Below are 57,671 nucleotides of genomic sequence, written 5' to 3' on the forward strand. Positions count from 1 at the left end.
CCACACCGACTGGCTCCAGCAGGAGCGCGAGCGCGGCCGGATCGGCCGGATCGGCCTGACCTACTGGCGCGACCACGCCTTCGGCGGCGGCACCGCGGCCGACCTGGAACAGGCCATGCGCACCGGCGTCTACGACACCGTCCAGATCCCGCTGAACCCGCGCGAACGCGCCGTCGAGCAACGCATCCTGCCGCTGGCCCGGGAACTGGGCATCGGCGTGCTGGTGATGCGCCCCTTCGCCGAGGGCGGCCTGCTGAACCGCACCCCCGACCCCCGCCGACTGGCGGCCGCCGCCGACTGCACCGACGCGTCCGAGGCCCTGCTCCGCTGGGGGCTGTCCGACGAGCGGGTGCACGTCACCCTGCCCGCCACCCTCGACCCCGCCCACCTGCTGGCCAACGTCGCGGCGGGCGCCGCGCCGCCCCTGACCGCCGATCAGCGCACCGCACTGGCCGAGCTGTTCGTCTGACCCTGCCCATCGCCGCCACTGACGGAAGGATCGACACCCATGAACAGTTCCACCGCAGCGCTCGCCTCCGCGGGCTTCCGGCTGCCCATCGTCCACGGGCCGTCCAACGGGGTCGGCAAGCTCGCCCCGCGGGAGGCCTTCCACGTCAGCCTGCTGGGGGCGCCCGCCATCCGGATCAACGGCGAGCCCGTCAACATCCGGGGCGACGCCACCAGACGAGTCCTGGTCCACCTGGTGCTCTCGTCCCCGCACGTGATCCCCAACCACCGGCTGATCGAGTCCACCTGGGGCGGCAACGAGCCCGACAGCGCGATCGACCAGATCCGCAAGATCATCTCCAAGCTGCGCCACGGCCTGCCCGACGGCAAGGACCTGATCCGCACCGAGCCCGGCGGCTACCGGATCCTGCTCAACGCCCAGCAGAGCGACGTCGTCCTGTGGCGGGACGCCGTCCGCCGGGCCCGCGTCCTGCTGCAGAACGGCGAGGAGCGGGTCGGCCTGGAGCAGTTCACCGACGCCCTGGACCTGTGGCGCGGGCCAGCCCTGGACGGCCTGGAGGGCCACCCCTTCGCCAACGAGGCGGTCTCCCTGCACGAGGAGCGCAACGCCGTGCTCGAGACCTGGTGCCAACTGGCCGTCAAGCAGCTCGGCGCGCCCGCGGTGGTCGCCCGGCTGCGCCGCGAGGTCACCCAGCGGCCGCTCCAGGAGCGGCTGTGGGAGCTCCTGATGACCACCCTCGCCACGTCCGGCCGGGTCCTGGAGGCCCTGGACGAGTACAACAACCTGCGCAAGATCCTCTCCAACCTGCTCGGGGTGCTGCCCTCCCCCCACCTGCAGGCGCTCTACCGCAGCCTGGGGACCAGCGCCCACGGCCTCGCCGCCGCCCCGGCGGCCCCGACCGTGCCCAAGCCGCGCACGGCCGACCGGACCCGCCCGCAGGTACCCGACTGGATCAAGGAACTGCTGCGCGGCCAGGAGCCCAACCCCGGCTACGTGATGGACTCGCGCTGGAACATCCTGCACGGCAACCACGCCATGAAGCGCTGGTTCCCCTCGCTGGCCGGCGACGACGCCAACCTCCTGCGCTGGGCCCTGGCCGACCCGATGGCGAGGGTCACCCTGCACGACTGGGACAGCCACGTCCTGGTCTACCTCGGCATGCTGAAGCTCGCTCTGTCCAAGCACCCCGGCGACCCGGTCCTGACCGGCATCCTGAACGCCTTCAAGGCCCGGGGCGAGCGCGCCTCCACCCTGATGCGGGACGCCATCGAGGTCGAGACCCGCGAGAACCACCAGTACACCGTCAGCGTCCCGCAGATCACGCCGGCACCGGTGCAGGTGGTCTCCCACCTGCTCACCCCGATCGGGAACCCCGACCTGCGCATCGTGATGCTCACTCCGCCCCAGGGGCGGCCCGTCGTCTGACTCCCCCGCGGGAGCCGCTGGAGGTTCGGACACAGGTCGGACAGCGCCGTCCACCTGTTCTCCGACACCCGCCGGGCGGCACCGGGCGGCCCTGCTCAGCACCGGGCGGCCCGCACATCGCGGCCGGGCCGCCATCAGCTTGCAGCCGCGAGCATCACCTGTCAATCCGGTGACTCGCAGGCGATAACTCCCCACCAACTCCATAGGGCAGAACCCTACCCTCGCTGCGTCACCGGCTTGACTGGTGACGGTCACATCGGGCAGTCTCATCACCTGTCAGGACGGTGACGGGGCCGACGAGATCGGCCCGTCCCGTCGTCGGGAGGTCCGAAAGGTGGGGTTCGACGTGGTGGACATCAGGGGTGGGCGCAGCCGGCTGGCAGCCGGAGCGGTCTCGGCACTCGCGGCGGGCCTGGCGCTCAGCGCGTTCGCCCTCACCGGGATCGCCGACGGCGCGACCACCGGCGCCGGGGCCGACGCCTTCGGCGGCCGCGCCAGGCCGACCATCGTGCTGGAACACGGCGCCTTCGCCGACGGCTCCAGCTGGAACGACGTCATCGCCGAACTGCGCGCCGACGGCTACCCCGTGGTCGCCGCCGCAGACCCGCTGCGCGGACCCGCCTCCGACGCCGCCGCGCTGCGCACCGTCCTGGACCACGTCAAGGGCGACAAGATCCTCGTCGGCCACTCCTACGGCGGCAACGTCATCAGCCAGGCCGCCACCGACGACCCGCTGGTCAAGGGCCTGGTCTACGTGGCCGCCTTCCTGCCGGCCCCCGGGGAGAGCGCCCTGGAGCTCACCGGCAAGTACCCGGGCTCCACCCTCCCGGACGCCCTCGACCCGGTCACCTACCGGCAGGCCGACGGCAGCACCGCCACCGACCTGTACATCCGGCAGGACAGGTTCCGCCAGCAGTTCGCCGCCGACGTGCCCGCCGACCGGGCCGCGCTGATGGCCGCCGCGCAACGCCCCGTCGCCCAGTCCGCACTGACCGAGAAGGCCACCTCCGCCGCCTGGGAGACCAAGCCGAGCTGGGCCGTCGTCACCACGCGCGACCTCAACATCCCGGTGGCCGTGCAGCGCTTCATGGCCGAGCGCGCGCACGCCCGCACCACCGAGGTCGCCGCGTCCCACTCCGTGGCCGTCTCGCACCCGCGCCTCGTCGCGGACGTCATCGAGCGGGCCGCCCGCGCCACCGCCCGCTGACCGGGACGCCGGCGAGGCACCGCGCGCCGGCGAAGGCAGTCGGATGACTCAGGGGTGACGGCCCAGCGGCCGCGCCCGTGAGCCGCACCGACCCGCAAGGAACCAGCCCCACCGCCGGGTGACGCCGGCCCGGAACGCCGACGTCACCGGCCAGAACAGTCACGCATTGTGAGGACACCCCATGGCAGTCGTACGGCTCTCCCTCGTCTCCACGCTCAGCACCGAGGACGTGCTGGCGGTGCTGACCGACTTCGGCCCCTCCCGCCCGGGGGCCTGGTCCACCATCGACGCCGACCACTTCGAGGTCCACGACCTCGGCGACACCTGGGCCGAGGTCACCGAGGGCACCGCCGCCGCCTGGGAACGCGCACGCTACGACTGGCAGCCGGGCGGCGACACCGTCACCGTCACCACCCTGGACTCCAAGCTGTTCGGCGCCGGTGGCGGCTGGGTCTTCCGGATGACCCCGGAGGGCGACGGCACCCGGGTCGACGTCGAGCTGACCAGGCGGCCCACCACCCTCAAAGGCAGGATGCTCGCGGCGCTGCTGCCCGTCGCCGCGCCGCCGGCCCTGCGCAAGTCCCTCGCGGGGCCGCTGCAGGCCGCCTGACCGGACCGGACACCCGCCCGATCGCCCGACCCGCCCGATCGCCCGACGGGGTACCGCACCGCATGACGAAGGGGCCGGCAGCACGCGCTGCCGGCCCCTTCGTCATGCGCGCCCGTCGCGCGTCCTGCGGCCCCGTCACGCGTCCCGCCGCCCGCCGCGGCCCGGCAGTCGACCGTCAACTGACCGATGCCCGCGGTCCGCCCCCGGCCGAGAGTGGAGCCACACACGACGCACCCCGGAGGGGAACCCCTGCCATGCACCGAGACCGATCACCGCTGCGAGCACCCGCGGCACCCGGGCAGCTGCCCGCGCTGCTCCTCGACCTCGACCAGCTGCTCGACGAGTTCACCCGCCACCCCGTGCGGGCGGAGTTCCGCTTCGACCCGGCACTGCCCGCGGTGATCACCGTCGAGTTCCTGGCGGAACGCGGCCCGGGCCTCGTCTGGCGGTTCGGCCGTGAGCTGCTGCACGGCGGACTGACCTCGATGAGCGGCTGCGGCGACGTCCGGATGTGGCCCGCCCAACCCGGCGAGCGGCCCTCGTCCTGGCTGCTCCTCGAATCGCGGGAGGTGGAGGCCCTGTTCGAGGTGCCGACGGCACCCCTCGCGGCCTGGCTCGACGCCACCTACCGGATCACCCCCGCCGAGGCGGAGCTGACCGGACTCGACTGGGACGGCTCCCTCCGCCGGCTGCTCGACGGACCGGGAGCGCCCACCGCGTGAGTGCCGCCGCCCGCCCGCCGGGTGCACCCGCCCCCGGGCCCACCGCCGGGCCCCGGCCTTCCGCACGGCCCGCCCCCACCCCGGCCCCCGACACAGGAGACACCCCGTGAGCCTGCCCGAACCGCGACCCGGCCAGGACGGCCGAGTCGTCATCGACGCCGCCTTCAAGGCGGACGCCCCCGCACGCTACGCCCGGCTCCGGGCGCTCGGCCCCGTCCACCCCGCCGAGTTCCAGACCGGACTGGAGGGCTGGGTGGTCGTCGGCTACGACCTGGCCCGGGAGGCCCTCACCCACCCCGCCCTGCTCAAGGACGCCACGCCCGCCGCCGAGGCCCTCGCCGCCGCCGGCTTCGTCCTCCACCAGCCCTCGGTCGGGCTCGGCGCGCAGATGCTGGAGGCCGACCCGCCCGAGCACACCCGGCTGCGCACCCTCGCCGCGGCCGCGTTCACCCCCCGCCGCACCGCCGAACTGGCGCCGCGCATCGAGCGGATCGCCCACGGGCTGATCGACGCGATGCCGCCGTCGGGCGTGCTCGACCTCGTCGAGGCCTTCAACGCCCCGCTGCCCGCCGTGGTGATCGCCGAACTCCTCGGCATCCCGCCGGAGCACCACCTGGACTTGCGCCACTGGGCGGGCGAGGCGCTCCAGGTCGACTCCCCCGGGCACCGCCCGGCGCTCGCCGCCCTGCACGCGCTGCTGGCCGGCCTGATCGCGGACAAGCGCCGCCACCCGCAGGACGACCTGCTCTCCGCCCTGGTGGCCGTGCGCGACCAGGAGGACGGCCGGCTCTCCGAGCAGGAACTGGTCGGCACCGCCATGATGCTGGTCGTCGCGGGCTACGAGAGCACCGTGAACCTGCTGGGCAACGCCGTGCTGGCGCTCCTGCGGCACCCGGACCAGCTGCGGCTGCTGCGCGAACGCCCCGATCTCCTCCCCGGCGCCGTCGAGGAGTTCCTGCGCCACGACACATCCGTCGAACGCTCGACGAACCGCTACGCCGCGACCGACCTCGAACTGGGCGGTGTGCGGATCCCCCGCGGCGGGATGCTCACCGTCGCCCTCGGCTCGGCCGGCCACGACGCCCCGCAGGCCGGCGGTGATCCCGCGGTCCTCGACGTGACCCGGCCGGCGGCCCGCCACCTGGCCTTCGGGCACGGCGTCCACCACTGCCTGGGCGCCCCGCTCGCCCGTCTGGAGACGGTCGTCGCGCTGCGCACCCTGCTGTCCCGCGTCCCGGAGCTGGAACCGGCCGCCCCGGTCGACTCGCTCGACTGGATCGGCTCCGGGATCATCCGGGGCGTGCGGTCGCTCCCGGTGCGCTACCGCGTCGGCTGACCGCACCGCACCGGCGCGGACAAGCCGTCCCGACGCGGACAAGCCGTCCCGACGCCGACGCCCCGTTCCGGCCCGCAGCACGGGGCGCGGGCCGGAACGGGGGCGGGGTGGGGCGGGGTGGGGCGGGGTGGACGGGCGGGGCGGGCCGACAGGGGGAAGAGTTCGGGGGCGGCCCCGGGGGTCAGTGCCGGGAGGGCAGGACGCAGCGGAAGCTCGTGGCGACGCCCGGGTCACCGTGGCCCGAGTAGCGGGAGACCGCGGGGTAGCGGCAGAGGTCACGGGCGACGCTCTGCCCGGTGGCGGTGACCAGGGTGGCCGGAAGCGTCGCGGGGGCCTCGCCCCGCTCGACCCAGGCGGTCAGCGCGGCGAGGTCGTCGACCGTTCCGGCGCCGCGGTTGAGGCCGCAGTGGACCGCCCCCGGCACGAGGAAGAGCCGGTAGAAGTCGTCGACCCGCCCGGCACCGCCCATCGTCCGCTCGACCTGCCGGCGGTAGTCGACGGTGCCCTGGGCGGGGACGTACTGGTCGGCCTGGCCGTGCCAGCTGAGCAGCTTGCCGCCGGACCTGTGGAAGGCCGACAGGTCCGGGTCGTCGCTGCCGATGATCCCGCCGTACTCGGCGCGGGACTGCTCGAACAGCCGGGTGAACTGGCCGTAGGTGATCGTCGAGACGTCGAACGACGGCTGCCTCTTCAGCCAGGTCGCGACCCAGTACTGCGGCACGGGGAACGGCGCGCCCTTGACCGCGCCGTCCGCGTCCGGCTCCGTCACCCCGGCCAGCGCCGACAGGTCCGCGCCGACCGGGACGCCGGACCACAGCCGGCGGCCCGACTCCGTGCGCGGGCCCTCCCAGATCCTGCGCACCACGTCCGCGACGGCCGCGGTGACGGTCAGCTCCCGGCCGTCGCACACCACCGTGGTGCCGATCAGCCGGCGCGGGTCGAAGTCGCACCGCGCGGCGTCGTTGACCAGGCCGTCCCGGATGCCGTCCAGCGGGTCGCAGGCCTTGACGGCAGCGTCGGTGAAGGCCTTGAACTCGCAGGCGGACGGGTAGGTCCGCTCGTTGTTCATCACCACCTGCGGCCAGAGGGTGGCCACCTCGAACGCGTCCCAGTGGACGGCGGGCGCGTTGGCGAGGATCCCGTCGAAGTCGTCCGGGTAGCGCTGGGCCTCCGTGTAGCCCTGCCGTCCCCCGGTGGAGCAGCCGTTGAAGTAGGAGTAGGAGGGACGAGCGCCGTAGACCCCGGCGACGACCTGCTTGCCGACGACCGAGGCCTCGTGCTGGGAGCGCGAGGCGAGGTTCTCCAGCAGCGCGGTGTTCACCCTCCCGGCGCCGTCCAGCCCCCAGCCGACGTCGACGGCGTCGCCGAGGCCGGCGTCGGTGGTGGTCGCCGCGTACCCGTTCTTGACCGCGGTGCCGAGTCCGACGCCGTTGTCCCCAGCCGCGTAGGCGCTGCCGCCGAGTGCCTGGAAGCGGCCGTTCCAGCCGTCCGCGGGCAGCCAGGTGCGCACCCGGGCGTGGTCGCCGTCACCGGGGTGGGTGAGGGTGACGGTCACCTCGCAGTAGGCGGGGACTCCGGTGACGGTGCCGCCCACGACCCCGGTGCCGTCGACGGTGCCGCCCTCCCGGCGCAGCGCGGTCACGGATTCCACCCTCGTCCCGGCGGGGGCGGTCACGGCGGGGGTCGAGCAGCGGGACGCCGCGGCGACGGAGCCGTCCGCGGACGCCGCGGACGCCGCCGGCAGGTTCACCGCCGCGACCAGCGGCACGCCGGCCGCGAGGACGGTCAGGAGTCGCTTCATGGGTTTCCCCTCCAGGGAAGTGCGTAGAGGTCCGCAGGTCTGCGGGTGCCCGCGGGCTCGGGGTGCGCGGGCTCGGGGTGCGCGGGTGACGGCCGGGCGTCGGAACGGCCAGCCTGACGTCACCTTTCCGAGCGGTGACTCTTCACCTCTTTCGAGGGCATTCCGGCCGGCCCCCGGCCCTTGACATGCCGATGAACGCTGGCGTACTACGGCACGGCGACCCGGCCCGGACTGCCGTTCGCCATCCGGTTTCGTCACCCTTTCAACTGGTGACGATGCTGGCATGGCGTCACCTGAGCTGTCAACGAGGCGGCCGGGAGCGCCCCTTGACCGCACGGTCGACCTCCGGAGGCCCGCCCGCCCGGAAAATGCCGAGCGGACCGGCGAGGGCGGCTGTTACGCTCGGATGGACACGAACCGTGTGATCGAGGAGTCGCAGACGTGGTGGGTGAAGACGACATCTCCGGGTGAGACCCGGTCCTGACGGCCGCCGTCCGGTGCAGCGAAGCACCGCCGAGGCGGTCCGTTTCGTCGTCCCCTCTTCCCCTCCCCCACGCCTGCCCAGGGCGGAAGGCCGCTTCCTGCCCTCCAGCACCCCCGAGGTCACCCCATGTCCGACGCCGCCGTCATCTGCTCCGACCTGTCGTTCGCCTGGCCCGACGACACCCCGGTCTTCCACGGCCTGTCCTTCACCGTCCCCGCCGGCCGCACCGGCCTGGTCGCCCCCAACGGCTCCGGCAAGAGCACGCTGCTCAAGCTGATCGCCGGTGAACTCCGGCCCACCGCAGGGTCGGTGACGGTCGGCGGGGTGCTGGGCCACCTCCGCCAGAGCCTCCCGCTGACCGGCGACCTCACGGTCGCCGAGGTGCTCGGCGTCGCCGACGTGATCCGCGCCCTGGACGCCGTCGAGTCCGGGGACGTGAGCGAGGAGCACTTCGCCACCATCGGCGACGACTGGGACGTCGAGGAGCGCACCCGCGCCCAGCTCGACCGCCTCGGCCTCGCCGACCTCACCCTCGACCGCACCCTGCACACGCTCAGCGGCGGCCAGATCGTCTCCCTCGGCCTCGCCGCCCAACTCCTCCGGCGCCCCGACGTGCTGCTGCTCGACGAGCCGACCAACAACCTCGACGCCGCGGCCCGGCACCGGCTCCACGACGCACTGGCCGACTACCCCGGCTGCCTGCTCGTGGTCAGCCACGACCGCGCGCTGCTCGACCGCATGGACGGCATCCTCGAACTCGACGGCGGGCGACTGCGCTTCTTCGGCGGCAGCTTCACCGCCTACGAGGAGGCCGTGCGGGCCGAGCAGGAGGTCGCCGAGAAGAACGTCCGCAACGCCGAACAGGAGCTGAAGCGCGAGAAGCGCGAGATGCAGCAGGCCCGCGAGCGCGCCGAGCGCCGCGCGGGCAACGCCGCCCGCAACCTCAAGAACGCCGGCCTGCCCCGGATCTTCGCCGGCACCATGAAGCGCGGCGCGCAGGAGTCCGCGGGCAAGGCCGGCCAGCTGCACGCGGCCCGGGTGGGCGAGGCCAGGGCCCGGCTCGACGAGGCCGGCCGCGCCCTGCGCGAGGAGCAGCACATCGCCCTGGAACTGCCCGACACCCGGGTGCCCGCCGGGCGCAACCTCTTCCTGGGCGCGGGGATGCAGGTCCACCACGCCGGCCGGGCCGTGTTCGCGGACGGCGGCGTCGACCTCGCCGTCCGCGGCCCCGAGCGCATCGCGCTGACCGGGCCCAACGGCGCGGGCAAGACCACCCTGCTGCGCCTGATCACCGGCGACCTCACCCCTGAGGGCGAGCGGGGCGACGGCGGGAAGGCCGGGGGCGGGCCGGGCAACGACGAACGGGGCGACGGCGGCCGGAGCGACGGCGAGCGGGTCGAGGGCGACATCAGGCGCGGCGACGGCCGGATCGCCCATCTCTCGCAGCGACTCGACCTGCTGGACCTCGACCGCACCGTGGCGGAGAACTTCGCCGCCTTCGCCCCCGAGCGGCCCGAGGCGGAGCGGATGAACCTGCTCGCCCGCTTCCTCTTCCGCGGCGCCCGGGCGCACCTGCCGGTCGGGGTGCTCTCCGGCGGCGAACGGCTGCGCGCCACCCTGGCCTGCGTCCTGTGCGCCGAGCCGGCCCCGCAGCTGCTGCTGCTCGACGAGCCGACCAACAACCTCGACCTGGTCAGCGTGGCCCAGCTGGAGAGCGCGCTCGACTCCTACCAGGGCGCCTTCGTGGTGATCAGCCACGACGAGCGCTTCCTCGCCGGGATCGGCGTGGACCGCTGGCTCCGGCTGGCCGACGGGGCACTGACGGAGACCGCCGCCCCCGGAAGGTGAGCCGACGGGGAGGCGGGGGCCGTCCCGCTCCCGCCTCCCCGTCCCGCCCTCGGATTCCCGGGCGGCGCCCGCCCGCGCCGCTCCGGCCGGCCGGTGACGCTCCTTGCGCCCGAAACCGTCACCTGCCAGCATGGTGATGTGAACCTCGACCATGTCTTCGTCTGCGGGCACCCCGCCCTCGACTTCGCGGCCACCCTCCGCGCACGCCGCTCGACCCGGTTCGAGATGTTCGTGACGCCGGAGCGGCTGAACGCCTGGTACGTCGAGAGCGGCCTGGTGGACAGCATCGCGCCCGGCTGCGAGCAGGACGTCCGAACCGCCACCACAGTGCGCGAGGCCGTCTACCGGCTCGTCACCAACCGCGTCCACGGCGAGGAGTTCGACCGCGAGGCGCTCGCCGTACTCAACGGCGCCGCCCGCAGGGAACCGGTGACACCCCAACTCACCCTCGCCGGGCGGCACAACGAGGGCACCCCGGACCAGGCGCTGGCGACCGTCGCCCGCCAGGCCGTCGAACTGCTCAGCGGCCCGGACGTCCCGCTGCTGAAGGAGTGTGGCAACCCGGAGTGCACCCGGATCTACGTCGACCGCTCACGGGGCACCCGGCGCCAGTGGTGCGGCATGGACTCCTGCGGGAACCGGATCAAGGCCGCCGCCTACCGCGCCCGGAAGAAGACCTCCCCCGCCCTCGGCGCGCACTGAACCACGGGCTGGCACGCCGGGACCACCGGTCGAGCCGGTGACGGCCGCCGCCGCAATCTCCCCCGCCCCCACTCCCCTGCCTTCACTGCGCCTTCCCTGCGCTTGACCTCAAGTCGACTTGAGGTCCTACGGTGATCGACGTCCCGGAAATCACCGCACGAGGGGGAACGTGGAGATGGCACCGAAGAAGACGGCACTGAAGGAGTACCCGCGCGAGGAACTGGCCGCCCAGCCGATCGGCGCGTGGACCGGCCAGGCGTACCGGCTGGTGACGGACGCCCTGCGCGCCCAACTGGCCCAGGAGGACCTCACCCAGCCGCACTGGTGGACGCTCAACCACGTCGCCGGCTCCCCCGGGCAGTGGACCAGGGCGGCACTGGTGGAACGGCTCGCCCGCTACGACGACCTCGGGACCGACTTCGACACGGTCTTCGACGACCTCGCCGGCCGGGGCTGGCTGCACGAGGAGGCGGGGGCGCTCACCCTGACCACGGCGGGCGAGGAGGGCCGGCTGCGGGCCCGCGACCGCAACCTCCGGGTCCACCGCCGCATGCACGAGGGCGTCGACGAGGCGGACTTCGTCACCACGATCGAGGTGCTGCGCCGAATGGTCGCCAATCTCGGCGGCGACGGCGACCTTCCCGGCTGACGGGGAGTCGACGGCGGGTGGGCGGGGCACGGGCCGGGCAGGCCGATGCGGTCCCGGTACGGCCGGGGAGCGGGCCAACCGTTACTGCTTGACAGGGCGCGTAATACTGTAACGCGCGTGCCCCGGGACGCGGCCGGCACACCTCGCGCCGCCCGCGCCCGCGGGCCCGGCCGCCGCCCCTCCCCCGCAGCTCGGAGCACCACATGCATCCCTTCCTCGACCACCGGGGGCCGCTCGCGTTCGCGCACCGGGGCGGCGACCTCGGCCACCCCGAGAACTCGCTCGCCGCCTTCGAGGCCGCCGTCGCCCTCGGGTACCGCTACCTCGAGACGGACGTGCACGCGACCGCCGACGGCGTGCTGGTCGCCTTCCACGACAGCCGGCTCGACCGGGTGACCGACCGGTCCGGCGCCGTCGCCGAGCTGCCCTGGAGCGAGGTCCGGCAGGCCCGGATCGGCGGCACCGAGCCCGTCCCGCTGCTGGAGGAGCTGCTGGACGCGTTCCCCGGGGCGCGGTTCAACATCGACGTCAAGGCCGCACCGGCCGTCCTCCCGCTGATCGAGGCGGTCCGCCGGACCGGCGCGTGGGACCGGGTCTGCGTCGGCGGGTTCTCCGACACCCGGCTCGCCGCCGTCCGCGCCGCCGCCGGCCCCCGGCTGGCCACCTCGCTCGGGCCGCGCGAGGTGGCCCGGCTGCGGCTGCGCTCGCTGGCCGGGCCGCTGCTGCCCGGGCGCGGGGCGCCGTGGGCCGGCGTGTGCGCCCAGGTCCCGGAGCGGCACCGGGGCGTCCGGGTCGTCGACCGGGCCTTCGTGCGCACCGCGCACCGCCTCGGCCTGCAGGTTCACGTCTGGACTGTGGACGACCCCACACGGATCAGGGCTCTACTCGACCTGGGTGTGGATGGCATCATGGCCGATCGCATCGACGTACTGCGGGACGTCCTCGGCGAGCGCGGCTGCTGGTCAGACGGCAGCAACGGCTCCAGCACGGTGATTGGAACCCCATGAGCACCGCGACCCACCTGCCCGACCACCCGGCGACCGCCACCGATCCCCGCGCCCTGCGCCGGATGCAGTTCAGTTGGTACGTCAACGACTGGGCCAACGCCGCCTTCTCGGCCACCGTCCTGACGGTGTTCCTCGGGCCCTACCTGACCTCCGTCGCCAAGAACGCCGCCGACGCGGCCGGCGACGTCCACCCGCTCGGCCTGTCGGTCCGCGCGGGCTCGTTCTTCCCGTACACGGTGTCCTTCTCGGTGCTGATCTCCGTCGGGGCGATGCTGCTGGCCGGCACCGTCGCGGACCGCACCGGGCGGCACAAGGAGCTGATGTGCGGCTTCGCCTACGTCGGCGCGGCCGCCACCATGGGCATGTTCTTCCTCGACGGCGACCGCTACCTGCTCGGCGGCGCACTGCTGGTGGTCGCCAACATCGCGTACGCGGCGTCGGTCGCGCTCTCCTACGCCTACCTCCCGAGCCTGGCCGGCCCCGACGAGCGCGACGCGGTGTCCTCCAAGGGCTGGGCGTACGGCTACGCGGGCGGCGGGCTGCTGCTGGTCGCCAACCTCGCCCTGTTCGAGGGCCACGACGCACTCGGCCTCTCCTCCGGCACGGCCGTGCGGATCTGCCTCGCCTCGGCCGGCCTGTGGTGGGCGCTGTTCACCGTCGTCCCGATGCTCCGGCTGCCCTCCCGCGCCGGCGCCGCCCCCGCACCGACCGCACCCGCCGGGGACCGCCCGGCCGCGGGCAGCCTGCGCGAACTCGCCCGCACCCTGCGCGGCATGCGCCGCTACCCGCTCACCCTGCTCTACCTGGGCGCCTTCCTCTGCTACAACGACGGCATCCAGACCGTCGTCTCGCAGGCCTCGCTGTACGGCAGCGAGGAGCTCGGCATGGACCAGACCTCGCTGGTCGTCGCCGTCCTGCTGGTCCAGATCGTGGCGATCGGCGGCGCGCTGCTCCTCGGCCGGATAGCCCACCGCTACGGCGCCAAACGGACCGTCCTCGGCTCGCTGGTCGGCTGGGTGGTCACCCTCGCGCTCGGCTACTTCATGCCCGCCCACCAGCCCGCCTGGTTCTACGCCCTGGCCTGCATGATCGGCCTGGTCCTCGGCGGCAGCCAGGCGCTCTCCCGCTCGCTGTTCTCGCACCTCATCCCGGCCGGCCGGGAGGCCGAGTACTTCAGCGTCTACAAGGTCAGCGACCGCGGCACCAGCTGGATGGGCCCGCTGGTCTTCGGCCTCGCCTACCAGATCACCGGCAGCTACCGCTCGGCGATCATCTCGCTGCTGGTCTTCTTCGTCATCGGCTTCGCCGTCCTGGCGAAAGTCCCCGTCCGCCGCGCCATCGAAGCCGTCGGCAACCCCGTCCCCGAACGCCTCTGACCCCACCGGCCCCGACGGCCCGGCCTCCGGCGACCCCGCCCGAGCCCGGGCCGTCCCCGTCCCCCCGCCTGGTGGAGCCCGCCCTCCGGCTCGCGCTCCCGGCCTCGGCCGACCACGTTCGCACGGGTGGACATATCGCCAACTCGTTTTGTTCGCATGACCATTCGACCGGCAAAGAGGAAACGGGAAACCCCGCCGATACCCGTTTGACCGGCCCGTTCGCATGCCAGGATTCCAGGCGGAAGCGGCGGGAGACCGCGTCCGGCCCACACCACGGCGGATGCCTGGGCCGGTGAATCCAGAACGGGGGTTGGCATGCACGCGCCTGAAACGCCGTCCGAGGAGTTCGGCCCGGAGCTCCGCAGACGGCGGATCGCCGCCGGACTCACCCTCACCCGGCTCGCCGAACTGCTCAGCTACAGCAAGGGCCACCTCAGCAAGATCGAGCGCGGCCACAAGGCCCCGCCGCCCGAGTTCGCCCGCCGCTGCGACGTCCAGCTCGCCGCCGCCGGCGAGCTGGAGCGGCTCCTGCCGACCGGCCGCCGGCGGACCCAGGCCGACCCGCACGCGCCCGCCGGCCCCCGCCAGGACCCACCGCTCCCCCACCAGCGCGGAGGAACCGGCGCCCCCGGAGGGCTCGGACGACGGCAACTGCTCGCCGCCGGAGCCACCTCCCTGCTCGGAGGCGGACTCGCCACCGCCCTGCCGGCCGCCGCCGCACCCGCCGGCGCAGCGGACCAGGAGTCCACCCCGGTCGAGGTCTTCCGGACCCACTTCGACCAGATCCGCAGGCTCGGCCAGAACAGCGACCCCGGCACGCTGCTCCCCCTGCTCACCGTCCAGACCCACACCCTGCGCGAACTCGCCGGCCAGGCCGACCCGGTCAACCGCGGACGGCTGCTCGTGCTCGCGGCCCGCTACGCCGAGTACGCCGGCTGGATGGCCCAGGAGGCCGGCGACGACCCCTCGGCGCTCCGGTGGACCGCCCAGGCCGTCGAACTCGCCGAGGGCGGCGGCGACCACGACCTGGCCTCGTACGCCCTGGTCCGGCGTGCCCTGATCACCTTCTACGCGGGCGACGCGGACCGGACCGTCCAGCTCGTCCGACCCGCGCAGGACGGCCGCCTGCCGCCCCGGATCCGCGGCCTCGCCGCCCAGCGCGAAGCCCAGGGGCACGCCCTCGCCGGCAACCGGGAGGCATGCCTGCGCAGCCTCGACCGCGCTCGCCGGCTCCTCGCGACCGCCGCCGACCAGGACGCCGGCGCCCCCGTCCTCGGCACCACCACCGTGGCCGACCCGGCCGCCGTGGTCACCGGGTGGTGCCTCCACGACCTCGGACACCCCCGCAGGGCGGCCGAGGTGTTCGACCAGGAGTACCCGCGGATCCCGGCCCACGCCGTCCGCAGCCGCGCCCGGTACGGACTCCGGCACGCCCTCGCCCACGCCGCCGACGGTGAACCGGAGCACGCCTGCGCACTCGCCGCGGACCTCCTACCCCTCGTCCCCGCCCTGCGCTCGGCCACCATCCGGGCCGGCGTCCGCCAGCTCGCCCGCGAACTCCAGCGGTTCCGCTCCAGCCGGTCCGTCCAGGACCTCCAGCCCGCGCTCGCCAGGGCTCTGCACCCGTAGGGCCCGGGGAGAGCTCCGGCGCGGCCTCCGGACCGCCACCCGCACGCCACCGCCGGACCGTCACCGGAACCGACCGTCACCAGAGAGGTGCTCCGCCATGCCCGACGTCTTCGTCAACTACCGCACCGACGACGAGGAGGCCACCGCCACCCTGATCGAGCGCGAGCTCTCCCGGCGCTTCGGCGACCGGCGCGTCTTCCGCGCCAGCAAGTCCATCGGGATCGGCCAGGCCTTCCCCCGGGAACTGCTGACCGCCGTCCGGCGCAGCAGCGTCCTCCTCGCCGTCATCGGCGCCCGCTGGGCCGACGCACGCAAGGCGGACGGGCGCCGCGCCCTCGACGACCCGACGGACTGGACCCGCCGCGAGATCGTCGAGGCCTTCGAGAGCGGCGCTCTGGTCGTCCCGGTGCTCGTCGGCCGCACCACCCGGCTGGACCGGCACGCCCTGCCGCCAGAGCTCGCCGAACTCGCCGACTGCCAGTACCTCCGCTTCGACACCCGGGACGCGGACTCCGGCCTGCGGCGCATCGGCGACGAACTGGCCAGGACGATCCCCCAGCTCGCCGAGGCCGAACAGCGGATCGACGGGGAGCCCGGCGCCGTCCAGACCCGCAACGAGGTCGGCCGCGTCGACGGAAGCGCCGTGCAGGCCCGCGACTACCGGCACGACCAGAGCGGGGGCATCGGCAACGTGGGCCGCGACGTGGGGACGTTCATCAACAACGCGAGCGGACCGGTCCACACCGGGAGCGGCGCACAGCACAACACCACCCGCCACGGCGGCGTCGAGATCCACGGGGACGGCGGCTCCTACGTCGAACGCGGCACCGTCAACAACGACTTCGGCGGCCGCCGCGACCGCGAGGGCCACCGGTGATCGAGGCTGGGGACACGACCTCGATCGGCAGCACGCAGGGACCGACTCACACGGGTAACGGCAGCCAGTACATCACCAACAACAACTACTTCGGTTCATCGGAGGCACCGGGTCGTGGCGGTGCCCCTCAGCTGGTGACGCTCGCGCAACGCGAATGGCTGCGTCAGCGTTTCGTCGGACCGCCCGGGTACGGGGCCGCGGCCGCGCGGCTGGAGACACCGGGCACGGTCGTCCTGCTCACCGGCGCTCCCGGAAGCGGGCGCCGTGCGGCGGCCATCGTGTTGCTGCACGGCGCCGGTGAGGGGGGTGACGCACTCCGGGAGGTCTCGCTCGACGACTGGCTGAAGCAGAACGAGTCGGCTGAGCCGGTCGGCGGGGAGCGCATCCTGTTCGACCTCTCGGCCGTCTCGGCACCGGAGTTCATCGATGCCCAGAGCCGCCTGGGTACGTCTTGGGAGAAGCTACGCCGTCTGGATGCGCGGATGGTCATGGTGATCCCCCGGGATCACGAACGCCACCTGCGACCGGACTTCCACCAGCTGTTGGTTCCGATCGGACGCCCCGACGAGGCGGGTGTCCTGGCCCGGCACCTGAGACCCGCGGGAATCGAGCTCTCCCGCACCGAACTGCGGCACTCGGTCTTCCGCCCGCTTCTCGGCCGTTCCCCCATGCGGGAGCTGCAGCAGCTCTCCGCACTGCTGGTCCAGGCCAGATCCGCGGGCGGCGACTTCGCCACATGGGCAGCCGAAGCGCTCGCAGCCGTCAAGGATCGGACCGTCGAGGTCGCCGAGCAGATCGCCGGTCTCGACGACGGCCGGCAGAAGGCTCTGCTGTTCACCTCCGCAATGCTTGACGAGGCTCCGGCGGATGCGGTGATCCGGCTGTCCGAACGGCTGCTGGCGAAGCTCGGCCACCCCGAGGACACACAGCCCCGCCTCGACCGTCCCGATCCGCTCCAACGCCTACAGGACGTAGGGGTCAAGGTCGAGGACGAGCGGGTCCGATTCGCCGCGCTGGCGTACGGAGCGGCGGTGCGGTCCCACTTCTGGCTCTACTACCCGGACCTTCGCCCGGCGTTCGGCGGCTGGGTCACGGACGCGGTCAGGGAGACCCCGTGGCTGGAGTCCGTCGACCGGCAGCGGCTCATCGGCCGGTACACCGAGCAGACCCTCCGCATCGGTGACGTCCGCACACTGACCGATCTGGTGGAGTCCTGGGCCCAGGACCCCCGGCTGCTCCCCGAGGCGATGCAGGTGCTGGGGCAGGGGCTGCTCAGCGAGGCCTGGGGCACGGAGTTCCGACGGAGGATCTACGACTGGTCGACGACTCCCCGGCTGCCCGGCAACCTCGCCCGGGTCCTGGCGCGGACGTGCGTCGAGGTCCTGGCGCCGCGCTTCCCCGACCAGGCGCTGGTGCGGCTGCACCAGCTGGCTCGCAGGGAGCTCGGCGCCGATCCGCCCGAGGTCCTGGACCTCCTGCTCGGGCTGGTCCGCCGGGACAGGCGGCTCTACCTCCGCCTCCTCGACCGGCTCTGCACCGGCCTGGAGAAACCGGCGCCGGAGCGGTCGGACGCCGGGATCTTCCTGGCCCTGGTGGAGTGCCTGCCCACCTGGGTGCCGCAGCGGGACGTCGCCCGCGGCTGGCGGGGAGTGCTGACCGTGGCACGGGAATCCCGGACCTGGGAGCCCGCCGTGCGGGCCTGGCTCTCGGCGGCCCGGCGGGAGCGGGACGGGGGTGCGCGGCTGATGGGGATCCTCGTCGAGGCCGCCTGCGGCCGGGTCGACGTGCTCAGCCGCTTCTACCTGCTGGCACACGGCTGGGCCGCCGGCCCGGACGACGAGCCGGCTCCGCTGACCCGTAGCGAGGTGGCGGCCCGCTTCTGCCGGGCGATCGACCGCGCACAGGGGATCGAACCGCTGGACCCGGCCGCGGCCGGGCCGGCCGAGGGGAGCACTGCGTGAAGGGCAGCGGAAAGGCGCCGCTCGTCGGTCTGGCCGTCGGGGCCGGTCTGGTGACGGTGGTTCTCGGGGTGTCGGCCAGGTGGCCGGTGTGGCTGTGGGGCGTGCCGGCGGCGGTGGCGCTGGTGCTGGCCGTCCTGTTGGCCTCGGCGAGGTCACCGGTGCCCGAGCCGGATCCGGAACCCGGCCCCGAACCGGAGCCCTGGCCCGAGTTCGAAACCGTCACCGCCCCGGCGGAGCCGCCCTGGGAGGAGACCCGGGTGGACGGCGTGGCGCTGCCGAGCCGGGTGCCCGACTACGACTTCCACTTCTCGGCCACGGTGTGGTGGCGCCCGATCCCGAACACGACCGGGCTGGTGCACGCCGACCCGGCCGGTCTGGCGATCGAGACGGTGCTGGCCCGCGCCCGCCAGGTGACCGAACTCGAGGTGCCCGAGCGGCTGGACCTGGTGCGGCACCGCTTGAACGGTGTGCTCGGCACCCAGCGGCCGGACGCGTCGGCGCTCGTGGAGGCCATGGGCGGACGGGTCGACCTGAGGCTGTCGGAGGACGACCGGACCAGGCTCGGAAAGCTCTCCGAGGTGCGCAAGTCCGAGGAGGTCTGGGAGCACGAGCGCCGCCAGGAGCAGAGCAGGCGTGCCTATCTGGGTGACGACGTCCTGAAGTCGCCCGGTAGCGCGGTGGTGTGGTGGTTGGCCCGGCACGACGACAAGGTTCGGGAGGCCGTCGACATGATCGGTCCGCTCGCCCAGCTGTCGGCGGCGGCCAACGACGAGGACGTGGACGGCCTGTACGAGCACCTGGTGCCGTACCCCGCGCCGAGGCCGGTCCCGTTCCTGGACGCGGTGGCACCCACCCCGGGGCACCGGGAGGACGACGGGGACGACGGGGACGAGGGCGGGCCGCCCGACCGGCCCGGGCCGACGGAGCCGACCGGGCCGACGCGGGGGCCGGCCGTGGTCGGTCCGCTGACCGAGCTGCTGGACGACGTCGATCTGGTGACGGACTCCCCCGAACGGACGGTCTACCTGCACCGGGTCGCTCAGGCCACCGATGCCGCCGGCCGCTCCGAGCAGGCCAGGCTGATCCGGGAGAGCCTGCTCGGAGACGGCTCCGGGCTCCCCGCGGCCGCGCCCGACCCGAGCCGGACCGCGGGCGGTACCGGCGACGGCCCCGGCGTTCCCTGGGCGAAGGTCGGCGGAGCGGTGAACGGTTCCGCCGTGAACGGTTCCTCGCCCGGCCAAGTGCCCGGTCCCGGGGCCCCGTGACGGCGGCTCGGCCGGATGCGCCGCCACCCCCGGCCGGGGCGGTGGGGCGCCGGGCCGGGGGTGGGTGAGTGGGTGGGGTGGGGGTCGCTGCGGGCGGGGGTTACTGCGGGGTGACGTAGGCGCCGGAGATGCCGCCGTCGACGAGGAAGGTGTTGGCGGTCATGAAGGAGGAGTCGTCGGAGGCGAGGAAGGCGACCGCGGCGGCGATCTCCTCGGGCTCGGCGAAGCGGCCGAGGGGGATGTGGACGAGGCGGCGGGCGGCGCGCTCCGGGTCCTTGGCGAAGAGCTCCTGGAGCAGCGGCGTGTTGACCGGCCCCGGGCAGAGGGCGTTGACGCGGATGCCCTCGCGGGCGAACTGCACGCCGAGCTCCCGCGACATCGCGAGGACGCCGCCCTTGGAGGCGCTGTAGGAGATCTGCGAGGTGGCCGCGCCCATGACGGCGACGAAGGAGGCGGTGTTGATGATCGAGCCCTTGCCCTGCCGCTGCATGTGCGGGATCGCGTACTTGCAGCAGAGGTAGACGCTGGTCAGGTTGACCTCCTGGACGCGCTTCCAGGCGTCCAGGCCGGTGGTGAGGATGGAGTCGTCGTCGGGCGGGGAGATGCCCGCGTTGTTGAAGGCGATGTCGACCCGGCCGAACGCGTCGGCGACGCGCTGGAAGAGCGCGCTGACGGCCTGCTCGTCGGTGACGTCGGCCTGGATGAACAGGCCGTCGACCTCGTTGGCGGCCTTGGCGCCGGTCTCCGCGTCGAGGTCGACGCAGACCACCTTGGCGCCCTCCTGGGCGAACCTGCGCGCGGTGGCCAGGCCGATGCCGCTGCCCGCGCCGGTGATGACGGCCACCCGGCCGTCGAGTCGCTTGGTCATGCTGCTCACTCCTCCGTGGAGATGAAGACGTTCTTGGTCTGGGTGAAGGCGTCCAGGGCGTCCGGGCCGAGCTCGCGCCCGAGGCCGGACTGCTTGAAGCCGCCGAAGGGCGTGGTGTACCGCACCGAGGAGTGCGAGTTGACGGAGAGGTTGCCGGCCTCGACGCCGCGGGCGACCCGCAGGGCGCGGCCGACGTCCCTGGTCCAGATGGAGCCGGACAGGCCGTACTCGGTGGCGTTGGCGATCCGCAGCGCGTCCTCCTCGTCGCGGAACGGGACGACGGCGACGACCGGGCCGAAGATCTCCTCGGTGAAGGCGCGGTCGTCGTGCCGCACCGGTGCGAGCACCGTCGGCGGGAACCAGAAGCCGGGCCCGTCGGGGGCGGTGCCGCGGAAGGCGACGGGCGCGTCGTCCGGGACGTAGGAGGCGACCCGGCTGCGGTGGGCGGCGGAGATCAGCGGGCCCATCTCGGTCTGCTCGTCGCCCGGGGCGCCCACCTTGACGCCCTTGACGGCGGGCTCCAGCAGTGCCATGAAGTCGTCGAGGACGGACTCCTGGACGAGGATGCGGGAGCGGGCGCAGCAGTCCTGGCCGGCGTTGTCGAAGACCGCGTACGGGGCGGTGGCGGCGGCGCGGGCGAGGTCGGCGTCGGCGAACACGATGTTGGCGCTCTTGCCGCCGAGTTCGAGGGTGACCGGTTTCACCTGCTCGGCGCAGCCGGCCATGATCTCCTTGCCGACCCGGGTGGAGCCGGTGAACACGACCTTGCGCACGTCGGGGTGGGTGACGAAGCGCCGGCCGACCACCGGGCCGCGGCCGGGCAGGATCTGCAGGACGCCCTCCGGGATGCCCGCCAGGAGGGCGAGCTCGCCGAGCCGCAGGGCGGTCAGCGGGGTGAGCTCGGCCGGTTTGACGATGACGGTGTTGCCGGCGGCGAGGGCCGGGGCGAGCGCCCAGGCGGCGATCGGCATCGGGAAGTTCCAGGGAACGATGACGCCGACGACGCCGAGCGGCTCCTGGAAGGTGACGTCGAGCCCGCCCGCGACCGGGATCTGCCGGCCGAACAGCCGCTCGGGCGCGGCGGCGTAGTACTCGATGACGTCCCGCGCGTTGCCGGCCTCCCAGCGGGCGTTGCCGATGGTGTGGCCGGCGTTGGCGACCTCCAGGGCTGCGAGGTGCTCGCGGTCGGCGTCGACGGCGGCGGCGAACGCGCGCAGCAGTCGGGCCCGGTCGGCGGGGGCGACCCGGCGCCAGCCGTCGAAGGCCGCGCGGGCGCGGGCGACGGCGGCGTCGGTCTCGGCGAGGCCGGCCAGCTCGACGGTGGTGATCACCTCCTCGGTGGCGGGGTTGACGACCTCGTGGAGGTCCGGTTCGGTCATCGGGCGCTCTCCCTGTGGTTCGCGGACGGGCTGCCGGGGTGGCTGCCGGGGTCGGTGCTGGACGGGGTGCCGGGCCGGGTGCCGGTCCCGGCGCCGGGCTGGAGCTCGGACGGGGTGCCGGACGGGGTGCCGGACGGGCCCGCGACCGGGCCGGCGGACCGGCAGGCGGCGACCAGCGCCTGGAAGATCCGCTGGTCGTACGAGTCGGTCTCGGGGTGCCACTGGACGCCCAGCGCGAAGTGCCGGTCCGGCAGTTCGAGCGCCTCGACCGTCCCGTCGGTGCTCCGCCCGGTCACCCTCAGCCCGGCGCCGATCCGGTCGACGGCCTGGTGGTGGTAGCACGAGACCTCGGTGACCGGCCCGAGGACGGCGGCGAGCCGGCTGCCCTCGGTGAGGTCGACGCGGTGCCGGACGAAGGCGGCGGGGACGGTCTGGTGGCTGCCGTCGGGCAGGTGCTGGAGCAGGGTTCCGCCGAGTTCCACGTTGAGCAGCTGCATCCCGCGGCAGACGCCCAGCAGCGGCAGGTCGCGGCTGAGGGCGGCGTGCAGCAGGGTGCTCTCCCAGTCGTCGCGGGCGTGGTGGGGCGGGCCGGTGCGCGGGTCGGCGTCCGCCGCGTACCTGGCCGGGTCGATGTCGGGCCCCCCGGCGAGGAGCAGCCCGTCCAGGGCGTCGAGCAGGTGCTCGACGCCGCCGGGCTGGGGCGGCAGCAGCACCGGGGTGCCGCCCGCCCGGGCGACGGAGTCGACGTAGGTCTGCGGCACGAGCGAGGCGCGCTGGCGCCAGACGGACCAGGCGGCCTCGTCCTGGTAGCTGGTGATGCCGATCAGGGGCCGTCGGCGGTCGTCACGGGTCATGGTGGTTCTCCTGTGCCGTGGTTCAGAGTCGTTCGAAGCCGCGGCGGCGTTCCCAGTCGGTGACGGCCCGTTGGTGGGCGGCGAGTTCGGTGCGTCCGGCGTGGGTGTAGTGGTCGACGACGTCCTTGCCGAAGGCTTCGGTGGCGGCGGGGCTGTGGGCGAAGGCGTCGACGGCGTCGCGCAGGGTGGCGGGGACGCGGGGGGCGTCGGAGGTGTAGGCGTTGCCGGTGAACTCGGGTTCGAGTTCGAGGCGGTGTTCGATGCCGTGGAGTCCGGCGGCGATGAGGGCGGCGACGGCGAGGTAGGGGTTGACGTCGCCGCCGGGGACGCGGTTCTCGAAGCGCAGGGAGGGGCCGTGGCCGATGACGCGCAGGGCGCAGGTGCGGTTGTCGCGGCCCCAGGCGATGGCGGTGGGGGCGAAGCTGCCGGGGACGTAGCGCTTGTAGGAGTTGACGGTGGGGGCGAGGAGGAGGGCGAAGTCGGCGAGGCAGGCGAGTTGGCCGGCGAGGAAGTGTTCCATGGTGGGGGAGAAGCCGTGGGCGCCCTGGCCGGGGAAGGCGGGGGTGCCGTGTTCGTCGCGCAGGCTGAGGTGGATGTGGCAGGAGTTGCCTTCGCGTTCGTCGTACTTGGCCATGAAGGTGAGGCTGCAGCCTTCCTGGGCGGCGATCTCCTTGGCGCCGGTCTTGTAGACGGTGTGGTCGTCGCAGGTGGTGAGGGCGTCGGCGTACTTGAAGGCGATCTCGTGCTGGCCGGGGTTGCATTCGCCCTTGGCGGACTCGACGGTCAGGCCGGCGCCGGCCATGCCGTTGCGCAGGCGGCGCAGGAGGGGTTCGATGCGGCCGGTGCCGAGGATGGAGTAGTCGACGTTGTACTGGTTGGCGGGGGTGAGGTGGGTGTAGTCCTTGGTCCAGGCCTGTTCGTAGGTGTCGCGGAAGACGATGAACTCGAGTTCGGTGGCGGCGTGGGCGGTGAGGCCGTGGGCGGCGAGGCGTTCGAGTTGGCGCTGGAGGATCTGGCGGGGGGAGACGGTGACGGGCTTGCCGTCGTGGTGGGTGACGTCGCACTGGACCATCGCGGTGGCGGGGTGCCAGGGGACGGCGCGCAGGGTGGTGAGGTCGGGGCGCAGGACGAGGTCGCCGTAGCCGTTGTCCCAGGAGGAGATGCGGTAGCCGTCGACGGTGTTCATGTCGACGTCGACGGCCAGCAGGTAGCCGCAGCCCTCGGCCGAACCGGGGACGACGTCGTTCAGGAAGTACTCGGCGGCCACCCGCTTGCCCTGCAGCCGGCCCTGCATGTCCGTCATGGCCAGCACGACGGTGTCGATCTCCCCCGCCGCGACCATGGCACGCAGCTCGTCGAGGGTGAGCCGGGGACGGCTGCTCATCGGGTCTCCAGTTTGGCGGGGTCGGAGGGGGGAACGGGGCGGGTGCCCACGACGGGGTCGAGCGCGTCGGCGGGACCGACGGCAGCGGTGGAGGTCGCGGAAGCGGCGGAGGTGTCGTGGACGACCGGCCCGGTGAACCAGTTCCGGGCGGAGGCCAGCCACCACACACCGGCGAAGCCGACCACCACGGCCACCGCCACCGGGGTGTAGTTGAAGCTCTCGGCGGTGATCGGACTGGCCGTCGGGAGCATGAACAGCACGGTGATCACCGCCGTCCAGACCACCGCGACGATCCCGATCGGCCGGCTCCAGCGGCCCAGGTGCCAGGGGCCGCGCGGGAAGTCCTCGCCCTGGCGCAGCCGCAGGTACACCGGCAGCACGTAGGAGATGTAGAGGCCGATGACGGAGATCGAGGTGACGGCGGTGTAGGCGGTGGTGTTCCACAGCGCGGGCAGGCCGAGCAGCAGGGCGCCGCCGGTGGCCAGCCAGACCGCGTTGGTCGGCGTCTGGGTGCGCGGGTCGATGCGGTGCCAGAGGGCGGAGCCCGGCAGGGCGCCGTCACGCGAGAAGGCGTAGATCATGCGGGAGTTGGCGGTGACCGAGGCCATCCCGCAGAAGAACTGGGCGCCGATGACGATCAGCAGCAGGACCTTGGCGCCGTCGGCGCCGATGGCGTCGATGAAGATCTGCGCGGGCGGGACGCCGGTGTCGCTGGCGAGCGCGCCGTCGTAGTCCCGGATCGCGAAGGTGATGCCGAGCAGCAGGACCCAGCCGGCCACCAGGGAGACGGTGATGGCGTTCACGATGCCGCGCGGTCCGGAGCGGGCGGCGTCGTGGGTCTCCTCGGTCATGTGCGCGGAGGCGTCGTACCCGGTGAGGGTGTACTGGGCCATCAGCAGGCCGATCATCGCCACGTAGAACTGGTTGTGGAAGCCGGTGTTGTCGACGAACTGGGTGAACACGAAGGAGGCGGAGGCGTGCTGGTCCGGCAGCAGGACGAGCGCGCCGACGATGGCGGCCACGCCGACCAGGTGCCACCAGACGGAGACGTTGTTGAGGACGGCGACCAGGCGCACGCCGCGGGTGTTGAGCAGGCCGTGGATCACCAGGATGACGGCGAAGATCTCCATGGTGTGCGCGGGGCTGGCCTCGACGCCGAACTGGAGGGTCAGGAACGCGTTGGTGAAGAAGGCCGCGCCGTAGTCGACGCCGGCGGTCACCGCGACCTGGCCGAGGAAGTTGAACCAGCCGGTGAACCAGCTCCAGGCCGGGCCGCCGCTGCGGGCCAGCTTGGCGGACCAGTAGTAGAGTCCGCCCGCCGTGGGGTAGCTGGAGCAGATCTCGGCCATCGCCAGCCCGACGCAGAGCGTCAGCAGGCCCACCACCGGCCAGGCCCAGATGATCATGGCGGGGCCGCCGGTGTTCATCCCCGTGCCGTACAGGGTCAGGCAGCCGGAGAGGATCGAGACGATGGAGAAGGAGACGGCGAAGTTGGAGAAGCCCGTCATCGAGCGGGCCAACTCCTGGGTGTAGCCCAGTTCGCGCAGCCGCTGCTCGTCGGCGGAGAGGGTGCCGGCGGCGGGAGCGGCGGTGGCGGTGGCGGAATCGGCGCCGGAAGCGGTGGGGGAATCGGCGCCGGAAGCGGCGGGGGACGTTGCGGCGCCGGCGTCGGTGCCGGTAACACTTCCGGTGTTCGACGGAAACCCGAGCGGGGCAGGGTGGTCGGGTGAGCGTGCGTCGGTCATGGGCACCCCTGGGGGTTGAGGGTGTGCCGGCGGGCGCGGCCACGGCGTCGTGGCGCGACTCCCCCGGCGGGTTAGACGGTCGGACGGCTCTTCCAATGGTCCGGAACCAGACCATTGGGGTGGGTGATCAGCATCGTTCCGGCTCGGCCCGGGCCGCGTCAAGAGCGGAAAGGGGATGAGTCCCGGAACCCGACCGTAGGTACGATTCCGGCGTGGACGTCGACGAGGCACGCGAGCGGGCCCGCCAGGACTGGCAGGCCGGGGCGATCTTCCGCCCGGTGCGGACCGGCAACGCCTTCGAGGAGACCGTCGAACGGCTGCTGCAGGCCATCAAGCTGGGCGTCTTCGGCCACGGCGACCGGCTCCCCGCCGAACGGGACCTCGCCGCCCGGCTCGGCGTCAGCCGCGAGACCCTGCGCGAGGCGCTCCGCACCCTGCAGCTCGCGGGCTGCACCGAGTCCCGCCGCGGCCGCTACGGCGGCACCTTCGTCACCTACCGGATGCCCGAGCCGGACGTCGCCGAGCTGCGCCGCGCCGTCCGCGACCTCGGCGACGACCTGGAGGACGCGCTCACCTACCGCCTGGTGCTGGAGAGCGGCGCCGCCGAGGCCGCCGCCCGCCGCACCCTCACCCCGGAGCAGCGCGCCGACCTGGAGAGCCGGCTCGCCGACCTGGAGGGCGCCCCCGCCGAGCGGTACCGCCAGCTCGACTCGCGCTTCCACCTCGCCGTCGGCGAGCTCACCGGCTCCCCCACCCTGGCCGCGGGCATCGCGCAGGCCCGGATGCGCCTCAACGACCTGCTGAACGCCATCCCGGTGCTGGAGCGCAACATCGAGCACGCCGCCGAGCAGCACCGGGCGATGGTCCGGGCGATCCTCGACGGCGACGGCGAAGCGGCCCGGCGCGCCACCGAGGAACACCTCGCCGCCACGGCCGCCCTGCTCCGGGGCTTCCTGGGCTAGATCACGCCACGTGGAGCACTGTCGGGCCCGCGACGGGCGGCTTCGGCGGTTCGGGCTTCGGCGGGGCCGGGCTTCGTGGTGCCAGGCTGCCCGACTTCGCGGGGCCGGGCTTCAGCAGGTCGGCGCCGCGGGCCCGGCCAGGGGTTCGTCCCCGGCGGCGGGCCGCAGGCCGCGCAGCAGGTGGGTGAGGAGGTCGTCGAAGACCTGGTCGAGGGCCGGCCCGGAGAGCTGTCCGGAGGCCGCCTGGGCGGCGACGCCGTGCACCGCTGTGTAGAGCACGTTAAAGATCCGGTCGGCACTGCCCGCCCTCAGCTCGCCCTCGCGCTGCCCCTGGGCGATGACCGCGTGGATGTCCTCCTCCAACGGCCCCCAGGCGAGCCGGAGTTCGTCCGCGACGGCGACGTCGTGCTTGCGCGCGAAGGTGAGTTCCAGGAGGGCGGGGTGCGCGGCGGCGAAGTCGACGTACGACCGGGCGAAGGCGAACATCCGGTCCCGGAAACCCTCGCCGCTCCCGGCCAGGCGGCTGCGACCGGCGGCGGTCATCCGCTGGATGCCGGTGAGCGCGAGGGCGTCGAGGAGGGCGCGCTTGTCCTTGAAGTGGCGGCTGGGCGCGGCGTGGCTGACGTCGAGGGCGCGGGCGAGCTCGCGCAGTGAGAGCGCGTCGACGCCCTGCTCGCGCAGCGTCTGCTCGGCGCGCTCCAGCAGTGCGGCGCGGAGGTCTCCGTGGTGGTAGCGGCCCGTTCGCATGGGCATCAGCATACGGGAATGTAGTCGTTGACTACTTTGTTGGCACTGACTACATTGAGCTGCGGCGCCGACCGGGGCACCCGACCCCGCGCCTGCCGAGACGAGGAGCGTCATGGACTTCGCCCGCAAGACCACCCTGATCACCGGAGCGTCCACCGGTATCGGGGCCGCGTTCGCCCGCGAACTGGCCGCCCGTGGCTCCGACCTCGTCGTGGTCGCCCGCAGCGAGGACAAGCTGCGCGGCCTGCAGCAGGAGCTGACCGCGGCGCACGGCACCACCGTGCACGTCGTCCCGCTCGACCTCGCCCGGCCCGGCGCCGCCGCCGAACTCCAGCAGCGGGTCGAGGCACTCGGCGCGACCGTCGACATCCTCGTCAACAACGCCGGCTTCGCCACCTTCGGCGCCGTCGCCGAGACCGACCCGTCCCGGATGGCCGAGCAGGTCCAGCTCAACTGCCTCACGCTCACCGACCTGACCGCCCGGCTGCTGCCCGGCATGGTCGACCGCGGACACGGCGCCGTCGTCAACATCGCCAGCACGGCCGCCTTCCAGCCGATCCCCCGGATGGCCGTCTACGGCGCCACCAAGGCGTACGTGCTCTCCTTCACCGAGGCACTGGCGAACGAACTGCGCGGCAGCGGTGTGCGGGCGCTCGCCGTCTGCCCGGGAGCCACCGACACGCCGTTCTTCGACGTGGCGGGCGAGGAGGCCGCGGTCGGCGTCCGCCGTCGGCCCGAGCAGGTCGTCACGACCACCCTGGCCGCGCTGCGCAGGGGCCGGCCCACGGTCGTCGACGGGCTGGTCAACCGGCTCGGCACGCTGGCGCCGCGCCTGCTGCCGCGCCGCGCCACCGTCGCCGTCGCAGAACGCGTCACCCGGCCGAGCGCTGCGGCCTGAGCGGCCGGGGCTGCCTGAGCAGCCGGGGCTGCCGAGAACTGCCGGGAGCAGCCCGAGCGGGCGGGGGCGCGGCCCCGCCGACCCGGGTGGCCGCGTCGGGCGGACGGGCGCGCCACCCGGGCGGCCGCGTCAGGCCGAGCCGTAGTAGGCGGCGATCGGGGCGCGGGCCTCGTCGAACAGCGCCGGGCCGTCCTGCGGGACGGTCGGCCAGGCGCCCGACCCCGGGTTGAGGTCGACGAGCTGGTCGGTGGAGAGGGCGAAGACCACCCGGCCGAGGCCGGAGCGGACGATGGCGCCGGCGCACATGGAGCAGGGTTGGCAGCTGGTGTACATGGTGGTGCGGGCGGCCTCGTCGGGGGCGAGCTCACGGGCCGCCCAGCGGGCCAGCTTCAGCTCGGGGTGGGCCGTGATGTCGTCGTCGCGGCGGACGGTGTTGTGCGCCTCGACGAGGACCGTGCCGTCCGGACCGGCCAGCAGGGAACCGTAGGGGGCGTCGCCCAGGGTCACGGCCTCGGCCGCGATCGCGACGGCGCGGCGCAGCAGGGGTTCGTCGGCGGGGGTGATCACGGTGTCCTCCAGTGGGTGGCCACGGCGGCGAGGTCCCGCCAGGCGGTCTGCGGGCTGCGGGTCTCCTCCGGATCGCCGTGGTACGGGTCGAGCACCACGGTGCCCGCGCCGAGGCTGCGGAGCCCGTCGAGGTCCTCCAGGACCTGGTCGAGTGTGCCGACGCCGGCCGGGCGGTCGGGGTCGCCCACCGGCGCGGCGGTCAGCCGCAGCGCGATCCGGGGCGCGAAGCCAGGCAGCTCGTGCTGCGCCAGGACCTCCCGCATCCGGGCCATCGGGAGGCGCAGCGGGTGCCAGGCGTCGCCGAACCGGGCGGCGCGCCGGAGCGCCGCCGCACTGTGGCCGCCCACCCAGACGGGCACCGCGGATCCGGTCGGCCGGCCGTCCGTGGGCCGGTCGTCGGTGGGCGGGTCGTCGGTCGGCCGGCCGTCCGCGGGCTGGCCGTCGGTGGGCGGGCCGTCCGCGCCCGGGAGTGCCGGGGCACCGGCCGCCGGGGCCGGGTGCCAGGCCTCCCGCAGGACGCCCAGGTACTCGTCGGTCAGCCTGCCGCGCTCGGTGAACGGGACGCCCAGCGCCTCGAACTCCTGGCGCGCCCAGCCGACGCCCACCCCGAGGACGAAGCGACCGCCGCTCAGCCGGTCGAGGCCGGCGGCCATCCGGGCCACCAGCAGCGGGTGCCGGTAGGGCAGCACCAGCACCGTCGTGCCCAGCCGCAGCCGGGTGGTGAGGCCGGCCAGCCAGGACAGCGTGGTGAACGGCTCGTAGAACGGCTCCGGGTAGCGCGCGGCGACGTCCCCGGTGACGGCCACGTGGTCCGACACCATGAGCAGGTCGAGGCCCAGCCCCTCCGCCGTCCGCGCCCACTCCCGCAGCACGCCCGGATCCGTCCCGGGCCCGAAGTTCGGTACGTTGACGCCAAGTTGCATGCCCCGAGGCTATCCCGGCGATCATGGGGCAGGGAACGGAGACTTCCCGGTTGTGGCGGCCCGCTGCCGTGGATCTCCCGGTAGGGTGGCCGGATGGCCGTGAATCTTGACGACGTCGACTGGGCGATCATCGAGCAGCTGCAGCAGGAGGCCAGGATCTCCCTGAGCGAGCTGGGGCGGCGGGTGAGGCTCAGCCCCTCCGCCACCACGGAACGGGTGCGCACCCTGGAGTCGCTGGGCGTCATCAGCGGCTACCGAGCCGTGGTGGACCTGGCCAAGGTCGGCTACCCCGTGCTCGCCGTCGTCCGGCTGAAGTACCCGGGCAACCGCCACCAGCCGCTGCGCCGGCTGCTCGCCGAGCGGCGGGAGATCCTGGAGTGCCTGCGCACCACCGGGGACGACTGCTACACGCTGAAGGTGGCCGCGACCTCCATGGAGCACCTCGAGGTGCTCGTGGACGAGCTGGCCGGCTTCGGCAGCACGACCACCAGCGTCGTGTACAGCCAGACGCTGCCCGGCCGCGGCCCCGGCCGGCCGTGACGGCCCACCGGCGCTCCTGTCCGGCCCGGCCCGACGGAGCGGCCGGGCACCCCGACCCGCCGGCGGGCCCACCCGTCCCGGCACTCGCCCGGGTCAGCGCCGGCCGGTGCCGCGGGCCGGCGGGGATATCCGGACGCGCTGCGTCACGGGCGCGCTCTCGAGGTCGTCGAGCTGGGCGAGGACGGTGGCCCGCAGGTCGTCGTAGTCCTCGAAGCGGTGGTCGTTGAACAGGGTGTAGCCCGTCCACATCAGGTTGGCGCACACCCGGGCCGGCACCCGGCCCGTCCGCGCGCCCATGCCGACCAGGGCCACGGACCGGATGCTGCCCGGCGCCGCCGCGTTCTGCCGGTGGACGGCCTGGAAGGCGGCGGCGCAGGCGAGGGCCACGTTCAGCGTCTCGCTCACGTTCTGCGAGGACCCGGCCATCGTCGGCGCCGAGATCAGGAAGCGCGGGTTGGTCGCGCCGGAGGGGACGCAGACCGCACTGCCCACCGGGAGCGCCCCCGCGGCCTCGTCCCGGATCGCCCGCTGCACGCGCAACTGGATGCCGGCGCCGAGGTGACGCCTGATCACCGCGTCGACCCCGCCGTCCATCCGGCCGCGCGCATTGGTGGGGCTGACCCAGGCGTCGACGTGCTCGTCGAGGATCGAACCCACCCGGACCTCGACCCCGGGGACGTCGCCGAACGCCGCCCTCCAGGCCTCCACCACCGACGCGTTGACGTCGGCCAGCACCACCCTCAGCGGGGACCGCGTGTCGTCCATGCTCATGCTCCACTCCCATCGGCGTACGGCCTCGACTGACCACGACGCTAGCGCCCACCTCTGACAATCCGCGGACCACGGGCTGTCACACCCCGCAGGTAGGAATGGGGGTGTCCGCCAGGGGCCCGCCCGGTGCCTGACGGGCCATCACGAACGAGCCGACGTCCCGGAGTGCCGCCCCATGAGCGAAGCCAACGCCACCACCCCGTCCGACCCGACCGACCCGCTGGCCCTCGCCGAACTCTTCGCGGGCGGCGGCGAGCCCTGGCTGCCGCTGCTGAAGCCGGTCATCGAGGCCCGGCCCGACGCCGCCGCGTTCATCGGCCCGGGGCGCGGCCCGGACGTCGTGCCCGTCCGCGAGCTGACCTTCCAGGCGCTGAAGCCCCACGCGCCGCACAAGTGGAAGGTCGTCGTCTTCGGGCAGAACCCCTACCCGCGGCCGGAGAGCGCCACCGGCATCGCCATGTTCGACAACACCTTCCACGACTGGAAGGACAGCCAGTTCGGCCGGGTCGTCAGCATCCGCTGCATCATCAAGGCGGCGGCGATGTGGAAGTACGGCATACCCAAGAAGACACCGATCGCCGACGTCCGGGCGCTGCTGAAGGAGAAGGAGACGGTCCAGCCGCCGGAGTGGTTCCAGGCGATGCTCACCCAGGGCGTGCTGCTGCTGAACGCCGCCCTGACCGCCAGCAGCGACGGCGCCCTGGGGCCGGAGCGGCACACCGCGTTCTGGCGGCCCGTCGCCGAACGGATCGTCGAGGAGATCCTGCGCGCCAAGCAGGACGCCGACGAGGAGGACCGCGGCGTCGTCTTCGCGTGGTGGGGGGCGCACGCCCGCAGCCTGAAGAACGTGGTGCTCCGGCTCCAGAAGAAGTACCCGGGCGTCGAGGTCCGGCACATCGACCACCCCAACCCCGCGGCGCAGGGCGACGTCTTCTGCGACGGCGCGCACTTCGCGACGGTCAACGAGGCCCTCGCCTCGCTGGGCGCCGAGGAGGTCGACTGGCTCCCGAGCACCGGGTGGAACCGGCACGCCGACGGGCAGGGCCCGGCCGACGGCGACGTCGCCGAGCGGATGGGCGCGTTCATCGCCTCCACCATGGAGCTGCACCAGCTGTACCTGGAGCGGCTCGCGAGCGTCAAGGACGAGGGCCTCGTCCTGCCCGCGATCACCGGCGTGTTCGACACCCCGCTGATGGACTTCCGGGAGGCCGTCGAGCCGGTCGCCCGGTTGCTGCGCGGGCTGGACCGGCACGTCACGCTCTCGCACGAGTTCGGCAAGCGCCGGGCCGACGGCGCACCGGCCGCCGCCGGCGGGCTGTCCGCCGACGCGATCGCCGCGCTCTACCTCTACACCTGCGAGTCGGCGTTCTACCGGGAGATCAACGCCGTCCTGCGCTCCCCCGACCGCTCCCGCCTGGTGCCCTACCTGCCGTACCTGCGGCTGCTGTTCGCGGCGGTGTCCCAGCTGCCCGTCCGCACCGAGCCGCTCTGGCGCGGCGTCCCGCTGGACCTCCGGGCGCAGTACCCGCTGGGGCGGACGGTGACGTGGTGGGGCGTCTCCTCCTGCACCTCCAAGCTGGGCGTGGCGCAGGCCTTCCTCGGCAGCCGCGGCAAGCGGACGCTGTTCGAGGTGCGCCCCGCCCGGGCCACCGGCATCCAGGACTTCTCCGCCTTCACCGGCGAGGAGGAGTTCATCCTGCTCCCGGGCACCCAGTTGGAGGTGACGGACGTCCGGACGGAGCGCGGCGGTCTGTGCACCGTCACGCTCACCGAGCTGGCGGAGCAGACCCTGGTGTCCTGACCGACGGACCCGGGGCGGTCGGGCGGGGCGGCGGGGCGGCGCGCGTCCGGGGCGGCGGGGCGCCGACGGGTACGCTTCCCCCCGGACCGCGAACCGCGACTCCCGACCCGCGGACCCCGGCCCGCACCCCTGCCGCGCACGAGCCGCCCCGGGCGGCGGACCGCCCTCCCGGAGGCGCCCCGTGAGCACCTTCCACCTCGGACTGGACGCGGGCGGCAGCAGGACCGGCGCCGTCCTCCTCGACGCCGACGGCGCCCTGCGGGGGCGCGGCGAGGGCCCCGGCGCGAACCCGGCCGGGCAGCGCCCGGGCGACGTGCTCGCCCACCTCGGCGCGGCCGCCGCCGGCGCCCTGGACGGGCGGGATCCCCGGCTGGTCGGCTCCTGCCTGGTCGGGCTCGCCGGGTACCGGGCCCTGCCGGATCCCGAGCGGTTCGCGGAGCGCTGCCGGGCCGCCCTGCGCCTCGGCTGCCCGGTGCGACTCGTCCCGGACACCGTGCCGGCCCTCGCCTGCGGCGGCGTCACCGACGGGCACGGCACCGTGCTGATCGCCGGCACCGGCACGGTCTGCGCCCGGCTGGCGGGCACCCGCACGATCGCCCGCGCCGGCGGGCTGGGCTGGCTGCTCGGCGACGAGGGCGGCGGCTTCTGGCTCGGCCGCGAGGCGCTCCGGCACGCCCACGCGGACCCGGCCGGCCCGCTGGGTGCCGCCGTGCGCGCCCACTGCGCCGCCGACTCCCCCGACGACCTGCTGCGCTGGGCCTACCAGGGCCCGCCCCGGCGCCTCGCCGCCCTCGCCCCGCTGGTCTCCCGGCTGGCGGAAGAGGGCGACGGACCCGCCCTCGCGATCGCGCACACCGCCGCCGGCCACCTGGCCGCCCTGGCCCGTGTCACCGCCGTGCCGGAGGAGCCCCTGGTCCTCGCCGGCGCGGTCGCCACCTCCGCCGGCCCGGTCCGTGAGCGGCTCCTCGTCCTGCTCGCCGACCTGCACCCCCGGCTCCCCCGCACCGACCCGGCCACCGCCGCCGCCCGACTGTCCGCCCGCCACGCCGCCCACCGCCCGGCCGCGCACGACCCGCTCGACGACGACCCGCTCAGCCGCGACGCGGCGCCCGACGGCCCCTCGCCCGACAGCCGCTCGCCCGGCGACCCCTCGCCCGGCGACCGCTGACAGCGCCTCATCCGCCCCCAGGCCATCACCCCCGAGCCGTCAACTCCACGGCGCCCCAGCGGAAATGGCATGCACGCCACTAGCCAACCGGTCAGTAGCACCCCTACCGTCGACTCCCCGTGACTTCGACGGAGGAGCACGCCTTGCGCCCACGCCCCCACCCCCTCCGGTTCCCGGCCGCCGCCCTCGCGTCGGCCCTTCTCGTCACCGCCGCCCTGACCACCACCCCCACCGCGGCCGCCCCTGCCCCCGCGCCGGCCGCAGCGGCCGACTACTGCGGCGGCCGCTGCACCGACATCCTGCCGCCCGGCGAGAACGGCAACGCCACCCTCGCCGAGATCCTGCTCAACCGGGTGTTCGGCAGCCGCCCCGCCCACACCGACGACCAGCTCGGCCCGTACGCGGGCCTCGCCGCCGGCTACCCCGGGCTCACCGACGCCAAGCTGCGCGACTTCTTCAACGACGCCTCCTTCGGCGTCCCCGCCGACCAGGTGGCGAGCACCGCCAGCCCCCGCGGCGACGTCACCATCGTGCGCGACAAGGCGACCGGCGTCCCGCACATCAGCGGCACCACCCGCTACGGCACCGAGTTCGGGGCCGGCTACGCGGCGGCCCAGGACCGGCTCTGGGTGATGGACCTGTTCCGGCACGTCGGCCGCGGCCAGCTGTCCGGCTTCGCGGGCGGCGCCGCCGCCAACCGCCAGCTGGAGCAGAGCTTCTGGCAGGCCGCCCCGTACACCGAGGCCGAGCTCCAGCAGCAGATCGACGCGCTCGCGTCCCGCGGCGGCCGGGCCGCCCAGGCCCTCGCCGACGCCACCGCCTACCTCGACGGGATCAACCAGTACGTCCGGGAGGCCTACAACGGCCGCATCTTCCCCGGCGAGTACGACCTGACCGGGCACATCGACCCGATCACCAACGCCGGGTCCATCGAACCGTTCAAGCTGACCGACCTGGTGGCCCTCGCCTCCGTGGTGGGCGCGCTGTTCGGCTCCGGCGGCGGCGGCGAACTCGCCTCCGCGCAGGTCAAGTCGGCCGCCGAGGCCCGTTACGGCAAGGACGCCGGGGACGCCGTCTGGAAGTCGCTGCGCGAGGCCGACGACCCCGAGGCCGTCGAGACCCTGCACGACGGCCAGCGCTTCCCCTACGCCACGGTGCCCGACAGCCCGCAGGGCGAGGCGCCGCCCGACCCGGGCTCGGTGGTGCCCGAGCGGATGGTCTACGACGCCACCGGCTCGGCCGGCACCGCCGCCACCGCGGCACCGGGCCTGCTGCCCGGCAACCTGCTCAGCGCCCGGCACGGCATGTCCAACGCCCTGCTGGTCTCCGGCGCCCACACCGACGACGGCCACCCCGTCGCCGTGTTCGGACCGCAGACCGGCTACTTCGCCCCGCAGCTGCTCATGCTGGAGGAGATCCAGGGCCCCGGCATCAGCGCGCGCGGCGCCGCCTTCGCCGGCCTGAGCTTCTACGTCCAGCTCGGCCGCGGCCAGGACTACGCCTGGAGCGCCACCTCCGCCGGGCAGGACATCACCGACACCTACGCCGTGCCGCTCTGCACCACCGACGGCTCGCCCGTCACCACCGCCGCCGAGTCCTACCTCTGGCACGGCCAGTGCGTGCCCCTCGACCGGCTGGAACGCAAGAACGCCTGGAGCCCGACCACCGCGGACTCCACCGCGGCCGGCTCGTACACCCTGGTGATGTACCGCTCCAGGTACGGCCTGGTCACCGCCCGCGGCACGGTCGGCGGCGCGCCCGTCGCCTTCACCTCGCTGCGCTCCACCTACCGGCACGAGGCCGACTCGATCATCGGCTTCCAGGAGCTCAACGACCCCGGCGCCGTGCACGACGCGGCGGGCTTCCAGCGGGCCGCGCAGGACATCAACTACACCTTCAACTGGTTCTACGCCGACTCCCGCGACATCGCCTACTACAACTCCGGAACCAACCCCGTCCGCGCCCCCGGCGTCGACCCGGGCCTGCCGCTGCGCGCCGAACCGGCCTACGAGTGGACCGACTTCGACCCCGTCACCAACACCGCGCGGTACACCCCGCCCGCCGAGCACCCACAGTCCGTCGACCAGGACTACTACATCTCCTGGAACAACAAGCAGGCCGACGGCTTCACCACGGCCGGCTTCGGCAACGGCTCGGTGCACCGCGGCAACCTGCTCGACGACCGGGTCAGGGCGCTGCTGCAGGGCGGCGGCAAGGCGAGCAGGGTCTCCCTCACCCAGGCCATGGAGGGCGCCGCCCTGACCGACCTGCGTGCCGAGGACGTGCTGCCCGACCTGATCCGGGTGCTGCGCAGCGCCCCGGTCACCGACCAGACGGCCGCCACCGCGCTGCAGCAGCTGGAGACGTGGCTGGCCGACGGCGGCCGGCGCAAGGAGACCTCGGCCGGCAGCCACAGCTACGCCGACGCCACCGCGATCCGCGTCATGGACGCCTGGTGGCCGCTGCTCGCCGAGGGGACGATGCGCCCCGGCCTCGGCGACCAGCTGTTCACCGCGCTGACCGGCGCCCTGCAGATCAACGAGTCGCCCTCCGGCGGGCAGAGCGGCCCCGGCGGCGGCTCGACGAGCGCCAACGAGTCGATCCCGCACAAGGGTTCGGCCTTCCAGTACGGCTGGTGGAGCTACCTGGACAAGGACCTGCGGTCCGTCCTCGGCGACCGGGTGGCCGGCCCGCTGGCGCGCCCGTACTGCGGCGGGGGCGACCTCGCGGCCTGTCGGGGCGTCCTGCTCGACACCCTGAAGCGGGCCGCCGCCCAGACCCCGGCCCAGGTCTACCCGGGCGACGCCGACTGCTCGGCCGGTGACCAGTGGTGCGCCGACACCGTCATCCAGCGTCCGCTGGGCGGGGTGACGGACGTCAGGACGACCTGGCAGAACCGGCCGACCTACCAGCAGGTGGTGCAGTTCACCGCCCACCGCTGAGCCACCACACCGCCGAGCCGCCGAGCCCGGACGTCGCCGGTGCCCCGCCCGACCCGGGTGGGGCACCGGCGGCGGCCGTCAGGACGGCTTCGACGCCTCCGCGGCCCCGGATCCCGACCCCGATCCCGACCCCGACTCGGAACCCGCCCCGGACCCCGCCTGCGCGGTCAACCGCCGCCGGTGGCCGTGCAGGTGCTCCAGCGGGTCCCGGAGCCGCCGGCCGGCCTGCAGGTACGCCGTACGGCCGTCGGGAGTGGTCATCCGCATGTGGACGGCGTCGGCCAGCTCCGCCGCCGTGTCCACCAGGTCGATCAGCTCGGCCAGCAGCGCGGCCTGGTCGGCGGGCACGACGGCCTCGCGGCGTGCCCGGGCCCGGGGCAGGGCGTCCTCACGGATCTTCGCCCGGGCCTCCCGAACGGTGGTGCTCATCGCCTCGATGTCGCCGTCCACGCCGGCCCCCTGTCCGTGCTGCGCCTGCCGATTCGCGGTGATCCTTCCCCGGGCGGGGCGGCGGCACTCCCCCGGTCCGGGCGGGCGGCCGGGGTCCGCGCACCGGCCGGGGCCGGGAATCCGGCGGACCCGGCCCGGAGGGAGGACATAGGCTCCTGACATGGCGACAGACGGATCACTCGCAACCGGTCAGCGTTCCCTCGGCGACCCTTCCCTCGACTACCCCCTGTGGCCCCCACTCACCGCCGGCTGTCCGGGCACCGGCACCGCGGACGTCGCCTACCCGGTCGAGGTCGACTACGCGTACGGGAAGGCGGACCCGGCGGCGCTGTTCGCGCCGTCGGAGGTCGCCGGCCTGGAGCGGTGGGCCCCGCTGCTGCCGCCGCTGCTCGCGCCGGGCCTGGGCGAGGGCGGCACGCCGCTGGTCGAGCTCGAACCGGGGGTGTACGTCAAGGACGAGTCCCGCAACCCGACCTGGAGCCACAAGGACCGGCTGAACCGCTGCACCACCAGCGCCGCCGTCGGTGTCGGCGCGGCCGGGATCGCGGTGGCCTCCTCGGGCAACCACGGCGCCTCCGCCGCCGCCTACGCGGCCCGGGCCGGGCTGCGCTGCGTGGTCCTCACCGGCCCGGACCTGCCGCCGAACGTCGACGCGTTCCTGAACGCCTACGGCGCAGTCGTGCTGCCGGTGCCCTGGGAGGCGCGCTGGCCGCTGCTGCGCCAGGTGGTCGACCGCCTCGGTCTGCACCCGGTCAGCAACCTCACCACCACGCACACCGGGCACGCGTACGGCCCCGAGGGCTACAAGACCGTCGCCTACGAGATCTTCCGGGACCTCGGGGTGCCGGGCGCGGTCTTCGTGCCCACCGGCTACGGCGAGCTGCTGTTCGGGGTCTGGAAGGGGTTCGCCGAACTGCACCGGCTCGGGCTGGCCGAGCGGGTGCCCAGGATCTACTCCTGCGAGTCGGCCTCGGGGGCGCCGCTGGCGAGCGCCCTCCGACAGGGCCTGCCGGCCGCGCGCACGGCCGTGGCGCCGGGCCGGGCGTACTCGATCGCCGCGCCGGTCGGCGGCTACCGGGGCGTGCTCGCGGTGCGCGGGAGCGGCGGCCGCGCGCTGGTGCTGGACGACGCCCAGCTGACGGCCGCCCAGGGCGAGCTGGCCCGGGCCGGGCTCTGGACGGAGCTGTCCGCGGCGGCCGGGCTCGCCGGGCTGCGCAGCCTGGGCGGGGCGGCGGGCGGCTCCCGGGGAATCGAGGGAGCCGAGGGAGCCGAGGGCATCGAGGGACCGGTGGTCTGCGTGTCGACGTCCAGCGGCTTCAAGGACCTCGGGGTCGGCTCCCGGAGGACCGAGCCGGTCGCCCCCGAGTGGGAGGCCGTCCACCGCCGGCTGCAGGCCGCCGGGATCCGCGGCTGACGGCCGCCCCCGCACGGGCGGCGGACATCCGGCCCAGGACCAGGACCAGGCGTCCGGCACCGGGACCAGGCACCCGGCACCCGGCACCCGGCACCCGGCACCGCGGAAACCCCTTGGTCCCCGGTGCCGGGTGCCGGTACGGTCGCTGTGTGGCCGTCGTAGCGAACTCTCGCCGATTTACCGGCCCCCCGGCCCCCGTTGGGCGCCGCAGGGGTCGGACGTCGCCACGCCTCCAGGGCTGAGCCGCCGGCCCGGGGCGGCGGTCGTGCCCAGGGGCCGGGGGGTGTGCCGTCACCCCGTCACCGCTCCCGGCCAGGAGGCCGCCATGTCCGTACCCGGCACCGCCGTTCCCGCCCGTCTCTCCCCCGAGCAGCTCGCCCGCGACCTCGCCGTCCGGGACCTCACCGACCCCGCCGCCGGTCCGCACGCCGTGCAGCTCGTCCTCGCCCGTGCCGTCGAGGCGCTGGCCGCGCGCTGGGGCTGCGAGGTCCGCTGGTGGCGCGGTGAGCGCGTCGTCACGGTCGAGGACAACTACGACCACCTCGGCTACCGCGCCGACGACATCACCCGCGACACCCGGTACACCCGCTACGTCGACGACCGGCGGATGCTCCGCAGCCACTCCAGCGCCCTGGTGCCGGCGGCGCTGCGGGCCCTGGCCGCGGATCCGGCCGAGGACGTCCTGCTGGTCTGCCCCGGCCTGGTCTACCGCCGCGACAGCATCGACCGGCTGCACACCGGCACCCCGCACCAGCTGGACCTGTGGCGGCTCACCCGCCGCCCGGCCCGGCTGACCACCGCCGACCTGGACGGGATGGTCACCGCCCTGGTCGGCGGTCTGCTCCCGGGCGCCGAGCACCGCCACGAGGAGCGCGTCCACCCGTACACGCTGGCCGGCCGCCAGGTGGACGTGGCCCGCGGCGCGGAGTGGATCGAGGTCGCGGAGTGCGGCCTGGCCCACCCCGGCGTGCTGGCCCGGGCCGGGCTCGGCGCCGAGTGGAGCGGTCTGGCCCTCGGCATGGGGCTGGACCGGATGCTGATGCTGCTCAAGGGCGTGGACGACATCCGGGTGCTGCGTTCGACCGAGCCGTCGGTGGCCGCCCAGCTGACCGACCTCGCGCCCTACCGGCCGGTGTCCGCGATGCCCGCCGTCCGCCGGGACCTCTCGGTGGCGGTGGACCGCGACGACCTGGCGGAGGACCTCGGGGACCGGGTCCGCGACGCGCTCGGCCCGGACGCGGACTGCGTGGAGACCGTCGAGATCCTCGCCGAGACGCCGTGCTCGCAACTGCCGCCACGGGCCCTGGAGCGGCTCGGCGCGCGCCCCGGGCAGAAGAACGTCCTGCTCAAGCTGGTCCTGCGGCACCTGGACCGGACGCTCACCGACCGTCAGGCCAACCTGCTGCGGGACCGCGTCTACGCCGCCGTCCACCAGGGCACCGCCCACCAGTGGGCGGCCACCGGCTGACGGCCGCCGGTGGGGGCGTGGCGGCGGCCACCACCACGCCCCCGCCACGCCCCGGCCGCGACCCCGCGACGACCCGGCCTCAGAGCCGGACGAGCACCTTGCCGCGGCTGGCGGCCCGGTCCTGGTAGAGGCTGCGGTAGGCGGCGGGGATGGTGTCGAAGCCGCGGTGGACGGTCTGGTGGTACTGCAGGTCGCCGCTGCGGACGAGGCCGCCGAGGTCCCGCCGCAGGGCCGTCCAGTTCTCCTCGGTGAACCACTCCAGCGAGAAGATGCCGCGGACGGTGGTGCGCGGGAACATGATCATCGGCAGCAGCCGGGGGCCCGTCCAGCGGCCGCCGACCTGGCTCGCCCACTGCCAGCAGACCGCGACCCGGCTGTCGACGTTGAGCATGGTGAAGACGACGTCGGTCAGCGTGCCGCCGAGGCTGTCGAAGTAGCGGTCGACGCCGTCCGGGGCCGCCTTGGCGAGCCGCTCGGCGAGCCGCTCGGGGTCGTCGCCGTCGCGGTAGTGCAGGACGGCGTCGAAGCCCAGGTCCCTCAGCCGGTCGGCCTTCTCCGCCGTCGCCGTGGTGCCGACGACCCGGGCGCCGCGGTGCCGCGCGAGCTGGCCGACCAGGGAGCCGACGGCCCCGGAGGCGCCGCTGACCAGCACGGTGTCGCCGGGGCGCACGGCCAGGAACTTCTCCACGGTGCCCCAGGCGGTCATCCCGGGCCCGCCGAGGACGCCCAGGGCGGTGGAGATCGGCAGGGCGTCGTCGTAGTGGTCGGGGTCGAGGCGGCGGTAGGCGGGGAAGACCATCGGGAAGGTACCGGTCTGCCAAGGGGTCGGGGCGCCGTTGCCGATCACGTGGCTGCGCCAGCCGCCGAAGCCCTGGACGAGGTCGCCGACGGCGAAGCGGGCGCGGGGGCCGGCCTCCAGCACCTCCATGATCGAGTCGGCGCCCATGTGGTCCCCGACCGGGGTGTCGAGGGCGATCCCCTGGAGGTACGGGTCGACGGAGACGTACCGGGTGCGCAGCAGCATCTCGTCCTCGGCGAGCCGGACGTCGACCTCCTCGACCACCTTCCGGTACATCCGCTCGACGTCCGGCACGCCGTCGGCGTGCTCGTGGACGACCCACTTCTCGATCCTCACGAGGTGACTCCAAACTGGCGGTCCGCGGGGCCGACCGGCTCGACCAGCAGGGTGGGCGGCGGGGCGGTGTCGTCGACGGCGGCGGTGAACGGCTTGCGGTCGTCGCGGCAGATGAACTGCACGACGTGGCGCCCGGCGGCGGCGGCCCGGATGAGGCCGCCGGTGGTCGCCCAGACGCCGGAGAGGTAGAAGTCGCGCAGGCCCGGCAGCCCGGGGCCGTTGCGCTTGATCTCCTCCTCCAGGGTCTCGCCGCTCTCCACGAAGGGCTGCCAGCCGAGCACGGTGCCGTCGTAGTTGGCGGTGTAGCGGACCTGGGTGAGGGGGGTGGAGACGTCCTTGACCGCGACGGCCTCCTTCAGCCCCGGGTGGTGGCCGTCGAGGAAGTCGACGAGGGCGTCGCGCACCCGGCGCTTCTCCCGCTGGTACTCGCGTCCGCGGCCGACCGGCAGGGTGTGCAGCTCCTCGCCGCGCCGCAGCCGGGGCGCCTGTTCGGGGCCGGTGCTCAGCGCCCGCCAGGGGGCGATGTCGCAGAAGTAGCTGACGTAGACGACGGTCGTCCCGGCGGGGGACAGTTCGGGGTAGTGGCGGCTGCGGAACTGGACGTTGATGCTGGGGTGCCGGATGCCGGTGAGCCGGGCCGCGAACTCCTCCTCCAGCAGGTGGGTGGTGCACGGGTCCCCGGCCGGGAAGGGCCGGCGCAGGCCCAGGAAGACGGTGAGGTAGCCGGGGAAGACCATGCCGGGTTCGGTGATGGTCCGGGTGTACAGCCGGCGGTAGGTGTCGTTCAGGTAGCGGCCCTTGAGCAGGTCGAGCATGGTGGTGCGGCCGTCGCAGGCCGCGACGACGATGTCGGCGCGGACCTCCCGGCCGTCGCTGAGCCGCACCCCGACGGCCCGGTCGCGCTCGACCAGGATCTCGGTCGCCCTGGCGTTGTAGGTGATCTCCCCGCCGAGCCGCCGGTAGCGCTCCTCGACGGAGCGGGCCAGGCCCAGCGAGCCGCCCTCCGGCACCCCGGCCGACTGCCCGGCGTGCGCGGCGAGCTGGAAGTAGGTGGGCAGCACGGGGAAGTTGGGGTGCTTCTCGTAGAGCACGAAGTTGAAGGCCTCGCGCAGCAGCGGGCTGCGGAAGCGGGCCGAGTAGTCGCTCATCAGCTCGGTGATCGAGCGCCGGATCACGTTGAGGTGGGGCAGGAAGGAGGCGAGCATCCGCCAGCGTTCCCGGCGCCCCATGAGCCCGACCGGCTTGAGGAAGGGGTAGTGGACCAGCGCGCGGCGGAAGGACCGCAGTCCGGCGCAGAACCGCCGGATCTGCCGGGCGTCCTCCGGCGCGAGGTCGAGCAGGTGGGCTTCGAGGCGGTCGGGGTCGGAGTAGAAGCGGACGGCGCCGCCGTCGCGGGTGCGCACCACGTTGAAGACGTCGAAGTTGCGCATCACCTTGCCCTGGAGGGCGCCGAGTTCGAGCCAGATCTGGTGCATCTCGTTGCCGGGGCCGCTGCCGAGCAGCCAGCTGACGCAGCAGTCGAAGGTGAACTCCCCGCGGTCCCAGGCGGTGCAGCAGCCGCCGGGCAGTTCGTGCATCTCCAGGATGCGGCTGCGGTAGCCGTTCATCTGGGCGTAGCAGCCGGTGGACAGGCCGCCCAGGCCGCCGCCGACGATCACCATGGTCCGCCTGCCCGTGCTCATTCCGGTACTCCCGTGGTGACCCGGTCGAGTTGTGGCAGCCGGCCCAGCTTTCCGGCGTGCCAGGGTTCCTGGTTGTCGCTGGGCCAGGCCCGGAAGGGCCGGCCGAGTTCGCGGCAGAGGTACTGGGCGGCGTACCGGCCGCTGGTCGCGGCGCGGATCAGGCCGCCGAGGCCCGCCCACTGCCCGGCCATGGAGAAGCCGCGCAGTCCGGGCAGCCGCATGCGGTCCCGGTTGACCAGCCGGTTGGCGGCGTCCTCGGCCTCGGAGAAGGCCTGCCAGGCGAGGATGCTGCCGCGGGTGTTTCCGGTGAAGCGTTCGGTGGTGACGGGCGAGGCGACGTCGACGAGTTCGATCCGGCGGCCCAGCCCGGGGTACGTCCGGTCGAGGAACTCCCGGACGAAGGAGGCGACTTCCTGCTTACGGGCCCGGTAGGCGCGGCGGTCGCGGACACGCAGCTCCTTCCAGCTGCGGTGGTCGCTGAAGTAGGTGCAGTGCAGCACGGACCGGCCGGCGGGCGCGAAGCCCTCCGCGTAGGCGGAGCGCAGCTGGACGACCAGGCTGTGCTGGAGCGAGCCGGGCAGCCGGGCGCCCTGCTCGGGGCCCAGCAGGTAGGTGGTGCTGTGCGGTTCGCCCTCCGGCAGCCCGCCGCGGACGCCGACGAAGGCGGAGACCACCGCCGGGTAGAGGTTGCCGGGCCGGTCGATCAGTTCGCCGTACAGCCGGTCGGTGGTGGGGCTGGACCAGCGGCCGTCCAGCAACCGGTCGAGGACGGTCGGGCCGTCGCAGGCGGCGACGACGTGGTCGGCGTAGTGCTCGGTGCCGTCCCGGAGCCGGACGCCGACGGCTCGGCCGCCCTCGACGAGGATCCGGTCGACCCGGCAGCGGTAGCCGATCACCCCGCCGAGCGAGGTGTAGCGCTCCTCGACGGAGCGGGCCAGGCCGAGCGAACCGCCCTGCGGGAAGCCGGCGTTGCCGTTGTGCGCGGCGGCCAGGGTGTACAGGTATGGCAGCAGCGGGAAGCCGGCCGGTTCCTGGAGGAACACGTTGGGCAGGGCCCGGCGCAGCAGTGGGTCCTGGAAGCGGTCGGCGAAGCCGCGCATCGGGGTGGTGGCGGTGCGCCAGAACAGCCGGAAGGCCGGCAGCACGGCGCGCAGGGTCCGCAGCCGTTCGGCCGGCCCGCGCAGCGGCGACGGGGTGAGCTCCCAGGGCAGGTCGAGCGCGGCGAAACGGCGCAGGTCCCGGCAGAAGGAGCGGATCGGCCGGGCATCGCCGGGGGCGAGGGCCAGCAGGTGGTGTTCGAGCCGGTCGGGGTCGGCGAAGAAGGTGACGGCCCGGCCGTGTTCGTCGACGACGCGGTTGAAGACGTCGAAGCGGGTGACGGTCTTGCCGTCGAGGGCTCCGAGTTCCCGCCAGACCTGGTGGGCGCCGGTGCCCTCGGCGGTGCCGATGAGCCAGTCGATGCAGTAGTCGAACAGGTAGCCGTGCCGGGACCACGCGGTGCAGCAGCCGCCGGGCAGCACGTGCTTCTCGAAGATCCGGGTCTCCAGGCCGCTCATCTGGGCGTAGCAGCCGGTGGCGAGGCCGCCGATGCCGGCGCCGATCACGATGACCCGGGGCGGGCCGCCGCCGGCGCGCCGCCGGTCGGACCAGTCCGGTCCGCGGTCAGGGGCGGTCATCGGCGGCGCCTCCGGCCAGGATGGCGCCCGCCAGTTCGGCGTTGCGGGCGGCGTACTCGGCGTCCAGCATCTCGGCGTGGCTGCCGTGCCCGGCGTGCACGGTGGTGCCGGAGGTGGAGGAGCCCTGCCACGAGCCGGGTTCGCCGCCGGTGTGCAGGGCGAGCCGGTCGCGTTCGCAGACCACGTGCAGGTGTGCGTCGACGGTGTCCAGGTTGGGGGTCCGGCTGCAGAACTCCAGGTAGTCCCGGGCCTGTTCGAGGGTCTCCCGGGCGACGATCCGGGAGCCGGTGTGGCGGTGCAGGTGCTCGTGCAGCTCGCGTTCGAAGGCGGCCACGTGGTCCTCGCCGAGGGTGAAGGGTTCGGGGATCCGGTAGGAGTCCACCATCAGGACGGACCGGACGGTCCGGCCGCGGCGTTCGAGCTCGGCGGCGACCTCGAAGGCGAGGTTGCCGCCGAGCGAGTAGCCGAGCAGGACGTACGGGCCGGCCGGGTGCAGGGCCTCGGCCAGGTCGGCGTAGCGGGCGGTCTTGTCGTCGCCGGTGAGGTAGTTGAAGGCGGCGAGGCGGTGGCCGGGCAGGTGGCCGGCGAGCTGGCGGTAGACCAGTCCGTGGCCGCCCGCGGGCGGGAAGCAGAGGACCGTGCGGTCCTCGGGTGCCTGCGGGTTGAACCACAGGTGGGGCTGGCCGCCTTCGAGTTCGCCGGTGATGATCTGTTCCAGGGTGCGGGCCATGCCGTGCAGCGTGGTGACCTTGAAGAGCTGGCCGACCGGGATGCCGACGTTGAACTCGGTCTGCAGGTGGTGGATCAGTTCGATCAGCCGGATGGAGCTGCCGCCGAGTTCGAAGAAGTCGTGCTGGAGGCCGACTTCGTCGAGCCCGAGCAGCGCCTTCCAGTGTTCGGCGGTGCGGATCTCGTAGAGGGTGACCGGCGGTTCGTCTCGGGCGGCGCCGGTGTCGACCACCGGTTCGGGCAGGGCGGCGAGGTCGACCTTGCCGTTGGGGGTGAGCGGCAGGGCGGGCAGTTCGGTGAGGTGGGCGGGGATCATCACGGTGGGGAGGTGTTCGGCGAGGTGGCGGCGGAGTTCCCGGCGGTCCAGCGCGGCCCCTTCGGCCGGGACGAGGTAGGCGGACAGCACGCTCTCCCCCGTGCTGTCCTGACAGACCGTCACACAGGCCTGGGCGAGCTCGGGGCGGGCGGTGAGGTGGGCCTCGATCTCGCCGATCTCGATCCGGTGGCCGCGCACCTTGACCTGGTTGTCGATCCGCCCGAGCAGGTGTGCGGTGCCGTGCGCGTCCCAGTGGCCGAGGTCGCCGGTGCGGTAGAGCCGGGTCGGCGTGCCGTCGAGGTCCAGGGCGGTGAACCGCCGGGCGGTCTGCCCGGGGTCGTTGGGGTAGCCGGCCGCCACCCCGGCGCCGCCGACCCACAGTTCGCCGGCCACGCCGGGCGGCACCGGTTCGCCGTAGCGGTCGAGGATGTAGAGCTCGCTGTTGGGGAACGGCCGGCCGATCGGCACCATCCGGCCGGGTTCGAGGCCCTCGGCCGTGCCCTCGTAGTAGCTGGTGTCGATGGTGGCCTCGGTCAGGCCGTAGGAGTTGACGAGCCGGGTGTCCGGCCCGCACAGGGCGCGCAGCCGCCGGTGTTCCGCGGCCTTCCAGGAGTCCGAGCCGACGGCCAGCAGGCGCAGGAAGTCCAGCCGCAGGCCCTCGCGCTCGCAGTGGGCCAGCAGGGCGCGGGCGACGGCGGGCACGAACTCGGCGCAGTCGACGGCCTCCTCGCGCATGGTGCGGTGCAGCCGGGCGGTGTCGAAGAGCAGGTCGCGGTCGACCAGGACGAGGGTGCCGCCGGTGCTCAGCGCCCGGGCGAGGTCGCCGGAGAACACGTCGAAGGCCGTCCCGGCCATCTGGAGGTGCACCCGGGCCTCGGTGTCCAGCCGGTACTCGGCGCGCCAGCCCGCGGTGACCGCGGCGAGGTTGCGGTGGTCGACCCGGACGGCCTTCGGGCGGCCGGTGGAGCCGGAGGTGTGGATGACGTAGGCGGCCCGGTCCGGGTCGGCGGCGGGCAGCGGCGGGCCCTCGGCCGCGGGCCGGTCGAGTTCCTCCAGGGTGACCGGCCGGGCGGGCAGGTCGGCGCCGGGCGGCCGCCGCTCGTCGACGACGACCAGGACGGCTCCGGCGTCGGCCACCTGGTGGGCGAGCCGGTCGGCCGGGTGTCCGGGGTCGAGCGGCAGGTAGGCGGCGCCGGCCCGCCAGACCGCGAGCAGCACGGTGATCAGCTCGGGCGACTTGTCCAGGCAGACGGCGACCACCGAGCCCTCGACGACCCCGAGTTCGCGTAGCCGCAGGGCCGCCCGGTGCGCCCTGCGGTCGAGTTCGCCGTAGCCGAGCCGCCGGGTGCCGGACGGCCCGGGGGCGGCGACGGCGAGCGCCTCGGGGTGCTCGGCGGCGGCCTTGGCGATCAGCTCGGGCACCGGGGTGTCGTGCTCCAGACGCCGGCCGGCGCCGCTGAACCCGTCGAGGATGCGCCGGCGTTCGGTGTCCTCGAGCATCCGCAGCCGGCCGACGGGGCGGTCGTCGCCGGCCCGGGTCATGGCGTCCAGCAGGGTGCGGTAGTGCGCGGCGAGCCGCTGGACGGTGGCGGCGTCGAAGAGGTCGGAGTTGTACTTGAACACGCAGTGGAAGCTGTGGTCCGCGCGGTCCTCGTAGGCCGACAGGGTCAGGTCGAACTGCCCCTCCTCCTCGGGGAGTTCGATGTACTCCAGGCGGTACCCGAAGCGCTCCACGGCGACTTTGTGGGTGAGCAGGATGAACATCGCCTGGAACACCGCGGAGCGGCTGGGGTCGTGCTGCAGCCCGAGCTGCTCGACCAGCAGCGGGAAGGGGTACTCCTGGTTGTCCAGCCCGCCGAGCACGCTCCGCCGCACCCGGGCGAGCAGCTCGGCCACCCCGGGCTCCCCGGCCAGGCTGACGTGCAGCGGCAGCGGGTTGACGAAGTAGCCGTAGACGGAGCCGAACTCCTCCTGGGTGCGCCCGGTGACGGGGCTGCCGACCACGATGTCGGACTGGCCCGACCAGCGGTGCAGCAGCAGGTAGTAGGCGCTGAGCAGCACCATGAACGGGGTCGCGTGGTGGGCCCGGGCCAGGTCGTGGACGCGGGCGGTGAGCTCGGCGTCGAGCCGGAAGAACTCCGAGGCGCCGTTGTGGGTCTGCACCGCGGGCCGGGGCCGGTCGGTGGGCAGGGCGAGCACCGGCACCGGGGACGGCAGGTGGCCGCGCCAGTAGTCGAGCATCCGCTGCGCCTCGGGACCGGCCAGGAAGCGGTTCTGGTGGTTGAGGAAGTCGAGGTAGCGGGCGGCGACCGGGGGCAGTTCGGGGGTGCGTCCGCGGCGCAGCGCCTCGTAGACCTCGAACAGCTCCTCGATGAAGGTGAAGGTGGAGATCGCGTCGGAGACGATGTGGTGGACGGCCTTCATCAGCACCCAGCGCTCCGGGCCGCGCCGGAACAGCCGCAGCCGCACCAGGGGGTCCTCCGCGAGGTCGTACGGCCGGCGGTACTCGGCGACGATCAGTGCGTGGACCTCCTCCCAGGGCCGGCCCTCGACGTCGAACAGCCCGGTGTCGGCGACGGCCTCGGGGCGGATCCGCTGGACGGGGCGGCCCTGCTCGGCGGTGACGGCGGCCCGGAGCCCGGGGTGCCGGTCGACGAGGGTGCGGAATGCGGCGAAGACCAGCTCCGGGTCGAGCTCGGCGTGCACCTCGACGGCCCCGCCGATGTTGTAGGCGTAGCCGTCCGGGTGGAGCTGGCGCAGGAACCAGAGCGCCTGCTGGTTGTGGGTGAGCGGGTAGCGGGACTCGTCGGTGTGCAGCTCAACCTCGGCGTGCTCCGGGCCGCCCCCGGCGGCGAGCTGCTCGGCCAGCCCCTCGCCGAGCAGCTCGACCAGGTCGCCGACGGTGCCGTTGCTGAGCAGCGCCACCACGGGCAGGGCGACGCCGAGTTCACCGTGCACCCGGGCGCGCAGCTCCATCGCGAGCAGCGAGTCCAGGCCGTGCGCGCCGAGCCTGGTGCCCTGGTCGATCCGTTCGGCGCCGATCCGCAGCACGCCGGCGGCGGCGGCCGTGAACCGCTCGGCCAGCAGCTGCCGGCGGGCGGGCGGGTCGGCGGAGCGGTAGGCGTCCAGGAAGCCGTCCGTTCCGGCCGGGGCCCGCTCGGCGGCGCTCGCCGCGAGCTCGGCGACCAGCGGCGGCGGCGCCGGGTACCAGGCGAGGAAGGTCGGCCAGTCGACGACGGTGGCCACCAGCAGCTGGGCGCGGTCCTGGCCGAGGACCCGCTCCAGCACGGCGGCGCCGGCCTCCGGCGGGAGCGAGCTCATGCCGCGGGCGTCGCGGTAGTGGGCGACGAGGCCGAGCTCCTCGATCATGCCGGTGGCCCACGGGCCCCAGTCGAGGCTGAGCGCGGGCAGGCCGGCGGCCCGGCGGTGGTGGGCGAGGGCGTCCAGGAAGGCGTTGCCGGCGGCGTAGTTGGTCTGCCCGGCGGTGGTGAGCAGCGCGGCGACGGAGGAGAACAGCACGAAGTGGTCGAGCGGTTCGTCGCGCAGCAGCCGGTGCAGCAGGTGGCCGCCGACCACCTTCGGGCGGTAGCCGGCGTCGAAGGCCGGCCGGTCCATCTGCGGGACGAGCACGTCCTTGACCTGACCGGCGAGGTGGAAGACGCCGCGCACGGGCGGCAGCCCGCGCTCTCGGTGGTCGGCCAGCCAGTCGGCGAGGGCGGTCCCGTCGGTGACGTCGACGGCGGCGAGCAGGGGTTCGGCACCGAGCGCCTCCAGCTCGCGCAGGAAGGCGATCCGCCGGCCGGCCGGGCTGTCCGGGTCGGTGTGCCGCCACTGCCGCCGGTCGGGCAGCGCGGTGCGGCCGAGCAGCACCAGCCGGCGGGCGCCGCGGCGCACCAGGGTGCGGCAGAGCAGTCGGCCGAGCGCCCCGAAGGCGCCGGTGACGAGGTAGCAGCCGTCCGCCCGGAGCACCGGGGGCAGCGGGCGGGTGAGGCCCTCGGCCGGGCGCAGCCGGCAGGTGCGGCGGCGGCCGGCCCGCAGGGCGATCTCCTGCTCGTCCCGGGCGCCGAGTTCGTCGAGCAGCGCCTCGACCTGGTCGGCATGGTCCGCGCCGGGGTCGAGGTCGATCAGGGTGCCGCGCTGGGCGGTGAGCTCCTGCTGCCAGAGCACCCGGCCGACGCCCCAGGCGGGGGCGGCGAGCGGTTCGGCCCGTTCGCCGGGGGCGGTGGCCTGGGCGCCCCGGGTGACGACGTGCAGCCGGGCGTCGGGGCGGGCGGCGGGCAGCGCCCGGGCGAGGGCGATCAGCGAGTACGCGCCGAGGGTGGCGAGGCCGTCCAGCTGCCCGGTCTCCGCGGCGTCCAGCGCGGGCTGGTCGAGGTTCCACAGGTGGACGACGGTGCGGTAGCCGGGGTCGAGCCCTTCGAGCAGCCGGGTGAGGTCCTCGGTGGAGTCCGGGCGGACGGTCGACCCGGTGTCGCCGCGGTGGTGGGCGGCGCCGGGCCGGACGAGGTGGCAGCGGGAGCCGCGTTCGGCGGCGAGCGCGGCGAGCCGCTCGGCGAGGCCGCCGGCGTCGGCGAACAGCAGCAGGTCGCCGGGGTGTTCGGGGTCGGCGGCGGCGGGGGCGTCCAGCCAGACGGGTTCGGTGAGCCAGCCGTCGATGGTGGCGAGGCCGACCGATCCCGGGGCCCGGGCGACGTCGGCGGCCCGGAAGCCGGTGATCCGGCCGAGCGGGGTGCCGTCCTCGGCGTAGAGGGCGAGGTCGCCGACGACGTCGCGGCCGTCGTCGCGGGTGACGGTGGCGTGCGCCCAGAGCGGGCGGTCGCCGAACGCGTCGAGGCGGACCTCCTCGATGGCGACGGGCAGCCGTACGCCGCCGTCGTCGGGCGCGGCCGTCCGGGCGGCGAGCAGGGTCTGGAAGCAGGCGTCGAGCAGCACCGGGTGCGCGTGGTGCTCGCCCGCCGCGGGCCCGAGCCCATCGGCCGGGCCGATCCGGGCCAGGGCCTCGCCCGGGCCGACCCAGACCTCCTGGACGGCCCGGAAGGCGGGCCCGTAGTCGTAGCCGCGGGCGGCCAGCAGCCGGTAGCAGTCCGGGCCGTCGAGCCGGCTGGTCCGGGCCCGGACCGCTTCGGCGTCCAGCACCGGGCCGTGGGCGAGGCGCTGGCCGGTGCGGACCCGGCCGCTCGCGTGCACCGCGGGCTCGCCGCCGGCGGGGGTGGAGGTGACGGTGAAGCGGGCGTCCTCCGGGGCGTAGCCGAACTGGACGGGGGTGGGCTCGGCCTCGGAGAGGAACAGGGCCCGGTTCAGCTCGACCTCGGCGAGCACCACCTCGGTGCCGCCGGTCAGGGCGCGGACGGCCTGCGCCGCCATCTCCAGGTACCCCGCGGCGGGGAAGACCACCCGGCCCTCGATCCGGTGGTCGGCCAGGTAGGGCAGGTGCTCCGGGTCGAGCGCGGTGGTCCAGGTGGGCTGGGCGTTCGCGGTGCGGCGGCCGAGCAGCGGGTGGTCGACCTCGCCGAGGCGGACCTTCCGGACGGCGTCCGGCTCGGCCCAGTACCGGTCGCGCCGCCAGGGGTAGGCGGGCAGCGGCACCGGGCGGCCGGCCGGGTGCAGCGCGTCCCAGGCCGGTTCGACGCCCAGGGTGTGCAGTTCGGCGAGGGTGCGGGTGACGCACGCGTCCTCGTCCGCGCGGCGCCGGAGGGAGGCCAGGGTGTGCGCGCCGTCGACGCACTCGCGGATCGCGTGGCCGAGCACCGGGTGCGGGCCGACCTCCAGGAAGAGGCCGATCCCGTCCCCGGCCATCCGCTCGACGGCGGCACGGAAGCGCACCGGGTTGCGGACGTTGTGCCACCAGTACCCGGCGTCCAGCTCCGGGCCGCGGGCGAGGCCGTCGCGGGCGGTGAGGTAGAGCGGCAGCCGGGCCTCGCCGGGCGCGAGCGCGGCCAGCGCGGCGGTCAGCTCCTCCCGGATCGGCTCCATCCGCACGCTGTGGTACGGGACCTCGACGTCCAGGAGGCGGGCGAAGACGTCCTCCGCGCGCAGCTCGTCGGCGAGTTCGCGCAGCGCCTCGGTGTCACCGGCGAGGGTCACGGCGGAGGGGCTGTTGACGGCCGCGAGCGAGACCCGGGTGCGGTGCGGGCGGATCCGTCGCTGCGCCTGCTCCTCCGGCAGGCCGACGGCGAGCATCGTGCCGGTGCCGGCCAGCCGCTGCTGCAGCCGGCTGCGGGCCAGCACCACCCGCACGGCGTCGGCGAGGTCGTAGACGCCGGCCTCGTGGAAGGCGGCGACCTCGCCGGTGCTGTGCCCGACGACGGCGTCGGGGTGCAGCCCGCGACTGCGCCAGAGCGCGGAGAGACCCAGCTGGACGGCGAGGTTGGCGGGCTGGGCGAGCCAGGTCTCGGCCATCCGGGAGTCGGCCTCGTCGCGTTCCAGTTCCGCCAGGAGCGACCAGCCGGCCTGTTCCCGGATCTCCCGGTCGCAGGCCCGGACGGCCTCCCGGTAGGCCGGCTCGCTCGCGTACAGGCCGCGGCCCATGCCCCACCACTGGGGGCCCATGCCGGTGAACACCCAGGCGAGCCGGCGCTGTTCGCGCGCTCTGGCGCGGCCCCGGGCGACCTGCGGGTGGGCCTCGCCGCGTTCGCAGGCGGCCAGTGCCGCGTCCAGGTCCTGCCGGGTGGCGTAGCCGACCGCGAGCCGTTCGGGCAGGTGCTGGCGGCGGTGGGCGAGGGTGTGGCCGAGGTCGGCGAGCGACACCCCGGCGGCGAGCTCCCGCCGTACGCCGGCGGCGAGTTCGGGCAGCGCGGCGGCGTCCCTGGCGCTGAGCGGCAGCACCGTGCGGGCGGGGTGCGGCACGGGCGCGGCGGGCGTGGGCCGGGGCGGCTCCTCCAGCAGGACGTGCGCGTTGGTCCCGCCGAAGCCGAAGGAGTTGACGCCGGCCCGGGCCGGCCCGTCGTGCTCGGGCCAGTCGACGGCGGCGGTCGGGACGTCGAAGGGGAGCGCGGCCAGGTCGATGCCCGGGTTGGGGCGTTCCAGGTTGAGGTGCGGCGGGATCCGCCGGTGTTCGAGGGCGAGGGCGGTCTTGATCAGTCCGGCGACCCCGGCCGCGGCCTCGGTGTGCCCGATGTTGGTCTTCACCGAGCCCACGTAGCAGCGGGCGCCGGGGCGGCGGCCGACGCCGAGCACCCGGCCCAGGGCGGCCGCCTCGATCGGGTCGCCGACCGGGGTCGAGGTGCCGTGCGCCTCGACGTACTGCAGGCTGCCGGGGAGCACGCCCGCCTCCGCGCAGACCCGTTCGATCAGGGCGACCTGGGCGTCCGCGCTGGGGACGGTGATGCCGTTGGTGCGACCGTCCTGGTTGACGCCGCTGCCGAGGACGACGGCGTGCACCGGGTCGCCGTCGCGCAGCGCGTCCGCGAGTCGTTTGAGGACGACCACGCCGACGCCCTCGGCGCGGACGTAGCCGTCGGCGGAGGCGTCGAAGGCGCGCGAGCGGCCGTCCCGGGAGAGGAAGCCGCCCTTCGTCTCGGCGATCGTGTACTGCGGCGCCATGTGCAGCAACACGCCGCCGGCCAGCGCGAGTTCGGTCTCGCCGCGGAGCAGGCCCTGGCAGGCGAGGTGGACGGCGACCAGGGAGGAGCTGCAGGCGGTGTCGATCGAGACACTGGGGCCGCGGAAGTCGAGGCAGTGCGAGATCCGGTTGGACACCATCGTCATCATGGTGCCGGTGGCGGTGTGCGCGGCGAGGGTGCCGAAGTCGAGGTCGGCGAACTGGAGGATCTTGTAGTCCAGGGTGAAGGCGCCCATGTAGACGCCGACGTCGCGGCCGGCCAGGTCGCCGGGGCGCAGGCCGCCGTCCTCCAGGGCCTCCCAGCTGACCTCCAGGAGCTTGCGCTGCTGCGGGTCCATGTGGGCGGCCTCGCGCGGGCTGATCCCGAAGAAGTCCGGGTCGAAGGTGTCGAAGCCGTCGACGTAGCCGCCGCGGCCGCCGGTCAGCCGCCCGGGTTTGGACCTGTCCCGGCTGCCCAGGGTGGCGGTGTCGTAGCGGTCGGCGGGTGTCGCGGTGAGGCAGTCCCGGCCCTCGACGAGGTTGCGCCAGTAGGCCCGGTGGTCGTTGGCGTGTCCGGGCAGGCGGCAGCCGATGCCGGTGATCGCGATCCGGTCGCGGGGCACGGCGAGGGGCGAGGTGGTCATGGTCCAATCCGGGGGTGAGGGCGTGGCGGCGCGGACACGGGCGGAGGAGGTGGCCCCGCGGGCCGGGTCAGACGGTCGGTTCGGTGGGGTTCACCCGGCGCCAGGGGTGCAGCAGGGTGGCGCCCAGCTCGCCGGTGGCAGGGAAGGCGGCCGGGTCGGCGAGACCGACGGCGGTGGGCACCCGGCCGGGGCGCCAGGTGAAACTGCCGAACACGTGGTCCCACAGCGAGAGGTCGGAGGCGAAGTGCCCGGCCTCGCCGAGCTCGGTGCTGTGGTGCAGGCGGTGGAGTTCGGGGCCGGCGAGCAGGTGGCCGAGCGGGCCGAGGCGGACGTCGATGTTGGCGTGGACGAAATACCCCTGGGCGATGATGAATATTCCGACCACGAACACGGATTCCGCGGAGAATCCGATCAGCGCCAGCGAGAGCTGGACCACGGACTGCGCGACGAACACGTCGAGGAAATGGTTCACCCCGTTGTTCGCGACGTTCACCTTGTCCGGCACGTGGTGCACGCCGTGCAGCCGCCAGAGCCAGCGGTTGCGGTGGGACCACCGGTGGACCAGGTAGTCGCCGAGCGAGCCGACCAGCAGTGCCAGCGGGATCTCCGCCGCGAACGGGAGCGCCGGGCGGGCCGGCCCGAGCAGCTCCACCAGCGCGGTGACCAGCCCCTGGGCGAGCCCGCCGCCGACCATGCTCAGCGCGAAGTAGGCCGCGTACCAGCCGAGTTCACGCCGGCTCGGGTGCCAGTCGGCCCGGTACGGAATGACGCGTTCCAGCACCGCCAGGTACCCGATGACGCCGACCAGCACGAGCGGGGACACCCGGTCGGGTTCCCAGTGGAAGTGCAGCGTGGCGACGGCCGTGCACAGCACCCCCAGGAGCAGAAGCGGATGAGCGAGCCGGCGTGCGATGGCGGACAGCACGCGCCCCCTTGGTTCTTCGCGGACTAACGACTGGAATCGTCAGAGACTCTAGCGGGAGCCGCCAGCAGGGTCAGTCATTCGACGTGCTAACGCCATGAATGACCCGATCGGCGGAAGATCCGTGCACAGGGTTGACATCGCTCCGGCGTGAAGGGGGCGCATTCCCCGGCAGGCGACGGAGATTCCGGAGCGCGGCGCGGGTCAGGGGCGCCCGGAGGCGAGGGGGGTGAACGCCTCCAGCCGCCAGGCGGCGCCGGGGCGCTGCGCCGCCAGCCGGTCGCGCAGCCCCCGCAGCTCGTGGCCGACCAGGGCCGGGAGGGCCTCGATCGGGGCGGCCTCCAGCGCCGGACCGAGCAGCTCCACGGCCGTCTGCGGGTCGTGCGCGCAGGCGTGGCAGTCCGCCATCCGGACCGTGAACAGCAGGCGGCTGGACGGCAGCTGGTCCGGCCCGAGCAGGCCGAGCGCGGTCTCGGCGGCGGCCAGTGCGCGCCGGGCCAGCCGGGGATCGTCCACCACCGCGGCGAGGTCGCGCAGGGCGGCCGAGGCGGCGGCCTCCACCCGCAGCCGCATCGAGGCGATGGAGAGCCAGGGCGCGTCGTCCTCGTCCCGGTCGCCGATGTGGTCCAGGTGCAGCCGCGCACGGCCGATGGCCCGGACGGTGTCCCGGACCTCGCCCGCGAGGGCGTGCGCGCGGGCCTGGCCGATCTGGCCCATCGCCCCCGACCAGTGCCGGCCGGGGGCGGCCCGGCCGATCTCCCGGGCGTAGCCGAGGGCGCTGGCCGGATCGCCGTCGAGCCGGGCGAGGGTGCTCATGTCGCTGAGCGCGGCGACCTGGGTGGCCTGGTCCCCGGCGAGTTCGGCCCAGCCCAGTGCCCGGTCGAAGCAGGCCATCGCGGTCGCGTTGCGGCCGTCCTGCATCCGCAACGCGCCTGCGGCGTGGGCGTGTTCGGCGGCCAGCCGGGCCAGTGGGCCACGCTGCGCGGGAGGCGCCGCGGCGAGCCGGGCGAGCACCGCGTGCAGGGTGCGCTCGACGGCGGCCGCCAGGCCCGGCAGACCGCCGGCCTCCCCGGAGCGCAGGTGGGCGGCGAGCAGTCCGGTCAGGGCGTGCGCGGTGTCGGCGTCCAGCGACGGCGCGACGGTGGACGGGGCGGCACAGAACTCCGCGTGCAGGGCGGCGAGTTCGACGGGCTCGGGGACGGCACAGCCGTCCGCCCCGTGCAGCGGGCAGAGCAGGCCGTAGTCCGGCAGCCGCCGCGGCGGGCCGATCGGCGCCGGCCAGCGCGCCGGACCGGCGGGTCCGGTGCCGGCGGCGGGCAGCGGGGGGCGCAGCAGTCCGGGGGCGAGCGGCGCGGGCACGGCCAGTTCGGCGGTCTCGGCGCGCAGACAGGCTGCGCGCAGCTCACCGCCCGCGCCGAGGAGTTCGTCGATCCGGTCGGCGATCCGGGGGGTGACCCGGCGGGAGCCGTGCTCGATCTTGCTGACGGCGGTGTGGTCGTAGCCGATGTGGGCGCCGAGCTGGGCCTGGGTGAGGCCGGTCCGGCGCCGCCAGTGGCGCATCCGGGCCCCGAACTCGCGCCAGGCGCCCGGGTCCTGGACGGTGGCCGGGGAGGCGGCCGACGGGCTCGGGAGGGCCGGCGGCGGGGGTGCGGACGCCCGCGCCGCGGCCACGCGGTTCCGATGCACGGCTGCCTCCCCAGGTCGCGTCCCCCGGCCCTGCACTCGCCTTCCGACGAGGAGGACGGTACTCGATGGCACCCGTTCCGTACATGACGTGGTCTCAACCACTGGGGGAAAACCGCAGCTTGACGGAATTTGCCAACCCTATTCACCGCTTGCACCAGCCATTGACCCGAGCATGACGCCATGTGAGGGTTCCGGCACCCGAGCGCGGACGGCCCGCACGGCCGTCCCCCCAGAAACGGCCCTGCGGTGCGCCACCAGCCATTGCCGTCCGCGGTCGAGGACCCCCACATGCGAGGAGCCTCGATGCAACGCAGAGTTTCCACAGGACGGTTGCTGACCACGGCGACCACCCTGACCGTGCTGGCCGGAATGATCGCCGCCACGGCCGGGCCGGCCACCGCCGCGCCCACCCCCTCCCCCGCACCCCCGAGCGCCCTGGCCGCCGCCGTGAACGCCGCCGACGCGGCCGCCGCGGCCGGCCTGGACGCCCTCGCCAAGGGCCCGGACGAGACCTACGAGCGCCGCTCCGTCACCCCCTGGCTCGGCGGCCTGTACTCCGTCGCGTACGAGCGCAGCTACCGCGGTCTGCCCGTCGTCGGCGGCGACGCCGTGGTGCTCGCCGACGGCCAGGGCAAGGTCCGCGGCCTCCAGTCGGCGGCCTCCGGCCCGGTCGGCGGCTCGGTCACCCCGCAGGTCAGCGCGGCGAAGGCGGAGAAGACCGCCCGCACCAGGCTGGCCGCCGTGGACAAGGTCGACTCCCGCCGCCTGGTCGTCCGGGTCAAGGACGGCTCCGGCGGTCGGCTCGCCTGGGAGACCGTGCTGACCGGCCGCACCGAGAGTGCCCCGAGCCGGCTGCACGTCTTCGTCGACGCCGCGAGCGGTGAGGTGATCGACTCCTACGACGACGTCCGCGCCGGCACCGTGAACAGCAAGTGGAACGGCCCCTCCCCGGTCACCATCAGCACCACCGGCTCGGGCGGCTCCTACTCGCTGCGCGACCCGAACCGGCCCGGCCTGACCTGCTCCGACTACAGCACCGGCCAGGTCTTCAGCAAGTCCTCCGACTCCTGGGGCACCGGCAACCCCACCAGC

41 protein-coding genes (2 of these 41 running past the window's edge) are annotated in these 57,671 nt (G+C 74.4%); 24 read left to right on the forward strand and 17 right to left on the reverse strand.

Annotation, left to right across the window (positions count from 1 at the left end):
* The 6 genes from ACIA8Q_RS15690 to ACIA8Q_RS15715 all read left to right on the forward strand — a co-directional run.
* Positions 1-469, forward strand: partial view of an aldo/keto reductase gene (locus tag ACIA8Q_RS15690; protein WP_360211079.1) — the 3' portion only. 383 nt of this gene lie to the left of the window's left edge; 469 of the gene's 852 nt are visible here — the last part of the coding sequence; the start codon falls outside the window, past its left edge; its stop codon occupies positions 467-469.
* Positions 470-508: 39 nt separating this feature from the next.
* Positions 509-1,894 carry a BTAD domain-containing putative transcriptional regulator gene (locus tag ACIA8Q_RS15695; protein WP_396317302.1) on the forward strand — a complete coding sequence of 462 codons (1,386 nt, stop codon included), beginning with the start codon at positions 509-511 and terminating at the stop codon, positions 1,892-1,894.
* Positions 1,895-2,240: 346 nt separating this feature from the next.
* Positions 2,241-3,101, forward strand: a complete 861-nt coding sequence (locus ACIA8Q_RS15700; RefSeq protein WP_360211083.1) for an alpha/beta hydrolase — start codon at positions 2,241-2,243, stop codon at positions 3,099-3,101.
* A 181-nt stretch (positions 3,102-3,282) separates the two neighbouring features.
* Positions 3,283-3,711, forward strand: a complete 429-nt coding sequence (locus ACIA8Q_RS15705; RefSeq protein WP_360211091.1) for a hypothetical protein — start codon at positions 3,283-3,285, stop codon at positions 3,709-3,711.
* Between the two features lie 254 nt (positions 3,712-3,965).
* A complete protein-coding gene (locus ACIA8Q_RS15710; RefSeq protein WP_360211093.1) occupies positions 3,966-4,433 on the forward strand; it encodes an SsgA family sporulation/cell division regulator in 468 nt (155 codons plus the stop codon).
* 106 nt (positions 4,434-4,539) lie between these two features.
* Positions 4,540-5,769 (forward strand): cytochrome P450, encoded by a 1,230-nt coding sequence (locus ACIA8Q_RS15715; protein ID WP_360211095.1) that lies wholly within the window; start codon positions 4,540-4,542, stop codon positions 5,767-5,769.
* 181 nt (positions 5,770-5,950) lie between these two features.
* Here ACIA8Q_RS15715 and ACIA8Q_RS15720 read toward each other — a convergent pair whose 3' ends face one another.
* On the reverse strand, positions 5,951-7,570 hold the full coding sequence (locus ACIA8Q_RS15720; RefSeq protein ID WP_360211097.1) for a tannase/feruloyl esterase family alpha/beta hydrolase: 1,620 nt from the start codon (positions 7,568-7,570) through the stop codon (positions 5,951-5,953).
* Between the two features lie 610 nt (positions 7,571-8,180).
* Between ACIA8Q_RS15720 and ACIA8Q_RS15725 the strand changes: the two genes are divergently transcribed.
* From ACIA8Q_RS15725 to ACIA8Q_RS15765, 9 genes are all read left to right on the forward strand, one after another.
* On the forward strand, positions 8,181-9,902 hold the full coding sequence (locus ACIA8Q_RS15725; RefSeq protein WP_360211099.1) for an ABC-F family ATP-binding cassette domain-containing protein: 1,722 nt from the start codon (positions 8,181-8,183) through the stop codon (positions 9,900-9,902).
* 138 nt (positions 9,903-10,040) lie between these two features.
* Positions 10,041-10,604: a CGNR zinc finger domain-containing protein gene (locus ACIA8Q_RS15730; RefSeq protein WP_360211101.1), complete on the forward strand. Its 564-nt coding sequence runs from the start codon at positions 10,041-10,043 to the stop codon at positions 10,602-10,604.
* A 175-nt stretch (positions 10,605-10,779) separates the two neighbouring features.
* On the forward strand, positions 10,780-11,253 hold the full coding sequence (locus tag ACIA8Q_RS15735) for a MarR family transcriptional regulator (RefSeq protein ID WP_360211103.1): 474 nt from the start codon (positions 10,780-10,782) through the stop codon (positions 11,251-11,253).
* A 203-nt stretch (positions 11,254-11,456) separates the two neighbouring features.
* The gene (locus ACIA8Q_RS15740) at positions 11,457-12,260 is read left to right on the forward strand and encodes a glycerophosphodiester phosphodiesterase (protein WP_360211105.1); all 804 of its coding nucleotides are present in this window, start codon (positions 11,457-11,459) and stop codon (positions 12,258-12,260) included.
* On the forward strand, positions 12,257-13,636 hold the full coding sequence (locus ACIA8Q_RS15745) for an MFS transporter (RefSeq protein ID WP_396317303.1): 1,380 nt from the start codon (positions 12,257-12,259) through the stop codon (positions 13,634-13,636). The genes ACIA8Q_RS15740 and ACIA8Q_RS15745 overlap by 4 nt, the downstream gene beginning before the upstream one ends.
* A gap of 315 nt (positions 13,637-13,951) precedes the next feature.
* On the forward strand, positions 13,952-15,265 hold the full coding sequence (locus ACIA8Q_RS15750; protein WP_396317304.1) for a helix-turn-helix domain-containing protein: 1,314 nt from the start codon (positions 13,952-13,954) through the stop codon (positions 15,263-15,265).
* A 97-nt stretch (positions 15,266-15,362) separates the two neighbouring features.
* On the forward strand, positions 15,363-16,142 hold the full coding sequence (locus ACIA8Q_RS15755; RefSeq protein WP_396317305.1) for a toll/interleukin-1 receptor domain-containing protein: 780 nt from the start codon (positions 15,363-15,365) through the stop codon (positions 16,140-16,142).
* Positions 16,143-16,276: 134 nt separating this feature from the next.
* Positions 16,277-18,103: a hypothetical protein gene (locus tag ACIA8Q_RS15760; RefSeq protein ID WP_396317306.1), complete on the forward strand. Its 1,827-nt coding sequence runs from the start codon at positions 16,277-16,279 to the stop codon at positions 18,101-18,103.
* Complete coding sequence (locus tag ACIA8Q_RS15765) at positions 18,100-19,368, forward strand: hypothetical protein (protein WP_360211115.1); 1,269 nt, start codon at positions 18,100-18,102, stop codon at positions 19,366-19,368. The genes ACIA8Q_RS15760 and ACIA8Q_RS15765 overlap by 4 nt, the downstream gene beginning before the upstream one ends.
* Positions 19,369-19,468: 100 nt before the next feature.
* Here ACIA8Q_RS15765 and ACIA8Q_RS15770 read toward each other — a convergent pair whose 3' ends face one another.
* The 5 genes from ACIA8Q_RS15770 to ACIA8Q_RS15790 are packed head-to-tail and all read right to left on the reverse strand — an operon-like array spanning position 19,469 to position 25,361.
* On the reverse strand, positions 19,469-20,236 hold the full coding sequence (locus tag ACIA8Q_RS15770) for a 3-oxoacyl-ACP reductase (RefSeq protein WP_360211117.1): 768 nt from the start codon (positions 20,234-20,236) through the stop codon (positions 19,469-19,471).
* A gap of 5 nt (positions 20,237-20,241) precedes the next feature.
* Positions 20,242-21,615 (reverse strand): aldehyde dehydrogenase family protein, encoded by a 1,374-nt coding sequence (locus tag ACIA8Q_RS15775; RefSeq protein WP_360211119.1) that lies wholly within the window; start codon positions 21,613-21,615, stop codon positions 20,242-20,244.
* On the reverse strand, positions 21,612-22,469 hold the full coding sequence (locus ACIA8Q_RS15780) for a gamma-glutamyl-gamma-aminobutyrate hydrolase family protein (protein ID WP_360211121.1): 858 nt from the start codon (positions 22,467-22,469) through the stop codon (positions 21,612-21,614). Before ACIA8Q_RS15780 ends, ACIA8Q_RS15775 begins: the two co-directional genes overlap by 4 nt.
* A gap of 22 nt (positions 22,470-22,491) precedes the next feature.
* Entirely contained in the window at positions 22,492-23,853 is a 1,362-nt protein-coding gene (locus ACIA8Q_RS15785; RefSeq protein ID WP_396317307.1) for a glutamine synthetase family protein, read from the reverse strand.
* Positions 23,850-25,361, reverse strand: coding sequence for an amino acid permease (locus tag ACIA8Q_RS15790; RefSeq protein WP_360208564.1), 1,512 nt, complete (start codon positions 25,359-25,361; stop codon positions 23,850-23,852). The genes ACIA8Q_RS15785 and ACIA8Q_RS15790 overlap by 4 nt, the downstream gene beginning before the upstream one ends.
* A 449-nt stretch (positions 25,362-25,810) precedes the next feature.
* Between ACIA8Q_RS15790 and ACIA8Q_RS15795 the strand changes: the two genes are divergently transcribed.
* On the forward strand, positions 25,811-26,560 hold the full coding sequence (locus tag ACIA8Q_RS15795) for a FadR/GntR family transcriptional regulator (protein WP_396317308.1): 750 nt from the start codon (positions 25,811-25,813) through the stop codon (positions 26,558-26,560).
* Positions 26,561-26,671: 111 nt separating this feature from the next.
* Here ACIA8Q_RS15795 and ACIA8Q_RS15800 read toward each other — a convergent pair whose 3' ends face one another.
* Entirely contained in the window at positions 26,672-27,307 is a 636-nt protein-coding gene (locus ACIA8Q_RS15800) for a TetR/AcrR family transcriptional regulator (RefSeq protein WP_396317309.1), read from the reverse strand.
* Between the two features lie 112 nt (positions 27,308-27,419).
* On the opposite strand from ACIA8Q_RS15800, the gene ACIA8Q_RS15805 reads away from it, so the two are divergent.
* Positions 27,420-28,205: an SDR family oxidoreductase gene (locus ACIA8Q_RS15805; RefSeq protein WP_360208527.1), complete on the forward strand. Its 786-nt coding sequence runs from the start codon at positions 27,420-27,422 to the stop codon at positions 28,203-28,205.
* 129 nt (positions 28,206-28,334) lie between these two features.
* Here the strand turns inward: ACIA8Q_RS15805 and ACIA8Q_RS15810 are convergent, their stop codons facing one another.
* Positions 28,335-28,772: a nucleoside deaminase gene (locus ACIA8Q_RS15810; protein ID WP_360208524.1), complete on the reverse strand. Its 438-nt coding sequence runs from the start codon at positions 28,770-28,772 to the stop codon at positions 28,335-28,337.
* Positions 28,769-29,695, reverse strand: coding sequence for an LLM class flavin-dependent oxidoreductase (locus tag ACIA8Q_RS15815; protein ID WP_396317310.1), 927 nt, complete (start codon positions 29,693-29,695; stop codon positions 28,769-28,771). The genes ACIA8Q_RS15810 and ACIA8Q_RS15815 overlap by 4 nt, the downstream gene beginning before the upstream one ends.
* A gap of 93 nt (positions 29,696-29,788) precedes the next feature.
* Between ACIA8Q_RS15815 and ACIA8Q_RS15820 the strand changes: the two genes are divergently transcribed.
* Complete coding sequence (locus ACIA8Q_RS15820) at positions 29,789-30,235, forward strand: Lrp/AsnC family transcriptional regulator (RefSeq protein WP_360208518.1); 447 nt, start codon at positions 29,789-29,791, stop codon at positions 30,233-30,235.
* 93 nt (positions 30,236-30,328) lie between these two features.
* Here ACIA8Q_RS15820 and ACIA8Q_RS15825 read toward each other — a convergent pair whose 3' ends face one another.
* Complete coding sequence (locus ACIA8Q_RS15825) at positions 30,329-31,000, reverse strand: macro domain-containing protein (protein WP_396317311.1); 672 nt, start codon at positions 30,998-31,000, stop codon at positions 30,329-30,331.
* A 181-nt stretch (positions 31,001-31,181) separates the two neighbouring features.
* Here ACIA8Q_RS15825 and ACIA8Q_RS15830 point away from each other — a divergent pair, with 181 nt between their 5' ends.
* From ACIA8Q_RS15830 to ACIA8Q_RS15840, 3 genes are all read left to right on the forward strand, one after another.
* Positions 31,182-32,807 (forward strand): ADP-ribosyltransferase domain-containing protein, encoded by a 1,626-nt coding sequence (locus ACIA8Q_RS15830; protein WP_396317312.1) that lies wholly within the window; start codon positions 31,182-31,184, stop codon positions 32,805-32,807.
* 181 nt (positions 32,808-32,988) lie between these two features.
* Positions 32,989-33,975, forward strand: a complete 987-nt coding sequence (locus tag ACIA8Q_RS15835; RefSeq protein ID WP_396317313.1) for an N-acetylglucosamine kinase — start codon at positions 32,989-32,991, stop codon at positions 33,973-33,975.
* 143 nt (positions 33,976-34,118) lie between these two features.
* Positions 34,119-36,917, forward strand: coding sequence for a penicillin acylase family protein (locus tag ACIA8Q_RS15840; protein ID WP_387899710.1), 2,799 nt, complete (start codon positions 34,119-34,121; stop codon positions 36,915-36,917).
* A 78-nt stretch (positions 36,918-36,995) separates the two neighbouring features.
* On the opposite strand, the gene ACIA8Q_RS15845 is transcribed toward ACIA8Q_RS15840, so the two are convergent.
* Positions 36,996-37,367 (reverse strand): hypothetical protein, encoded by a 372-nt coding sequence (locus ACIA8Q_RS15845; protein ID WP_396317314.1) that lies wholly within the window; start codon positions 37,365-37,367, stop codon positions 36,996-36,998.
* A gap of 160 nt (positions 37,368-37,527) precedes the next feature.
* Here ACIA8Q_RS15845 and ACIA8Q_RS15850 point away from each other — a divergent pair, with 160 nt between their 5' ends.
* Together ACIA8Q_RS15850 and ACIA8Q_RS15855 are read left to right on the forward strand one after the other, a co-directional pair.
* A complete protein-coding gene (locus ACIA8Q_RS15850) occupies positions 37,528-38,781 on the forward strand; it encodes a pyridoxal-phosphate dependent enzyme (protein ID WP_396317315.1) in 1,254 nt (417 codons plus the stop codon).
* Positions 38,782-39,106: 325 nt separating this feature from the next.
* Positions 39,107-40,249, forward strand: a complete 1,143-nt coding sequence (locus ACIA8Q_RS15855; protein ID WP_396317316.1) for a hypothetical protein — start codon at positions 39,107-39,109, stop codon at positions 40,247-40,249.
* Between the two features lie 79 nt (positions 40,250-40,328).
* Here the strand turns inward: ACIA8Q_RS15855 and ACIA8Q_RS15860 are convergent, their stop codons facing one another.
* The 6 genes from ACIA8Q_RS15860 to ACIA8Q_RS15885 all read right to left on the reverse strand — a co-directional run bounded on the left by ACIA8Q_RS15860 (position 40,329) and on the right by ACIA8Q_RS15885 (position 56,579).
* On the reverse strand, positions 40,329-41,384 hold the full coding sequence (locus tag ACIA8Q_RS15860; RefSeq protein WP_360208500.1) for an NADP-dependent oxidoreductase: 1,056 nt from the start codon (positions 41,382-41,384) through the stop codon (positions 40,329-40,331).
* Positions 41,381-43,045, reverse strand: coding sequence for an NAD(P)/FAD-dependent oxidoreductase (locus ACIA8Q_RS15865; protein ID WP_360208559.1), 1,665 nt, complete (start codon positions 43,043-43,045; stop codon positions 41,381-41,383). Before ACIA8Q_RS15865 ends, ACIA8Q_RS15860 begins: the two co-directional genes overlap by 4 nt.
* Positions 43,046-43,062: 17 nt before the next feature.
* The gene (locus ACIA8Q_RS15870; protein WP_360208498.1) at positions 43,063-44,742 is read right to left on the reverse strand and encodes an NAD(P)/FAD-dependent oxidoreductase; all 1,680 of its coding nucleotides are present in this window, start codon (positions 44,740-44,742) and stop codon (positions 43,063-43,065) included.
* Positions 44,729-53,971 carry an amino acid adenylation domain-containing protein gene (locus ACIA8Q_RS15875; protein WP_396317317.1) on the reverse strand — a complete coding sequence of 3,081 codons (9,243 nt, stop codon included), beginning with the start codon at positions 53,969-53,971 and terminating at the stop codon, positions 44,729-44,731. Before ACIA8Q_RS15875 ends, ACIA8Q_RS15870 begins: the two co-directional genes overlap by 14 nt.
* Positions 53,972-54,038: 67 nt before the next feature.
* Positions 54,039-54,896, reverse strand: a complete 858-nt coding sequence (locus ACIA8Q_RS15880; protein ID WP_360208493.1) for a sterol desaturase family protein — start codon at positions 54,894-54,896, stop codon at positions 54,039-54,041.
* A gap of 201 nt (positions 54,897-55,097) precedes the next feature.
* Positions 55,098-56,579, reverse strand: a complete 1,482-nt coding sequence (locus ACIA8Q_RS15885) for a helix-turn-helix transcriptional regulator (RefSeq protein WP_360208491.1) — start codon at positions 56,577-56,579, stop codon at positions 55,098-55,100.
* Between the two features lie 303 nt (positions 56,580-56,882).
* Here ACIA8Q_RS15885 and ACIA8Q_RS15890 point away from each other — a divergent pair, with 303 nt between their 5' ends.
* On the forward strand, positions 56,883-57,671 hold the start of the coding sequence (locus tag ACIA8Q_RS15890) for a M28 family peptidase (RefSeq protein WP_396317318.1). The gene runs 2,418 nt beyond the window's last position; the window shows 789 of its 3,207 coding nt (coding positions 1-789); it begins with the start codon at positions 56,883-56,885; the stop codon falls past the right edge of the window.

It is taken from the genome of Kitasatospora sp. NPDC051705 (assembly GCF_044453265.1).
Lineage (GTDB): Bacteria > Actinomycetota > Actinomycetes > Streptomycetales > Streptomycetaceae > Kitasatospora.

What these genes read in the sequence shown, in the direction of transcription:
- ACIA8Q_RS15800 (WP_396317309.1), bottom strand. Translation starts at nt 27,307, where the DNA reads ATGCGAACGGGCCGCTACCACCACGGAGACCTCCGCGCCGCACTGCTG.
- ACIA8Q_RS15865 (WP_360208559.1), bottom strand. Translation starts at nt 43,045, where the DNA reads ATGGTGATCGTCGGCGGCGGCCTGGGCGGCCTGTCCACCGGCTGCTAC.
- ACIA8Q_RS15770 (WP_360211117.1), bottom strand. Translation starts at nt 20,236, where the DNA reads ATGACCAAGCGACTCGACGGCCGGGTGGCCGTCATCACCGGCGCGGGC.
- ACIA8Q_RS15790 (WP_360208564.1), bottom strand. Translation starts at nt 25,361, where the DNA reads ATGACGGGCTTCTCCAACTTCGCCGTCTCCTTCTCCATCGTCTCGATC.
- ACIA8Q_RS15710 (WP_360211093.1), top strand. Translation starts at nt 3,966, where the DNA reads ATGCACCGAGACCGATCACCGCTGCGAGCACCCGCGGCACCCGGGCAG.
- ACIA8Q_RS15735 (WP_360211103.1), top strand. Translation starts at nt 10,780, where the DNA reads ATGGCACCGAAGAAGACGGCACTGAAGGAGTACCCGCGCGAGGAACTG.
- ACIA8Q_RS15820 (WP_360208518.1), top strand. Translation starts at nt 29,789, where the DNA reads ATGGCCGTGAATCTTGACGACGTCGACTGGGCGATCATCGAGCAGCTG.
- ACIA8Q_RS15695 (WP_396317302.1), top strand. Translation starts at nt 509, where the DNA reads ATGAACAGTTCCACCGCAGCGCTCGCCTCCGCGGGCTTCCGGCTGCCC.
- ACIA8Q_RS15725 (WP_360211099.1), top strand. Translation starts at nt 8,181, where the DNA reads ATGTCCGACGCCGCCGTCATCTGCTCCGACCTGTCGTTCGCCTGGCCC.
- ACIA8Q_RS15870 (WP_360208498.1), bottom strand. Translation starts at nt 44,742, where the DNA reads ATGACCGCCCCTGACCGCGGACCGGACTGGTCCGACCGGCGGCGCGCC.
- ACIA8Q_RS15785 (WP_396317307.1), bottom strand. Translation starts at nt 23,853, where the DNA reads ATGAGCAGCCGTCCCCGGCTCACCCTCGACGAGCTGCGTGCCATGGTC.
- ACIA8Q_RS15705 (WP_360211091.1), top strand. Translation starts at nt 3,283, where the DNA reads ATGGCAGTCGTACGGCTCTCCCTCGTCTCCACGCTCAGCACCGAGGAC.
- ACIA8Q_RS15755 (WP_396317305.1), top strand. Translation starts at nt 15,363, where the DNA reads ATGCCCGACGTCTTCGTCAACTACCGCACCGACGACGAGGAGGCCACC.
- ACIA8Q_RS15750 (WP_396317304.1), top strand. Translation starts at nt 13,952, where the DNA reads ATGCACGCGCCTGAAACGCCGTCCGAGGAGTTCGGCCCGGAGCTCCGC.
- ACIA8Q_RS15815 (WP_396317310.1), bottom strand. Translation starts at nt 29,695, where the DNA reads ATGCAACTTGGCGTCAACGTACCGAACTTCGGGCCCGGGACGGATCCG.
- ACIA8Q_RS15775 (WP_360211119.1), bottom strand. Translation starts at nt 21,615, where the DNA reads ATGACCGAACCGGACCTCCACGAGGTCGTCAACCCCGCCACCGAGGAG.
- ACIA8Q_RS15875 (WP_396317317.1), bottom strand. Translation starts at nt 53,971, where the DNA reads ATGACCACCTCGCCCCTCGCCGTGCCCCGCGACCGGATCGCGATCACC.
- ACIA8Q_RS15825 (WP_396317311.1), bottom strand. Translation starts at nt 31,000, where the DNA reads ATGGACGACACGCGGTCCCCGCTGAGGGTGGTGCTGGCCGACGTCAAC.
- ACIA8Q_RS15780 (WP_360211121.1), bottom strand. Translation starts at nt 22,469, where the DNA reads ATGACCCGTGACGACCGCCGACGGCCCCTGATCGGCATCACCAGCTAC.
- ACIA8Q_RS15745 (WP_396317303.1), top strand. Translation starts at nt 12,257, where the DNA reads ATGAGCACCGCGACCCACCTGCCCGACCACCCGGCGACCGCCACCGAT.
- ACIA8Q_RS15740 (WP_360211105.1), top strand. Translation starts at nt 11,457, where the DNA reads ATGCATCCCTTCCTCGACCACCGGGGGCCGCTCGCGTTCGCGCACCGG.
- ACIA8Q_RS15805 (WP_360208527.1), top strand. Translation starts at nt 27,420, where the DNA reads ATGGACTTCGCCCGCAAGACCACCCTGATCACCGGAGCGTCCACCGGT.
- ACIA8Q_RS15830 (WP_396317312.1), top strand. Translation starts at nt 31,182, where the DNA reads ATGAGCGAAGCCAACGCCACCACCCCGTCCGACCCGACCGACCCGCTG.
- ACIA8Q_RS15855 (WP_396317316.1), top strand. Translation starts at nt 39,107, where the DNA reads ATGTCCGTACCCGGCACCGCCGTTCCCGCCCGTCTCTCCCCCGAGCAG.
- ACIA8Q_RS15720 (WP_360211097.1), bottom strand. Translation starts at nt 7,570, where the DNA reads ATGAAGCGACTCCTGACCGTCCTCGCGGCCGGCGTGCCGCTGGTCGCG.
- ACIA8Q_RS15850 (WP_396317315.1), top strand. Translation starts at nt 37,528, where the DNA reads ATGGCGACAGACGGATCACTCGCAACCGGTCAGCGTTCCCTCGGCGAC.